We start from the raw sequence: 56,881 nt of genomic DNA, 5'->3' as shown, positions 1-56,881 counted from the left end.
CAAGTATGGGTTCCCCGATCGCTCGTACGCTATCTTCGCGCGTAGAACGAATAACCCAGGTAACGCGCGCGGACAGGCCCCGCGCAGAATCGATCGGACGTGCGGCCGCACCGTACCCTAGGGCCCATGCCCAAGACGCCACTGCACCCCTCGCCCCCGCCGCTGGAGGCCAACGACGTCGCGATCGTCGGCGGCGGCACGGTGCTCTGGTTCGCGGCGTTCGTCGTCCTGCTCCCGTTCTGGGGCACCCTCTCCGACCACGGCCACGGCAGCTGGCCGTGGATCTGCCTGGCCGGCGGCGGACTCGGGCTGATCGGGCTCTGGTACTGCCGGGCCCGCCGGGACGCCATCGCGCGAAGCCGGGCCGCCACCGCCGGAACGGACGCGGGGAACCCGGCCACCCGGTCGGACTGAATGGTCCTTTAGTAGCACGCACCGGACATGGGGCGCCCGTAGAGTCGGTGCCATGACGCAGCCCGCGCAGCCAGCCGAGGAACAGCCCAGAGGTGACCAGCCGGACGGCGCCCACCCGCTCGGCCTGCTGCCCGGGCGGGTCGGCGGGCTGACCGCGGCCGAGGTGGCCGAACGGGTCGCCCGCGGCGAGGTCAACGACGTCCCGGTCCGCTCCAGCCGCTCCACCCGGGAGATCGTCCGGGCCAACGTCTTCACCCGGTTCAACGCGATCATCGGCGTGATGTTCGCGATCATCCTGGTCGTCGGCCCGCTCCAGGACGGCCTGTTCGGCCTGGTCATCGTCGCCAACACGGCGATCGGCATCATCCAGGAGCTGCGCGCCAAGAAGACCCTGGACAGCCTCGCACTGATCGGCGAGGCCCGCCCCCAGGTGCGCCGGGACGGCGCCGCCCAACAGGTCGCGGTCGGCGAGATCGTGCTGGACGACACCGTGCTGCTCGGCATCGGCGACAAGGTGATCGTCGACGGCGAGGTCACCGAGGCGGACGGCCTGGAGATCGACGAGTCGCTGCTCACCGGCGAGCCGGACCCGGTGCTCAAGCACCCCGGCGACCCGGTGATGTCCGGCAGCTTCGTGGTGGCCGGCGCCGGCGCGTTCACCGCCACCAAGGTCGGCCGGGAGGCGTACGCGGCGCAGCTCGCCGAGGAGGCGAGCCGGTTCACCCTGGTGAAGTCGGAGCTGCGCTCGGGCATCGACAGCATCCTTCGGTTCATCACCTGGCTGCTGGTCCCGACCGCGATCGGTCTGATCATCAGCCAGCTGGCGGTGGAGGGCCGGGACTGGCGCGAGGCCGTCCGCCGGATGATCGCCGGGATCGTGCCGATGGTGCCCGAGGGCCTGGTGCTGCTGACCTCGGTGGCCTTCGCGATCGGCGTGGTCCGGCTGGGCCGCAAGCAGTGCCTGGTGCAGGAGCTGCCCGCGATCGAGGGGCTGGCCCGGGTGGACACGGTCTGCCTGGACAAGACCGGCACCCTCACCGAGGGCGGCATGGACGTCGTCGACCTGCGGATCATCGGCGCCGACGAGGGCGGCGGGCCGGACGCCGACGCCCTCGGGGACAACGGCGCCCGCAAGGAGACCGTCCGGCAGGCGCTCGGCGTGATGGCCGGCGCCGACGCCCGCCCCAACCCGTCGATGCAGGCCGTCATCGACGCCTACGGCGACGGCAGCGGCGAGCGGCGCGACGGCTGGCGGGTGATCGAGGCGATGCCGTTCTCCTCCGCCCGCAAGTGGAGCGGCGTACAGCTGCTGGAACCCCGCGGCGACGAGGCGAGCTGGCTGCTCGGCGCCCCCGACGTGCTGCTGCCGTCCGGCCACCCGGCGCTGGCCGAGGTGGACGAGCTGGGCGCCCAGGGCCTGCGGGTGCTGCTGCTGGGCCGCACGCCGGTCCCGCTGGACGCCCCGGACCCGGCCGCCGGGCTGCGCCCGCTCGCCCTGGTGGTGCTCCAGCAGCGGCTGCGCGAGGACGCCGCCGAGACCCTGCGCTACTTCGAGGGCCAGCGGGTCGAGGCGAAGGTGATCTCGGGCGACGCGGCCGTCTCGGTCGGCGCGGTCGCGGCCCACCTCGGGCTGTCCGGCGCCGACCACCCGGTGGACGCCCGCACCCTGCCCGCCGAGCCGCAGGCCTTCGCCGACACCGCCGAGCGCACCAGCGTCTTCGGCCGGGTCACCCCGCAGCAGAAGCGCCAGCTGGTCGGCGCGCTGCAGTCGCGCGGGCGCACCGTGGCGATGACCGGCGACGGCGTCAACGACGTGCTGGCGCTCAAGGACGCGGACATCGGCGTGGCGATGGGCAGCGGCAGCGACGCGACCAAGGCGGTCGCCCAGATCGTGCTGCTGAACAACTCCTTCGCGGTGATGCCCTCGGTGGTCGCCGAGGGCCGCCGGGTGATCGGCAACATCGAGCGGGTGGCCGGGCTGTTCCTGGTCAAGACGGTCTACTCGGTGCTGCTGGCGCTGCTGGTGATCTTCACCCACTCGCCGTACCCGTTCCTGCCCCGGCACTCCACCGTGCTGTCCACCCTGACGATCGGCGTGCCGGCCTTCTTCCTGGCGCTCGCGCCCAACAACGAGCGCGCCCGCACCGGCTTCGTGCGCCGGGTGCTGCGGCTGGCGATCCCGGGCGGCGTCATCGCGGGGACGGCCACCTTCACCGCGTACGCGCTGGCCCGGGCCGACCACGCCACCGACCTGGAGTCGGACACCAGCGTGGCCACCCTGACGCTCTTCCTGGTCGCGATCTGGGTGCTGGCGATCGTGGCCCGCCCGTACAACTGGTGGCGGCTGCTGCTGATCGGGACGATGGGCGGGGCGTTCGCCCTGGTGCTGACCGTGCCGTGGCTCTCCGACTTCTTCCAGCTCTCGCTGACCGGCACCCGGGACCCGTGGGTCGGCGTCGGCATCGCGCTGGTCGCCGGGGTGGTGCTGGAGGTGGTCTGGCGGATCATGCGCCGCCGGACCGATGATTGACCCACGAAGCAGCGCGATCGCGGGGGCGGCATGGCACGCAGGGGCGGGGAGCTGGAGGCCTTCGTGGCCTTCCTGGGCGGGTTGCTGGCCACCGGGCTGCTGGCCCTGGCGATGGCGGGGGTCGGCGCGCTCGCCGGGATCCACCCCGGGCCGCGGCTGACCACGGCGGTGGCCGCCGTGCTGACCGCCGTCTGGGTGGTGACCACCCTCGCGCTCTACCTGCGGATGATCGCCCGCGGCCGGACCCGCTCCGGCACCCGCTCCTGAGAGGGGCGGGCACCGGAGCCCGGCGGCTCAGCCCTCGAAGTCGCGGGCGGCGGACAGCTCGTAGGCGCGGTCCGGCTCGCTGAGCGCGGCCAGCACCTCGAACCGGCGGTGCCACTGCCCGACCGACCAGGCCAGCCCGGCGGCCAGCCCCTCCGGCGTGGCCGCGTGCAGCAGCCCGGGCACCGGCGGCACCTCGAACTCGTCGTCCTCGTCCGCCTCCTCGGCCGACTCCGGGTCGTACGGCGCCTCCGGGGTGGCGGCCGCGGCGTCCCAGCGCCAGTCCACGGCGGCCTCCTCGCCGTCCGGGCCGACCACCAGCAGCTCCTCGTGCTCCTCGTACGCGACCGGGCAGCCGGGCAGCAGCTCCCGCACCACGGCCGGCACCCGGTGCAGGGCGCCCTGGGAGAGCACCCGTCCGCCGGCCACCTCGCTGGCCAGCGAGACGTGCAGCCGCTCGGCGAGGTCGGCGGCGAGCGCCGGGGCGACCGGCAGCAGCGGGTGGTCGTGCAGCAGCTCCACCAGGTCGGGGGCGTCCGCGACGACGGCCTCGGCGGCGTCCACCACGACGGTGCGGTCGGGGCGGCGGCCGGTGGCGCGGTCCATCGGCGGCACCGCCCGCACCACGTCCAGCGGCTCGATCCGCTCCGCGTCGACCCGCGCCAGCGCGCTGTGGATGCCGTGCAGCTGGCGGTGCCCGACCTCGGCGACCGGGTCGGTGAGCCGGTCCAGCACCTCGTCCGGCCCGTGCGGCTCGGCGAGCAGCGCGGCCAGCGTGGTGCGCACCCCCAGCGCGTGCAGGAACTGCTCGTCCAGGGTGGTGCGGGCCTCGTCGTACAGGCCCCGCAGCAGCGGGTCGGCGCCGGCCGCGCGCAGCCCGGCGGGCTCGCGGCCGTCCAGCACCGGGTGGTCGCGCAGCCACCAGGCGGTGTACGGCGGCAGGTCGGCGTAGGTGCCGTCGGGCAGCAGCGTGCGGACGGGGGTGACGACGGCGTCCCGGTACGGCGGGCGGGCCAGCGCGGCCAGCGCCTGCGGCCAGGCGTCGTCGTCCACCAGGTCGAGGTCGCGGACGGCGAGCAGCTCGGCGGCGACCGGTGGGACGCCCACGGTGTCCCCGTCGTCGGCGTGCAGCGCCTCCAGCGCGTCCTCGGCCCAGTCGGCCAGGCCGTCCGGCGCCTCGTCGATCAGCCCGGTCGGGTGGCCGCCGGCCGCCCGGTCGGCGGGCGCGGTGGGGTCGAGCCGGTCCAGGTCGTCCGGGTCGAGCACCACGTCCTCGGCGCGGACCAGCACGAACTCGGCCGGCACGCCGGCGGCGGCGAGCACCTCGGGACCCCAGCGCTCCAGCAGCTCGTCGTCCACCCAGGCGGCGTCGTCCTCGCGGGCCAGCGCGGCGAGCGGGCTGTCCGGGAGCAGCAGCTCACCGGCGCGGGCGGGCTCGCCCTCGTCGTCGAGCAGGGCCAGCCGGGCCAGCCAGGGGTGCTCGCCGGGCGCCGGGGCGGCCGCCTTGACGAGCGCCAGCACCGCCTCGGCGAGGTCGGCGGCGGCGTCCGGGTCGTCCTCGGCCAGCTCGTAGGAGCGGGCGACGGCGGCCCGCACCTCGGGCGTGTCCAGCACCCCGGCCGGGGTGGCCGCGCCGGCGCCGAGCCGGGCCAGCAGCGGGTGGGCGGCCTCCGGGTGGGCGAGGCGCAGGTCGAGCACGGCGAGCGCGCCGGCCAGCGACTCGGGGTAGCCGGGGAAGGCGGCCCAGTCGGCGTCGTCGGAGGGCAGCAGGACCCGGCGCGGGCCGGTCACCGTCCGCCCGTCGGCGAGCGGCACCGGCAGCGCGCCGAGCGCCTCCGGGTCGGCACCGCCGAGCGCCGCGTACAGGTTGCGCCACCAGGCCGGCTCCCGGTCCAGGCCGCCGAGCTGGTCGACCACCTCGGCGAGCGGGACCCGCCGCACGTTCAGCACCCGCAGCTCGGTGCGGCGCTCCAGGCCGGCCGGCAGCAGGCCGGGGAAGATCGGCGCCAGCGCCTCGACCACCGAGCCGTCCGCGCCCTCCAGCAGCGTGGCGTCCCGGGGCCGCAGCGCGGGCGTGCCCTCCTCGACCGGCGCCGGGTGCGGCAGGAACGGCGTGCCGGGCAGCCGGGAGAGCACGGCGGCGCGCAGCGCGTTGTCCAGCGCGCCCTGGCCGAGCGGTCCCGGCACCAGGCCGAGCGAGCCGAGGTCGCCGCCGCGGGCGCGCAGCAGGTCGGCGTAGGCGTCGGCGGCGCGCTCGGTGAGGAAGTCGGCGAGCGGGCCGGGGGCGACGTGCCGGCGGGTGGAGTCCAGCGGGTAGGAGGCGATCAGCAGCGCGGGCAGGCCGAGCGGCTCGTCGCTGGGGGTGGGCGCGTGCAGCACCGGGGCGATCGCGGGCCGCTGCGGGGTGCCCTCGTCGGAGACCGGCACCGCCCAGGTCACCGTCCAGTAGGGGCGGGCGCGCTCCTCGGTGGGCCGGTCGGCGAGCAGGTCGGCGGCGAGCGCGCCGGCCGCGCCGGCGGTCTGCCAGACGGTGCGCCGCAGCCCGGCGCCGGCGTCGTCGGTGACCGTCACCTCGGTGACGCCGTCGGGGCGCGGCTCGGCGGCCGAGCGGGTCAGCGTGCGGGTGCCGTCCGAGGTCTCCACCACCACCTCGGCCAGGCCGGGCAGGGTGAGCAGCAGCGCGTCGTCGATGCCGGCCAGCAGCCGGCGGGTGAGGTCCTCGGCGGCGGCGTCGCGCAGCGGCAGCACCACCACCGTGTCGTAGCCCTCCGGCGCCGGGCCCTCGGCGGCGAACGGCAGGCGCAGCAGCGGGACGTGGCCGTCTCGGCGACGCAGCTCCTCGGCGAGCCCGCTCTGGCCCCCGGCCAGGGCCCGGGCCTCCGCGAGCGACCAGCGCACGCCGCCGGCCGAGCCGAGCACGGCGGGCTCGTCGGTGACCGCGAGGACGGCGGCGAAGCCGACGCCGAACCGGCCGACCGTGGTGTCGTGCTCGCCGCGCTTGGAGGAGGCGCGCAGGGTGGACAGCGACTCGACGGCGGCGGCGTCCAGCGGCGCGCCGGTGTTCGCGGCGGCCAGCACGCCGTCCGCGAGGGTCAGCCGCAGCCGGCCCGGGCCGTGCCCGGCGCGCACGGCGGCGTCGGCGGCGTTCTGCGCCAGCTCGACCACCAGCCGGTCGCGGTAGCCGCCGAGGGCGAGTTCCTCCTCGGCGTTGGCGTCCTCCCGGAACCGGGCCGGGGAGGCGGCCCAGGCGTCCAGCACCCGGCGGCGCAGTTCGGCGCTGCCGAAGGGGTCCGCGAGGTGCTCGTCCGTGCCGCTGCCGATGATCCGAGGTTCCACTGGACCTGCCGCCTTCCGCCGCCCTGTTGTGCCCTACGAAGGGCATTCTTCCTTGCCGGAAGGACTGCCCCGGACACGCCCCCGGCGGCGGCACGCCCGCACGGGGGCGGCGAACGGCGCCGGCCCGCCCCACGGGGTGGAACGGGCCGGCGGCGCACGGCGGTGCTCAGGAGTGGCCGAGCTCCTCGGTGGGCGCGTCCGGCTCCACCGAGCCGGAGAGCCGGTCCGGGTGCAGCGGCAGCGGCTCGACCACCAGCTCGTCCAGGATCAGCTCGGCGGGCGCCGGCGGGGCCGGGATGACGGCCGCCTCGGAGTGCCCGCCGCAGCCGTACGCGAAGGAGACGATCTGGCCGTCGGCCGGGCCGAACTCGTTGCCGCAGACGCCGAAGGCCTGGCCGAGCGTGCCGCCGATCGGGATCAGGAAGCCGCAGCTGGCGCAGGAGGCCGGGGCGGACTGCGCCATCGGCGTCTGCGGGCCGTGCGCCTTCTCCCAGCGGTCGGCGGCCAGGTGCATGCCGAGCCGGGAGAGCACCCGGCTGCGGCCCATGCCCAGCTCGTCGGCGACCGCGCCGATCTGGGCGCGCACCGGCGCCGGCTGGATGTCCGGGTCCGAGACCAGGACGTCCTCCTGTGCGGCCTGGGCCACCGCGGAGTTCGGCGCGGGCTCGTCCTCGCCGGTCCAGCCCGGCTCCAGGCGCGGATCGTCGGCGTCGGTGGGGAGCAGGTCCCCGGGGCCCATGTCGCCCGGGCGCAGCCGCTCGCTCCACGGCACCCACTGCGGGGCCAGGATCGCGTCGGCGCCGGGCAGCAGCACGACCTCGTCGAGCGTCACGTTCTTGGCGCGCGGGGCGCGGGCCACGGTGACCGCCCAGTGCCAGCCGCGGTAGGCCGCGTCCAGGCACTCGAAGGTGTGGGTCACGACACGGTCGGCCTCGGCCTGGACACCCAGGTGCGCTCCGACGGTCTCGGCGCCGACGGCGTCCTCGGCGGCCTGGCGGGCGAGTTCGACGGCCTCGGCACAGAGCCGATCAGGGGTACGGCTTCGCATCGCAGCACTCACGGCGTCGATTCTCTCCCAGTTCTTCTGTCGCCCACGGCGAGTTGCCTGTTCCGTCGCGGCTCGGTGTCCCTCGTCCATTCTGCGCGACCGCGGGCCGCCGCGGATACCGGCCGCGCCGCTCGTCAGGTCCGCCGGCGCCGGTCGGGCCGTCGGGCGGACCCTGGGCAGGCTACCCGCCGGTCGGCCACCCGGCACAGTCCGGGGCGTCCGGAGTGGCTCCGGGAGGTCCTGAAGCGGAACGCCGGACGTCGTACGCGCGGCGCGGAGCGGAATCCCGCGTTGTCGTCACGATTCTGGGGCAGGATGGGCATGTGGCGGACGAGAACCCGTCGCAGCACGCACTGCGCGCCTCGCAGGCCGGCAGCCCCGACGAGGCGAACGCCGTGCCGCGACAGCAGCCTCCGGTCCACGCCGCGGACGAACCGCGGTCGGTGGATCCCTCGCCACTGCCCGCCGACGACCCCGCGGAAGCGCCCGGGACGACCGGTGCGGCCGCACCCGCCGACGCCGCCGAGCCGGTCGACGGGGAGGACGCCGCCGAGGCGGAGGAGGACGGCCCCCGCCGGCACTTCCTGGTCCGCACCGCCTCCGCGGCCGGCTCCCGCACAGGCAAGGTGGTGCACGGCACCGGCCGCCGGATCCGCCGGGCCACCGCCGCCGAGGGCGCCGGCGAGTCCGGCCTGGCCAAGCTCATCGAGCTGCACGCGCTGAACTCCTTCGGCGACATGCTGATCACCGTGGCGCTGGCCTCCACCATCTTCTTCTCGGTGCCCACCGGCGAGGCCCGCGGCCGGGTGGCGCTCTACCTGCTGGTCACCATGGCGCCGTTCGCCCTGCTGGCCCCGGTGATCGGCCCGCTGCTGGACCGCCTGCCGCACGGCCGCCGGGCCGCGATGGCGATCTCGATGCTGGCCCGCGCGGTGCTCGCCTGGACGATGGCCGGCGTGGTGGCCGGCGGCGGGCTGGCGCTCTACCCGGAGGCGCTCGGCGTGCTGGTCGCCTCCAAGGCGTACGGGGTGGTGCGCAGCGTCGTGGTGCCCCGGCTGCTGCCCAGCCGGCTCTCCCTGGTGAAGGCGAACTCCCGGGTGACCCTGGCCGGGCTGCTGGCCACCATGGTCGCGGCCGGCGTCGGCGGACTGCTCCACCTCCTCGGGCCCGGCTGGCCGCTGCGCGGCGCCTTCCTGGTGTTCGTGGCGGGCACCCTGATGGCCTTCCACCTGCCGCACACGGTGGACTCCGCCAAGGGCGAGCAGCGCGCCGTGCTGCACGCCGAGGAGCACCCCCCGGGCCACCACCACGGCGTGCTGCACGGCCGCGGCGACACCGGGTCCGGAGACACCGGGTCCGCCGAGTCGGCGCCCGCCGGGCAGCGGCCCAGGGCCTCGCTGCGCACCGTCGGCCCGTCGGTGATCCTGGCGCTGCGCGCGATGGCGGCGATGCGCTGGCTGGTCGGCTTCCTGGTGCTGTTCCTGGCGTTCCTGCTCCGCGAGGAGCCGGTCGGCGGCCTGCGGCCGACCCTCGCACTCGGCCTGGTGGCGCTGGCCGCCGGGACGGGCAACGCGCTCGGCTCGGTGCTCGGTTCCTGGCTGCGCCCGCGCAGCCCGGAGGTGACGGTCACCGCGATGCTGCTGCTGGCCGGCTGCGCGACGGCCGCCGCCGCGCTCTGGTACGGCACGGTGACGGTGGTGGCGGTCGCCGGGACGGCCGGGATGGCGGCCTCGCTGGGGAAGCTGTCGCTGGACGCGCTGATCCAGCGGGACGTCCCCGAATCGGTGCGCACCTCCGCCTTCGCCCGCTCGGAGACGGCGCTCCAGTTGTCCTGGGTGGCGGGCGGCGCGGTCGGCATCCTGCTGCCGCTGAACGGTGCGCTGGGCCTGTCGGTGGCCGCCGCCGTGGTCGGCGCGGTGCTGCTCTGGACGCTCCGCTCGCTGGTGCGGGTGGGGGTGCGCCACCGCGCGGCCGCGCCCCGGGTCGCCTAGGACGGGCTGTTCCGGGGGCAACACGGTGCCGACCCCCGCGTAGCGTGATCGCGAAAGCCCGGTAGCCTCTGACGCATGAGCCTCAGCACCCGCGCAGTCGCCGGCCTCGGCGCCGTCGTCGTCATCGCCGCCGGCACGGTCGGCGGGTCCATCGCCTACGCGTCGAACCAGACCGAGATCAGCGACCACCGCGCCACCCTGGTGGTGGGCAACTCGTCGCAGGCCCACGACCCGTTCTGCTTCAACGAGGGCAAGCCGCTGACCGACCAGCAGCAGGAGGAGTGCCAGGACAAGGCCGGCAAGGCCCTGGAGGACGGCAGCCTCCCCTCGTCCGACGTGGTCGCCAGCGACCGGATCGCCATCGGCGTCAGCCCCGAGGTCGCGGACCGCGGCTGGTGGGCCAACACCAACGGCGGCCAGCAGGGCCAGGGCGGCCGGTTCATCCTGGCCTCGGCGGCGCGCAACGCCACCTTCTCGGGCTCCGTTCCGGCGAGCAAGGCGCTCAACGCCTCCGGCAAGACCCTGATCACCGTGGTCGAGACCGACCCGAAGGCGCCGGACTCGATCTACGGCGTGTGGTACTTCCAGCTGAACACCCAGGACAGCTGACGGTCCTGCGGTGACGGTACGACTCCCCGACGATCGGTCGGACCCCGCGCGGGCCCGGCTGCTCGTCGTCGTCGCGGTGCCGGCCGAGGCCGAGGCCGTGCTGCGCGGCCTGGGCGCCGACCCGCAGGCCTCCCCGGCCGCTCCGGAGCGGGTGGCGCTGCCGGGCGGCGCGCTGGACCGGGTCGCGCACCCCTCGGGCGTGACGGTGGACGTGCTGGCCGGCGGGGTCGGCCCGGGGGCGGCGGCCGCCGCCGCGGCCACCGCGCTCACCGCCGCCCGCTACGACCTGGTGCTCTCGGCCGGGATCGCCGGCGGCTTCGCCCCCCGGGCGCCGGTCGGCGCGACCGTGGTCGCCACCGGGATCGTCGCCGCCGATCTGGGCGCCGAGACCCCCGAGGGCTTCGCCGACGTCACCGAGCTGGGCTTCGGGACCGTCCGGCACACCCCGGCGCCGGCCGCCGCGGCGCTGGCCGCCGAAGCCCTGGGCGCGGTCGCCGGGACGGTGCTCACCGTCTCCACGGTGACCGGCAGCGCCGCCCGCGCCGCCGCCCTGACCGCCCGCCACCCCGACGCGGTGGCCGAGGCGATGGAGGGCTTCGGGGTCGCCGAGGCCGCCGCCCGGCACGGCGTGCCGTCCTTCGAGCTGCGGACCGTCTCCAACGCCGTGGGCCCGCGCGACCGGTCCGCCTGGCGGATCGGCGAGGCGCTGGCCGCACTGGAGCGCGCCTTCGCCCTCCTGCCCCACCCCGCGCTAGTGAAGGAGGCCGGCCGTGGCTGAACGGCTGAGCATCGCGTACTCGCCCTGCCCGAACGACACCTTCGTCTTCCACGCCTGGTCGCACGGCCTGGTCCCGGGCGCGGAGGCCCCCGAGGTCACCTTCGCCGACATCGACGTCACCAACGGCCTGGCCGAGCGCGGCGAGCTGGACGTCCTCAAGGTCAGCTACGCCGCCCTGCCGTGGGTGCTGGACGAGTACACCCTGCTGCCCTGCGGCGGCGCGCTCGGCCGCGGCTGCGGACCGCTGGTGCTGACCCGCCCGGAGAACGGCGACGACCTGAGCGGGAAGACCGTGGCCGTCCCCTCCGAGCGGTCCACCGCCTACCTGCTGTTCCGGCTCTGGGCGGCGGGCGCGGTGCCCGGCGGCCTGGGCGAGATCGTGGTGCTGCCGTTCCACGAGATCATGCCCGCCGTCCGGGACGGCCGGGTGGACGCCGGCCTGGTCATCCACGAGGCCCGGTTCACCTACCGGAACTACGGCCTGCGCTGCCTCGCCGACATGGGCGAGGCCTGGGAGCGGGAGACCGGCCTGCCGATCCCGCTGGGCGCGATCATCGCCCGGCGCTCACTGGGCGCGGAGCGGCTGCGGGCACTCACCGAGGCGATCCGCGGCTCCGTGCGGCAGGCCTGGGACGACCCGGAGGCCAGTCGCGGGTACGTGCTGGAGCACGCCCAGGAGATGGACCCGGACGTCGCGGACCAGCACATCGCCCTGTACGTGAACGAGTTCACCGCGGACCTCGGCGAGGAGGGGCACGCGGCCGTGCGCGCGCTGCTCACCCGGGCCGCCGCGGAGGGCCTGGTGCCGCCGCTCGGCCCGGGTGCGCTGGACTTCTGAGCCCCCGCCGGGGAGCGCTACACGTCGAACTGGTCGGCCACCCCGCGCAGCAGCACGGCGAGCTTCTGCCCGGCCGGCTTGGCCGGGTAGCGGCCGTGCTGCAGCCCCGGCAGCACGGCGTCCATCATCGTGATGAGGTCCTGGACGAGCGCCGCCATGTCGTCCGGGCTCTTGCGCTGGGCGGCGGCCACCGACGGCAGCGCCTCCAGCAGCTGGACCTGCATCGCCTGGTCGCCGCGGTGTCCGGCGACCACGCCGAACTCGACCCGCTGGCCCGGCTTCAGCGACGTGATCCCGGCGGGCAGCGCCTTGGTGTGGACGAAGACGTCGCCGCCGTCGTCGCGCGACAGGAAGCCGAAGCCCTTCGTCTCGTTGAACCACTTGACCTGGCCGGTGGGCATCTCGAACAGTCCTCGATGTGGGTGTGAGGGATCCCGGACCTGGCCGGGGATCACTGGGTGGTGGGAGAGCGGGCCGGCCCGGGGGGACACGCCCGTGGGGCACGCGCGGTCAGCACGCTGTAAGGAGCAGACTAACGGTCCGTCACTGTCTCATCCGCGTTCCGCACAAGATCCGTACGGAGCTCCGACGGCCGCCAGCGACCCGGGGCCGGCCTGGCCGGGGCGCGGCTCGGCGCTGTCCACAGGCACGCACCCCCGGTCGGAGAGAAACGGGGCGCACTGATCGCACCCCTCGGCACAGCCTGCATACCCCCGCCCAGCAGGGATCAAAACTCCCAGCGCCCGGAAAACTGCGCAACGTGACGGGGCCGCTCGTCGGCGAAGCGCCCGCCGGCTCCCCGTGCGGCACCGCGCGGGAACGGGCCCCGGCGCCCTCTGCGAGACTGGGACGGCAGCCGAACCCGCCGTCCCCGCCGCAGAGGAGCAAGCCCCGTGAGCAGCCAGAGCGCCGACCGCGGCGACGCCTACGTCAAGGCCGGAGCGATCGTCTTCGGGCTCGGCGCGCTCGCCACGCTCGTCACCTTCGTCCCGCTGTTCCTGCACCTGACGCCGCTGCCCACCGCCGCGTACTGGCTGAGCATGCTGATGCCGCTGGGCTTCCTGCTCGCCCTCACCGGCCTGCTGCTCTCCGCACGGGCCCAGCGCCGCCGGATCCGCGCGAACGCCTGACACGGGCGCCTGACGCGGACGCCCGGCCGGGCGTCCGCGTCAGGCGCCCCGATGCCCGGACGACGCGCCTATTCGCCCGCGGCGAGGTGCCCGGCCAGCCAGGCCGGGAAGCCGGTGAGGTCGGCCAGCACCACGTCCGCGCCCGCCGCCCGCAGCTCCGCGGCGCCGTACGGGCCGGTGGCCACCGCCACCGCGACGGCGCCCGCGTGTCGGGCGCCCCGGATGTCACCGAGGTGGTCGCCCACGTAGACGGTCGCGCCGTGCTCGCGCAGCGCGTCGCCCTTGGTCTCCGCCCAGAGGTCGCCGGCCACCGCGTCCGCCCGCAGGCCCGCGTGCTCCAGGTGGAGGCGGGCGTTCGGCTCGTACTTGCCGGTGATCACCGCGACCCGGCCGCCGTGCGCCCGGACCGCGTCCAGGGCGGCGTGCGCGCCGGGCAGCGGGACGGTCGGCGCGAAGGCGTGGTCCCGGTACAGCGTGCGGTAGCGGTGCGCGACCGCCTCCACCCGCCCCTCCGGGAACCAGTTGCGCAGCTCGTCGAGGAGAGGCGGCCCGAGCCGGGTCACCACCAGGTCGGCGTCGATGGCGGTCCCGGTCTCGGCCGACAGCGCCAGGTAGGTGGCCCGGATGCCGGGCCGGGTGTCCAGCAGCGTCATGTCGAGGTCGAAACCGACGGTGAGCGGGGCGTCCGAGGTCGCAGGCATGCCGCCAGGCTACCCAACGGACCCGGCCGACCAGGAGGAACGATTTGCCCAGGCTTCGGCGCGGAACTTAGGTTTGCCTGAGCTATCTGCGAGAGAGAGCCATGACCGACACCACCGCGCCCGGCAGAGCCCGCCTGCTGCGCCGCCGCATCCTGTGGCTCGCCGCCGCGCTGGCCGTGCTGGCCGCCGCGGTGCTGCTGAGCCTCGCGGTCGGCAGCCGGAACATCCCGTTCGGCGACACCGTCGACGCCCTGCTGCACGGCGGGGACTCCACCAACGCCGTCGTGATCCGCGAGCTGCGGGTGCCCCGTACGGTCGTCGGCCTCGCGGTCGGCGCGGCGCTCGGCATGGCCGGCACCGTCATGCAGGGCATCACCCGCAACCCGATCGCCGACCCCGGCATCCTCGGCGTCAGCCAGGGCGCGGCGGCCGGTGTGGTGCTGGCGATCTCCGCGTTCGGGATCTCCACGCTCACCGGGTACGTCTGGTTCGGCTTCGCCGGCGCCGTGATCGCCACCGTGGTGGTGTACGGGCTGGCCGGGCGCGGCCGGGGCGGGGCGACGCCGGTGAAGCTGGCGCTGGCCGGCTCGGCGGTGTCCGCGTTCATCGCCTCGCTCAACACCCTGGTGCTCACCACCGACGCGGCCGCCATGGACCAGTTCCGGTTCTGGCACGTCGGCTCGCTCTCCGGCCGCACCGCGGACGTCGCCTGGCAGCTGCTGCCGTTCCTGGCGGTCGGCACGGTGCTGGTGTTCGCGGTGGCGCGCGGGCTGGACGCGCTGGCGCTCGGCGACGACACCGCCAAGGGGCTCGGCGCCAAGACCGGGCTGGTGCGGGCCGTCGGCGCGCTCGGCGCCACCGTGCTGACCGGCTCGGCGGTCGCGGCGGCCGGACCGGTCGCCTTCGTCGGCCTCGCCGTGCCGCACGCCGCCCGCGCGGTGGCCGGCGCCGACCACCGCTGGGTGCTCGCGCTGTCCGCCGTTCTCGGCCCGGCGCTGCTGCTGCTCGCCGACACCCTCGGCCGGGTGCTGTTCCCGCCCTCCGAGGTGCCGGCCGGGGTGATGACCGCGCTGGTCGGCGTGCCGGTGCTGGTCGCCCTGGTGCGGCGCCGGAAGGTGGTGGCGGCATGACGGCCCCGACGGTCCCGCTGCGCGGCTACACCGTGGTGCGCGCCCGGCGCGTCTCCTTCCTGCTGCACCGGCGCTCGGCCTGGGCCGCGCTCGGCCTGCTGGTGGCGCTGGCCGCCGCCGTCGTCGCCTCGCTCTGCCTGGGCGAGTCCACCGTGGCGCCCGGCGAGGTGCTGAAGGTGGTGTTCGGGCAGCCGAGCCCGCACGAGCTGGTGGTCGGCGAGTTCCGGCTGCCCCGGGTGGTGGTCGGCCTGCTGGTGGGCACCGCGCTCGGGCTGGCCGGGGCACTGATCCAGACCGTCGCCCGCAATCCGCTGGCCAGTCCGGACGTGGTCGGCGTCTCCTGGGGCGCCACCGCGACCGTGGTCGGCCTGCTGGCCTACGGCGTGGTCGGCTTCACCGGCCAGGTGCCGTACGCGGCCGTCGCGGGAGGGCTGGTGGCGGGCCTGCTGGTCTATCTGCTGGCCTGGCGGCGCGGGCTGCACGCCCAGCGCTTCGTGCTGATCGGCATCGGCATCTCGGTCGCGCTCTCCTCGCTGACCTCGGTGTTCCTCACCAAGGGCGACGGCTTCCAGGCGCAGGCCGCCAAGGTGTGGATGACCGGCAGTCTGAACGGCTCCGGCTACGACCAGGCCGGCTGGCTCGCCTGGGTGCTGCTGGCCGCCGTGCCGGTGGCGCTGTGGGCGGCCCGGGCGCAGCGCTCGATCTCCTTCGACGACGCCACCGCCGTCGGCCTCGGGCTGCGGCTGAACCGGATCCGGCTGGGCATGGCGCTGCTCGGCGTCGTGCTCGCCTCCTGCGCGGCGGGCGCGGCCGGGCCGGTGGACTTCGTCGCGCTGATGGCCCCGCAGATCGCCGTCCGGCTGGCCCGCTCGGCGCAGATCCCGCTGTTCTGCTCGGCGCTCACCGGCGCGCTGGTCGTCGTGCTGGCCGACCTGCTGGCCCGTCGGCTGCTGGCGCCCACCGAGCTGCCGGTCGGCGTGGTGACCGGGCTGGTCGGCGCGCCGTACCTGATGTGGCTGCTGATCCGCTCCCGCCGTGGAGGTTCCTGAGTCGTGGAGGTCCCGATGCCCGCCGACGCCGAGTCCGTCCGCACCGAGTCCGTCGCCACCGAGTCGACCGCCGGCTCCGCTGCCGCCGGCTCCGCCGACCGGGCGGCCGCCCACCGCCTGGAGGCGCGGGAGCTGACCCTCGCCTACGAGGCGCGCACCGTCGCCGAGAAGCTCTCGCTGCGGATCCCGGACGGCAGGGTCACGGTGATCGTCGGCCCGAACGCCTGCGGCAAGTCCACCCTGCTGCGCGCGCTGGGCCGGCTGCTGAAGCCGGTCCGCGGCGCGGTGCTGCTGGACGGCGAGGAGCTGGCGCGCGTCCCCACCAAGCGGATCGCCCAGCGGATCGGGCTCCTGCCGCAGTCGCCGAGCGCCCCCGAGGGCATCGCGGTGGCCGACCTGGTGGCGCGCGGCCGCCAGCCGCACCAGAGCTGGTGGCAGCAGTGGTCGGTTGAGGACGAGACGGCGGTCGCGGAGGCGCTGGAGCGCACCTCGACGGCCGAGCTGGCCGAGCGCGGCGTGGACGAGCTGTCCGGCGGGCAGCGGCAGCGGGTCTGGATCGCGATGGCGCTCGCCCAGGGCACCGACATCCTGCTGCTCGACGAGCCGACCACCTTCCTGGACATCGCGCACCAGGTCGAGGTGCTGGACCTGGTGCGCCGACTGAACGTCGAGCGCGGGCGGACCGTCGTCGCGGTGCTGCACGACCTCAACCAGGCGGCCCGCTACGCGGACCACCTGGTGGCGATGCGGGACGGGCGGATCGTCGCCGAGGGCCCGCCGTCCGAGGTGGTGACGGCGGAGCTGGTGCGGGAGGTGTTCGGGCTGGAGTCGGTGGTGGTGCCGGATCCGGTGACCGGCACGCCGCTGGTGGTGCCGGGCGCGCCGTGGGCGGCCGCGGCGGACGCGTAGCGAGGTCTTATGCGCTGATTACGCACCAATTCGGACATAATCGACGGACCGCGCTCACGTTCCCCCGCCGTCCGAGGTGCCGATGCCCCCGCTCACCCGCCGCACCCTGCTGGCCTCGCTCGGCGGGCTCGGCGGCGCCGCGCTCACCGGCTGCACCACCGCCCGACCCGCCGCGTCCCCGCCGACCGGCCTCACGGCCGCCGGGACGCCCTCCCCCACCCCGCTGCCGGAGGTCACCGTGGCCGCCGCCACCGGCCCGGTCACCGTGCCCGGCGCGCCGATGCGGGTGGTCGCCCTGGACACCGCCGAACTGGACTCCGCGCTCACCCTCGGCATCACCCCGGTCGGCGCGGCCCGGCCCGCGGCGGACCGGGCCTTCCCCGACTACTGGCCCGCCTCCCGGCTCGCCCGGACCGCCTACGTCGGCCCGGTCGGCGACCCGGACCTCGCCGCGGTCCGCGCCCTGCGGCCCGACCTCATCCTCTCCAACCAGGCCCGCGACGGCGACCGCTACGACGAGCTGCGGGCGATCGCCCCGACCGTCCTCACCCAGACCACCGGCGCGCCCTGGAAGGCCAACGTCCAGACCCACGCCCAGGCGCTGAGCCGCCAGGACGCGGCGGCGGCGTTCGCGGCCTCCTACCAGCGGCACGTCGGCCAGGTGGTGACCGCGCTGGCGAACGCCCGGGCGGGCGGGCGGAAGGTCAGCCTGCTCCGCTTCGTGGAGGGCGGCGGCATCCGGCAGTACGCCCGGCAGACCTTCCCGGGCTCCGTGCTCGCCGACGCCGGCCTCGGCCGGCCGGACGCCCAGAACACCGACCAGGCCGACCAGGAGCTCCCGCCCGAGCAGCTCGCCCGGGCCGACGGCGACCTGCTCCTCTACGCCGGCTACGGCGACCCGGACCGCAACGGCCTCAACGCCGTCCTGGCGAGCCCCGGCTGGCAGTCCCTGGAGGCCGTCAAGGCGCACCGTGCCTTCCCCGTCGACGACCAGCTGTGGTTCCAGGGCGTCGGCTACACCGGCGCCAACTACGTCCTCGAACAGCTCCAGCGCTTCCTCGGCGTCTGAACCGCCGCCCCCCGGTCCGCTCAGTCCTCCTCGTCGGCGACGGCGTTGAGGGAGGTGATCAGCGAGGAGAGGCGGGAGTTCCAGTTCTGGTAGGTCGGGCCGTCGATGGCGTGCTTCTTGGCGAGGTCCCGGACGGTCCGCTGGGCGCCCTTCAACGTGCCGGCGGCGTCGTCGGGCCGGCCCTCGTTGAGACGGGCGGTGGCCTCGTCCAGGGTGCGCAGCAGGTCGATCTGGCGGGAGCGGTCCTTCTCCACCTGGGTCTGCGCGATGCTCTGCCGCAGGGCGTTGATCTGGACCAGCGGGGCCGGGTTGTGCGGGGCCGGGGTGGTGGCGGGGGCCGTCGGGGTCGGCCGGGCGGAGGGGGTGGTGGCGCTCGGGGTGGGCGTCGGGGTCGGGGTCGGGGCGGGCGTGGACGCCGGGGCGGCCGGAGCGGTCGCGGTGGGGCGGGTGGACGGCGCGGCGGCGGGGGTGGCCGGGTCGTCGAAGGCGCTGAGCGCGAGCACCGCGGCGCCGGCGACACCGGCCAGGCCGAGGGCGCCGAGCACGATCGGCTTGCGGCGGCTCTCGCGCTCGGGCTCCGGCAGCGGCGGCGGGGCCATCGGGATCGGCGCCATCACCGAGGTGGGGGCCGGGACCGCGAGCGGCACCGCCTGGGGCGGCAGGAGGGTGGTGTGCTGCTGGTCCGCCGGGGCCGCGGTGGGGAAGGCGGGCGGCAGCGGGGCGGCGGCGAGCAGTTCGCCGGTCGGGTCGGCGGGCACCAGCCCCGGTACGCAGGCCAGCAGTTCGGCCCGCGCCGCGGCGGCGTCCGCCGGACGCTCCGCCGGGTGCTTGGCGAGCAGCCGCAGCACCGCCGCGTCCAGCGCGGGCGGCAGGCCGGGGCGCCGGGCGGAGGGCGGCAGCGGCAGCTCCCCGACGTGCTTGTAGGCGATCGCCACCGGCGTCTCGGCGGTGAACGGCGGCGCGCCGGTGAGCATTTCGGTCAGCACGCAGCCGACCGCGTACAGGTCGGTGCGGCCGTCCAGCGGGCTCGCGGTGGCCTGCTCGGGCGACAGGTACGCGGCGGTGCCGAGCACCTGGGCGGTCTGGGTGAGGTTGTGCGAGGAGCCCGCCCGGGCGATGCCGAAGTCGACGACCTTCACCCCGCCGTCGCCGGTGATCATGATGTTGCCGGGCTTGATGTCCCGGTGCACCAGGCCCGCCGCGTGCGCGTGCGCCAGCCCCTCGCAGACCGCGGCCGCGATCCCGACCGCCTGCTCGACCGGCAGGCCCGGCCGCTGGGCCAGCAGCGCGGCCAGCGAGCGGCCCTGCACCAGCTCCATCACGATGTACGGCGAGCCCTGGTCCACCCCGGAGTCGAAGACCATGACGATCCTCGGGTGGACCAGCATCGCGGCGTGCTGCGCCTCGCGGCCGAACCGCTCGGCGAACCGCGGGTCGTCGGCGAGGCCCCCGTTGAGGACCTTGACGGCCACCTGGCGGCCCAGCACGTGGTCCACCCCGCGCCAGACCGTGGCCATGCCGCCGACGCCGAGTATCTCGACGAGTTCGTAGCGCCCGTTCAGCGCGCGTCCGATCACCTGGAACCGCTCCCCTCAGAGGCCCTGCCCGGGGTCCCGGACCGCCTCGTGCACCTGTGCACGATAGCCCCCGGCGGCAGTCGGCAGCCGGGCGCCGGCGGCTCGCCGGAAGAGGGGGGCGGCCGGGGAACCGGGCAGCGGATCCCCGACCGCCGGCTCGTGGGTCGTCCCTCGACGACGGTTCACGATCGGTCCGGTTCGGACTGGTCGAGCGGGGTGCCGGCCCGCCCTGACTGCGGGCGGGCGGGCCGGCGGGTTCCGGTCCGTCAGGACCGGCGGGCGCGTTCCGGGGTGCGCCTGCCGGTCCTGACGGGGCCGGCCGGGTGGACGGGCGGCACGGGGGGGCCGGCCGGCCACTCGGGGTCTGCGGTTACTGCGGTGGTGCGGGCGGAGCGGTCCGGATGGGCGACGGGCCCGGGGGGATTCGCTCGCCGCCCATCCGGAGATCGTGGGTCACCTCGGGTTGCCCGAGGTGTCGGCGTCGGGTTTGTCGACGCGGTCGGTCCTCGTCTGCCCCGGGAGGGCCGGCGTGACCGCCGTGGGCGGTGCGGGCAGCACGGTGCCGACGGGCTTCGACGTCCGGTCGGCGCTGCCGCCGCCGTTGTCGCCGGAGCCGTTGGCGCTCTGGCTGTTCGAGCCCTGGCCGCCGGCGCCCTGGCCGGTGGACCCCTGGCCGTTCGAGCCCTGGCCGGTGCTCCCCTGGCCGCTGCCGCCGCTGCCCTGGCCGTTGCCGCCACCGCCGCCACCGCCGCTCCCGGAGGCCGCGGCGCCGGACCGGGTCGGTGCCGGACCGCCCTGCCGGTCGCCGTCGCCCGCCTCGCGGAGCAGCCGGGCGCAGTAGTCCTCCACCTTGTCCGTCCCGCCGGCCGCGCCGACCAGCCCGCCGAACTGCGGATCGGTGACCAGCGTGCGCGGGCGCTCGCCCTTGCCCGCCCGGTCGGAGAACGCCTTGCAGAGCGCCGCGTGGGCCACCGGGTTCGACGGGCCGCGCCCGTCCCCCGGCGTGGCGGCGGGCGGCTGCGGCGCGGTCGGCCGGTTCGCCGGGGCGGACGGATCGGCGGCGGCCGGACCGCCCGACGGACCGGCGGAGGTTCCACCGGTCGGAGCGGCGGTCAGCGGCCGGGCCGACGGGCCGCCGGCCGACGGGGTTCCGGAACGGCTCTCCGCGGCGCTCGCCGGAGCGGACGTCACGGGGGCGACCACGTGCCGCTTCGGCTCGTCCGAACCGCCGCCGCCCAGCGCCGAGGGAAGGTTGCCGGTCCCGGCCGCGACCGCGACCCCGCCGAGCGCGGTGGCGCCGAGCACGACGGCGACGGCCTTCGTGCTGAAGGCCCTCGTCAACGCGGCGGTTGCCATCGATCGTCTCCGGACGGGTGCGGGTGCGGCGGGTACGGCGGGAGCGGGTGCGAGACGGGCCTCCCGGAACGCGGCCAGGGCCGCCTCCTCCCTGGCCAGTTCGCCCCGCGCCGCCGGCGCCGCGGCGGCGGCGAGCACCCGGGCGACCCGCTTCTCCGGTCCGTCGCCGGGCCGGAGGGGTCCCGTGTGCCCGGTGTTGCCGTCCGGGCCGGTGAGCGAGGCGTCCCGCCCGGCCGACGGGCCGCCCACGGCACCGGCGAGCAGCTGCTCGGCGGTGTCACGGTCGATCCGACGGGATCGGTTGGTGCTCATCTCATGTCCTTCAGCGTCGCGGCCCGGCGTTCTGTCACACCCTGCGGAGAATTCTTTTTCCCGGCTCGTCCGAGCCCCTTGCGGGCCGTCCCGCCGCCGGTCGGCCCCCCGGCCGGACCGTCCGTCGGGCCACCGTCCCGGCCCGGGCGCGCGGCCGGGATCCCGGCTCCGGCCGCGCCCGCCGGGAAGGACTGCTCCAGCAGCTTGGCGAGCCGCTTCAGCCCGCGGTGCGCGGCCATCCGGACGGTGCCCGAGCGCTTGCCGAGCACCTGGGCGGCGCTCTCCGCGTCCAGGCCCATCACCACCCGCAGCAGCACCGCCTCGGCCTGGTCCCGGGGCAGCCGGGAGATCAGCGCCAGCGCGTCCGAGGTGCCGACGGAGGCGAGCGCCGCCCCGGCGGTGTCGTCGCCGCCCGCCAGCCCGGCCAGGTACTCGAAGGGCAGGTCGGTGACCGGCCGCCGGCGGCGGGCCCGCAGGTGGTCCAGTGCCCGGTTGCGCGCGACGGTCGCCGCCCAGCCGCGGAAGCCGTCGCCGTCACCGGTGAAGGAGCCGAGGTCCCGGGCGATCTGCAGCCACGCCTCGGACGCGATGTCCTCGGCGTCCTGGGCGTCCTCGGGCCGGCCGCCGACCAGCACCCGCAGGTAGCGGAGCAGGCCCGGCTGGACGGTCCGGAACAGCAGCCGGAAGGCCTCCTCGTCCCCGTCCTGCGCGGCCCGGACGGCCTCGGTCAGATCGACGGGGGTGGTGCCCGCGCCCGTGGGCGGGCCGGGTGGCGGGCCTGACGTCGGGACCGGTCCGGACCGGCCGACGGCGCTGTCGGTGCCCGCTCCGGGGCGTTCTGCACTCTGCACCCGCCACATCATCCGCCATCTGGGCGAACGCCCACTCCCGCGGGCCCGGACGGCCGTCCCGCACCCGCGCCGCCGCCCGGGCCGCCGCCCGGTCCACGAAGGTCCGGACGCGGGCCCTATGACAAAAGAACCTTCAGGTCAAAGGTCCTGAGACCTTCTGGCCTTCGTCTGCGGCATCAAAGTCGACTTATCGCCTACGTTGTAGGTGAACTATTCACTCCGGTCCTCGCCCGTGCGCCCCCACCTCTCCCGCGCACCCCGGGCGCCGCCGACCGCTCCCCCACCCCATCCCCAGGAACGCCATGACCCCCGCCGCCCACGAGCTCTTCGAGCGCGGCCTGCGCGACCACCTCGCGCCCGCCCTCCGCCTCCTGGGCCTCACCGGCTGGCGGCGGACCTTCAGCCTCCCCGACCCGACCCACTGGGCCCTGCTCGGCGTGGTCGAGCACCGCACCGACGACGGGCTCCGCTACACCTTCGACCTCAGCCTGGTCCGCCGGAGCGACTGGGCCGCCGCGGCCCTCCCCGGCCCGCGCCCGGACCCGCGCGCCGTCTACGGCGTCGAGTCCTGGCGGGCCCGGATCGGCGAACTGCTGCCGGTCTGCGCGGACGTCTGGTGGGAGGTGCTGCCCGGCCCGCGCTGGCGGGTCGCCCTGGACGACTCGGTGGCCGCCGTCCGCCACTACGGGCTGCCGGAGCTGCGCCGCCGGGCCGACCGGGAGCGCGGCGGGGCGACCGGCGAGACCTACCTCTCCCGCACCGAGCTGGAACAGGTCAACGCCGCCCTGCTGGCCGTCCCGGTGGCCCGGATCCAGCGCGCCGAGCTGGTCGACGGCGCGCTCGTCCTCACCGGCGCCTGGACGCGGGCGGACGCCGCCGCCCGTACGGTGCTGCGCGGCGTCGCCCACGGCTTCCTCTCCGCCGGGGACGACCGCTTCGCCGTCGTGCGCTGCGCGGACACCCTCGGCCGGCCGCTCTGGGACTTCGCCCACCCGTAGCGCGTTCCCGCGGCTCGACGACACCGCCACGGCGAGGCGCGGCCGTGCACCGTGCCGCTGCCCGCCGGGGGTCCACCTGACCACCCCCGCCCCACCGATCATCCGAACATCTGAGGAACCATCCCGCCGCATCGGAAGTCCACATAACGAGGGGGTAACGGGACCCCCTCGTCGAGGAAACGGGGAACCGATGAGCCGGGCCGACGCGCAAGCCACCACCACCGAGGACCGCACCCTGGTCTGGGACGGCTGCCTCAACGTCCGCGACCTGGGCGGACTGCGCACCACCACCGGCGCCCGCACCGCCCGCGGCGCGATCGCCCGCGCCGACAACCTGGACCGCCTCACCGCCGAGGGCTGGGACGCCCTCCTCGACCACGGCGTGCGCACCGTCGTCGACCTGCGCGACATCGAGGAGTACAAGCCCCTCCTGTCGCTCCCCGAGGACGTCGAGCTGATCCGCGTCCCGCTGGACGAACTCGCCGGCCCCGCCTGGTGGCAGACCTACGGCCACCTCGACGGCACCCCGCTGGCCCTGCGCCCCTACCTCGACCACTGCCCGCACGCCGCCGCCGAGCTGATCACCACGATCGCCGGCGCCCGCCCCGGCGGACTGGTCGTCCACTGCGGCGCAGGCCGCGACCGCACCGGCCTCGCCGCCCTCCTGCTGCTCGCCCTCGCCGACGTGCACCCCGCCGAGATCGTCGCCGACTACCTCCTGAGCGCCCCCAACGTCCGCCCCCTCTACGGCATGCTCGGCCTCCCCGACCCGTACCGCCGGATCGACGCCGCCCTCGCCGAGGCCGGCACCACCGCCGAAGCCGCCGTCACCGCCACCCTCGCCGACTTCTCCCCCGCCCCCTACCTGCTCACGGCCGGCGTCGCCCCCGCCGACCTCGCCGCCGTCCGGGCCCGCCTGCTCCCCTCCTGAGCGGTTCGGCCGGTTCCGCCGGCCCCTCCGACCCCCTCCCGTTTCGACGGGCGGAGCGGGACGTCGGCCGGTCCGACGTCCCGCTCCGGCACCGGGTCCGCGCTCTGGCACACTCCGGGGCGTGATCCTCCGAACCGCCACCCGCCGGGACCTGCCCTCCGTCATCGCCCTGCTCACCGACGAGGAGGGGACCACCGGTCCCGCCTCCGTCGAGGTCGGCGGGGCGTACGCGCGGGCCTTCGCCGACATCGACGCCGACCCGCGCAACGAGATGCTGGTGCTCGACGAGGGGGACGGGACGGTGCTCGGATACCTCCAGGCGACCTACATCCCGGGGCTCGGGCGGGGCGGGTCGGAGCGGGCGCTGTTCGAGGGGGTCCGGGTCCGGGCGGACCGGCGGGGGTCGGGGCTGGGGCGGGAGTTGATGCGGCGGGCGATCGAGCGGGCCCGGGAGCGCGGGTGCACGCTCGTCCAGCTGACCAGCGACAAGCGGCGGGCCGAGGCGCACCGGTTCTACGCCTCGCTCGGCTTCGACCGCAGCCACGACGGATTCAAGCTGACGCTCCGATAATCGTTCGCGAGCGCCCGGGTCGGCCCTCAATACTGCCGGGCATGGTGGACTTCTCCGACTTCGACACCCGCAACTACCCCACCGTGGACGTCCGGACCGGCTACGCCGGCTGGGTCGACACCTATGAGCAGACCGTCGAGGACGCGATGGACCTCGCCGTCCTCGACCGACTCGCCCTCCCCGCCTGGCCGGAGGTCCGCCGGGCCGCCGACCTCGGCTGCGGCACCGGCCGGACGGGCGCCTGGCTGCGCGGCCGGGCCGCCGCGGGGCTGGTGCTGGACGGCGTGGACCTCACGCCCGAGATGCTGGCGCGCGCCGAGGAGCGCGGCGCCCACGACAGCCTCACCGAGGGGGACGTCGCCGCCACCGGGCTCACCGCCGGCGCGTACGACCTGGTGATCTCCTCGCTGATCGACGAGCACCTCGCCGACCTCGGCCCGTACTACCGCGAGGCCTTCCGGCTGGCCCGCCCGGGCGGGCGCTGCGTCCTGGTCGGCCTGCACCCGTCCTTCATCATGGCGGCCGGCATGCCGACCCACTTCACCGGCGCGGACGGCGCGGACGTCGCCATCACCACCCACGTCCACCTGGTCTCCGACCACCTCACGGCCGGACTGGCGGCGGGCTGGACGCTGGTGGAGATGCGGGAGGCGGTGGTGGACGAGGGGTGGATCGCACTCAAGCCGAAGTGGGAGAAGTACCGCAGCCACCCGGTCTCGGCGGCGTACGTGTGGGAGAAGCGGGGCTGACGGAAGACCGACCCGGCATAGCGTCAACCTTAGGTTGACGATCCCTGGATCGACAACCTACGGTTGACGCTATGGAGAATCCGATCGTTCCCAAGACCACTCAGCTGCGCCTGGACGACCTGATCGACGCGATCAAGAAGCTCCACCCCGACGCGCTCGACCAGCTCTCCGACGCGGTCATCGCCGCCGACCACCTCGGCGAGCTCGCCGACCACCTCATCGGCCACTTCGTCGACCAGGCCCGCCGCTCCGGCGCCTCCTGGACCGACATCGGCCGCAGCATGGGCGTCAGCAAGCAGGCCGCCCAGAAGCGCTTCGTGCCCAAGGACCCGGCCACCCCCAACGACCTCGACCCGAGCCAGGGCTTCGGCCGGTTCACCGACCGGGCCCGGCACGTCGTGATGGCCTCGCAGGAGGAGGCCCGCCAGGCCGGCAACGCCGAGATCGGCGCCGAGCACCTGGTGCTCGGCCTGCTGGTCGAGCCGGACGGCCTGGCCGTGCGGGCGCTCGCCGCCCAGGGCATCGCCCCGGAGGCGCTCCGGGCGGCCGCGACGGCCGCCCTGCCCGCGCCCGGCGCCGAGGTGCCGGCGCTGATCCCGTACGACGCGCAGGGCAAGAAGGCGCTGGAGCTGACCTTCCGGGAGGCGCTCAAGCTCGGCCACAACTACGTCGGCACCGAGCACATCCTGCTCGCCCTGCTGGAGCTGGAGAACGGCGCCGGGGTGCTGAACGGCCTCGGGGTGGAGAAGGCCGGGATCGAGCGGTTCGTCGCCGAGATCCTCGCCGCCTTCGCCGCCTCGGGCACCGGGAACCAGCAGGACTGACCGGACCGTTCCGGGGCCGCGCGGGACGGGCGCGGCCCCGGGACACCGTCGACCGCTCAGAAGCCCGACACATGGGTGGTCACGATGCGCACCCGCCCGTCCGCCTTCGCCTCCAGGGCCGCCCGCAGCCGCAGCGACCGCGCCGGCCCGAGCAGTTCGAAGGCCTCCTCATCGGCGACCCAGCGGTGGTCGTCCAGTTCGCCGGCCGGGACGGTCACGGGGGTGCCGTCCCGGACCGTGCCGAAGTCGAAGAGGAAGTGCTCGGCCGGGTGGTCGAGTTCGTCCGAGGGGTGGGTCCAGGAGATGGCCAGCAGGTCCCCGGCCTCCCGGACGATGCCGGTCTCCTCCAGCAGCTCCCGGGCCGCGCACTCGGCGGGCCCCTCCCCCAGGTCGATCGTCCCGCCGGGGAACTGCCAGTGCTCCCGGTACCCCGCCTTGACCAGCAGGATCCGCCCGGACGCGTCCCGCAGGACGCACCCCGCCGCCGCGTAGATCCGCGGCAGCGAGGCCAGCCACTCTTCACGGGACTTCAACGGCTCGACCGACACGACGGGGCCTCCTGGGGTGCGGGGACAACGTGCCCCCACTCTGCCAGCCGCCGGAACGCTCAGCTCCGGTCGGCCAGGTGCTCGACCAGCCGGTCGAAGCTGGAGTTGTGGCCGGCCTCCGCCTCCGGGCCCAGGAACATCGCCGGGACGTTCTCCTGCTCCATGAGCACGCGGGTCCGGCCGTCGCCGAGGTCGACGAGGGTGATCCGGCCGGTCAGGCCGACGCCCTCCTCGAAGAACTCCAGCATCTCGCCCTCGCGGATCGCGGTGAACCGGGCGCGCAGCGGGTAGCGGTCGCCGGTCGCCTCGATCACCATCGTGCTGTCGAAGCGCCCGCCGACCTCCGGCTGGATGGTCACGGTGTCCAGCGGCACGTGGGTGCCGACCGGGCCCCAGAACCGGACGAACTGCTCGGGCTCGACGTAGGCCCGGAAGACGTCGGCCGGGGAGGCCGGCAGCTCGCGGGCGAGGGACAGGGTGCCGAGGTTCTCGGTCATGGTGGTGGTTCCTTCTGCTCGGTGGACGCGCCGCTCGGTGCCGCGCTTTCACAGGGGTAGACCGGGGGCGCGGCGCAAACTCATCGCTCTCCGGAGAAGTTTTTTCGGGAATCCTCCCGGCGGGCCGATGAGACCGGTCCGCCGCGCCGGTCTCATCTCCGTGGAGACCGAACCGAAGACCGAACCGAAGACCGAACCGAAGACCGAACCGAAGACCGTCCAGCGGACCGAACGGCGGGCCGAACCGAGGAGCAGCCCCACGTACGACCCCACGTACGACCCGACGAGCGGCCCGGTGGCGCCCGCCGACCGCGCGCTGCGCTGCGACCTGGGCGCCCTGACCGCCCCCGACCTGGCCGTCGTCGACGCCCTGGCCCGGCTGCGCCTCGCCGCCGCCCGGCACGGGGTCCGGCTCGTCCTGCGCAACGCGGGCGGCCCGCTGCGCGAACTGCTGGCGTTCAGCGGGCTGGCCGCCGTCCTCCCGGTCGAGGAGGACGGCACGGGGCTACTCCCCGGCCGCCAGCCGCGGCGGCAGCCCGAAGAGCGGGAACAGCACCTCGGTGTCGAGGAAGTTGGTGAGCCCGGTGATCCGGCCCGCTGACACCTCCAGCACGATCAGCGCCCACGGCTCGTGGCCGCCCTCCGGGCTCGGCCGGTACTGGCCGAACGCCGGGCCGCCGTTGGCCGTCACCGGCACCAGCCGCGAGCCCCGGCAGCCGCAGCCCGGCCCGAGCATCCACTCCCGGAGGTCCGCGTGCCCGGTCAGCCAGAGCGCGAACGGCGGCATGTTGAGCGTGACGTCCTCGTGCAGCAGCGCCGCCAGGCCGTCCATGTCGTACGCCTCGAAGGCGGCGACGTACCGGTCCAGCAGCGCGCGGTGGTCCTCGTCCAGCGCCGCGGCCGGCCGGGACGCGGCCGGGTCGGCGGCGAGCGCGGCCCGGGCGCGCTGGAGCGCGCTGTTCACCGAGGCGACGGTGACGCCGAGCAGTTCGGCGACCTCGCCGGCCCGCCAGCCGAGCACCTCGCGCAGGATCAGCACCGCCCGCTGCCGGGGCGCCAGCCGCTGGAGCGCCGCGACGAAGGCCAGCCGCACCGACTCGCGCTGCGCGGCCACCTCGGCGGGGTCGCCGCTCTCGGGCAGCACCCGGCCGTCCGGCGCCGGGCCGATCCAGGTCACCTCGGGCAGCTGGGCGTCGCTCGCGGTGGCCACGGTGGACGGGCCGGCCAGGTCCATCGGCCGGGCCCGGGCGTTGCGGCCGTTCAGCGCGTCCAGGCAGACGTTGGTGGCGATCCGGTAGAGCCAGGAGCGCAGCGCGGCGCGGCCCTCGAAGCCCCGGTGGCCGCGCCAGGCGCGGACCATGGTCTCCTGCACGGCGTCCTCGGCCTCGAACACCGAGCCGAGCATGCGGTAGCAGTACCCGGTCAGCTCCGTCCGGTACCGCTCCAGCTGGAGCTCCACCGGCTCCTCCGTCACCAGCTCAGCCATCGCCCGCGCCCCCGCTCACCTGCTGCTGTCGATCACCGGGAACCGTACCGCAGGCCACCGACAACGCCGGCGGCAGCGCCACCGCGCGCCCGGCCGCCGCCCTGAACGCGGGTCGGGGCGGCGGCCGGGGCGGGGCGCTCAGTGCGCGCTGTGCTTCTCGGCACCGCGGTGCCGGTGTCCCCGGAGCTCGGCGTGCTGCGTTGGCGCGGAGTGCGGGGCGGCGGTCACCGCGCCCCGGCCGCCGTGCCGGAGGAAGGCGGCGCCCGCCGCCCCGTCGCCGGCGGCGGACCACGGGGTTCCGGTGCGCGGCCGGGGCGGGAGCGTGTCCGGCGTGGTCGCCATGCAGCGGCGCTCCAGCAGCTCCTGGGCACCGCGGCGGAGCCTGGGAGAGCCTCCCGCTGTTCGCCTGGTCATCTTCGGCCTCCCTTCGGTGGCCGCCGGCTGGAAGGGTCCCGTCCGGGGGCCGCACGGGCGTTATGTCCCGATTGGTCGGGGATTACACCTCAACCCATGGCCGCCGGAACGGCAACCCGGCCGACCCGGCCGACCCGCTCCGCGCCGGTCACCCCATGAGCTCGTGGACGAAGCACCACCGCCAGTCCTCCCCCGGCTCGTAGGACCGGATCACCGGATGCGAGGTGTTGTGGAAGTGCGCGGTGGCGTGCCGCTGCGGCGAGAAGTCGCAGCAGCCGATGTGGCCGCAGTCCAGGCACAGCCGCAGGTGCACCCAGTCCCGGCGCCCCTGGGCCAGGCAGTCGGCACAGCCGTCCTCGGGCGGCAGGGGCGCGATGTCCCGGGGTGCGGCGGCGAGGTCTTCGCAGGCGCTCATGGAACGCACAGTAGTGACGCCGGGCCCGCACCGCTCCCCGGGACACGCCCCCGGGGCCGCGTGGGAGCATGCCGTTCGTGGCGGATGTGACGGGGAACGCGGCAGTCAGCACGACCGGCGACACGGGGGACCCCCCGTTCCCGGGCATATCCGGCACCGGCCGGATCCGGCAGCCCGCGGCGCTGATCCGGCTGCTCGCCGGCCTCGCCGCGACCGCCCTGGCCCTGCTGTGCGCCGACTACGCCCGCGCCACCAGCAGCGGCCTCGCCGAGGACGTCGCGGCCGCCGCCGCACTGGTGCCGCACCCGCTGGGCACCGTCGCCACCGGCCTCACCACCGCCGCGCTGCTGCTCCTGCCCGGCCTCTCGGCCGCCCGCCGGCTGCTCCGCGCCCCGGCCGACCGGCGGCACGTCCTCCAGCAGCTCTCCGACGGCGTGCTGGCCGCCGTCCTGGCCTACGGCGCCTCGCTCGCCCTCGACCTCTGGATCGACGGGCACGCGCCGTTCTCGCTGGTCTCCGCGCTCACCCAGCCGCTGCCCGGCGACCCGCTGGCCCGCACCGAGCCGGTGTACGGCTACCTCGCCCCGGTCCTCGCCTTCCTCACCGCCTCCGCCGCCCGCGAGCGGCGGGTGCCGTGGACCGTCCTCGCCCTCTCCGCGCTGGCCGGGCTCGCCTCCGGGGCCGCCACCCCGACCGCCCTGCTGCTGGGCGTGCTGATCGGCTGGACGGCCGCCCACGGCACCCGCTGGGCCGTCGGCGCCCCGGACCCCAGACCCCGGCCCGCCCTGCTGCTGCACAGCCTGCGCGAGGCGGGCCTGCGCCCGGTCTCCGCCGTCCCGGCCGGCCCGGACCGCTACCTGGTCCGGCAGCAGGACGGCCGCCCCGAGCTGGACGTCCGGCTGCTCGACCGGCAGGCGGTCACCGCCGCCCTGGTGCAGCGGGCCTGGCGGCGGATGCGGCTGCGCACCGCCCCGCACCCGCGCTCCCTGTGCTCGCTGCGCAACGGACTGGAGCACGAGGCCCTGGTCTCCTACGCGGCCGTCGCCGCCGGGGTCCGCACCCGCCGGATCGCCGCCACCGCCGAACCCTGCCCGGACACCGCGGCGGTCGCCTACGAGCGGCTGCCCGGCCGCACCCTGGACGAACTGGCCGACGCGGAGCTCACCGACGCGCTGCTCACCGACGCCTGGGGCCAGCTGGCCCTGCTCCAGCGGCGGGCGATCGCGCACCGTGCGCTGGAGCCCTCCGCACTGCTGGTCGACGAGGCCGGGGCGGTGCACCTGGTGGACCTCGCGGACGGCGACATCGCGGCGGGCGAGCTGGTGCTGCGCAGCGACATCGCACAGCTGCTCACCACGCTGGCACTGCGCACCGGGGCGGCGCGGTCGGTGCGCGCCGCGGTGGCGGTGCTCGGCCCGGACGCGGTCGCCGCCGCCCTGCCGCTGCTCCAGCCGATCGCACTGACCCCCGGCACCCGGCACGCCCTCAAGCGGGCCGCGCGGACCGAGCAGTCCGCGCCCTCCGCGGCCCCCGGGCCGCCCGCGCCCGACCTGCTGGAGCAGATCCGCGCCGAGGTCCTCCGCAGCCGCCCGCAGGCCCCCGTCCGGCCGGTCCGGCTGGAGCGGCTGCGCCCCCGCACCCTGGTCGCCGTCGGCGGCGGCCTGGTGGCCGGCTGGCTGCTGCTGCCGCAGTTCTTCGCCACCGAGCGCAACCCGGTCACCGCCGTCGCCGACGCCGACCCGTTCTGGCTCGTCCTCGCCCTGCTCGCCGCGGCCGCCAGCCACGTCATGGGGGCGATGGGCTTCGTCGGCTTCGTCCCCGAGCGGCTGGACTTCCGCAACGCCGTGCTGGCGCAGGTCGCCGGCTCCTTCGTGAAGCTGGTCTCCCCCGGCGGGGTCGGCGGCGTCGCCCTGAACACCCGCTTCCTCCAGCGGGCCGGCATCCCGACCGCGCAGGCGCTGTCCAGCATCGGCGTCGGACAGCTGCTCGGGCTGGTGCTGCACCTGCTCCAGCTCGGCGCCTTCATCTACCTGACCGGCATCGAGATCGGCGGCTCCGAGCGGGAGGCCCGGCCGTTCGTGATCGGCGGCATCGCCGCGGCGGGCGCCCTGCTGACCGCGGTGTCCGCCGTGCCGCCGGCCCGGCGCTGGCTGGTGGCCCGGCTGCGCCCGCTGACCGCCGAGGTGCTGCCCCGGCTGGTGGAGCTGCTGCGCAACCCCGGGCGGCTGGCGGTCGGCTTCACCGGGCAGCTGATGGTGTCGATCGCGTTGATCACCTGCCTGTACTGCTCGGCCCGGGCGGTCGGGCAGGATCCGGGCTTCGCCGCGGTCGGCGTGGTGTTCCTGGTCGGCAACGCGGCCGGGAACGCCGCGCCGACCCCGGGCGGGGCCGGCTTCGTGGACAGCGCGCTGGTGGCCGGCCTGGCGACCACCTCGATGGAGCACGGCGGGGCGCTGGCCGCCGTCACGCTCTTCCGGCTGCTCACCCTCGTCCTGCCGGTGCTCCCGGGCTGGGCGGCTTTCGGCTGGCTCCAGCGCCGCGGGGCGCTCTGACCCCGCCGGGGCCGCTCCCGCGGGGCTACTCCCGGTACTCGTCCTCGTCCAGCTGGACGACCCGGCTCTGCTCGGCGACGTCCGCGACGTCGGTGGCCGGGTCCGCGCCCAGCGCGCGCCGCTCGGCCAGCTCGTCGTACTCGTCCTCCGCCGTCCCCTCGTCCGGCTCCGCGGCCTCGTCGACCTCGTCCAGGTAGTCCTCGTGGTTCTGCGGCATGGCGTCCGTCCTCGTTCCTCGAAGGTTCCTCGGAGGCTTCTTCCGACCCGATGGCGACTGCCCGGTGGGGTACTGGCAGTATCCGTCGGCCGCCTCCCCGGCGCGACGTGCCACCGGCCCGTCGGCGTGTTGCCTCCTACCCGGATTGACCCGTGGAAACCGATCGGAACTGCACCACCCCCGGGGTGCACCCGCTCCCTAGGGTCGTTCCCGTGACGACCAACGCGCAGGCTCCCCAACACCCCGCCCGCCTCGACCACGCCCGCACCGCCCCCAAGGTCTTCCGCGCGATGATCGCGCTGGACGCCGCCGCCCGCGAGGGCCTCGACCCGGCCCTCGTCGAGCTGGTGCAGATCCGCTCCTCCCAGCTCAACGGCTGCGCCTACTGCCTGGACATGCACGTCAAGGACGCCCGCAAGGCCGGCGAGAGCGATGAGCGGATCTACCTGCTGCCGGCCTGGCGGGAGGCGCCCGAGGGCGTCTACAGCGAGCGCGACCGCGCCGCCCTCGCACTGGCCGAGCAGATCACCCACATCGGCGGCGGCGTCTCCGACGAGGTGTACGGGCGGGCCGCCGAACTGTTCCCGGAGCAGGAGCTGGCCCAGCTGATCTCGCTCTGCTTCACCATCAACGCCTGGAACCGGATCAACGTCGCCACCCGCAAGACCCCCGGCAGCCACTGACCCCGCCGGGCCGGCCACGCCGGGCCCTCCGCCGGGACACCCGCTCCGGGACGCCCGCGCCGGGCAGAACGGGCCTCCCGGCCACCGGGGTACGATCGGAGCCGTACCAGCAGGGCTTACCCACACCTCCCGGTGGCCCCGAGGCCCTTACGAACGACGGGGAAACCATGTCCGGCTCGCACTACTTCACCGGTGCACCCGAGGTCGCCAGCGAGCGCCGTCCGATCACGGTCACCCTGCCGGACCTCACCCTGGAGCTCACCACCGACGCGGGCGTCTTCTCCCGCACCCGGCTGGACCCGGGCACCCGGATCCTGCTGGAGCACGCGCCGCAGCCCCGGGTGCGCGGCCCGATCCTGGACGTCGGCTGCGGCTACGGCCCGATCGCGCTGACCTGGGCGACCCGCCGCAAGCGGCTCCCGGTCTGGGCGGTGGACGTCAACGGCCGCGCCCTGGAGCTGGTACGGCACAACGCCGAGTCCCTGGGGCTGGGCAACGTGCAGGCCGCGCTGCCCGAGGAGGTCCCCGCCGACCTGCGGTTCGCGGCGATCTACTCCAACCCGCCGATCCGGATCGGCAAGGCGGGGCTGCGCCGGCTGCTGGAGCAGTGGCTCGGCCGGCTGACCCCGGACGGCTCCGCCTTCCTGGTGGTGCAGAAGCACCTCGGCTCGGACTCGCTGCAGAAGTGGCTGAACGAGCAGGGCTGGCCGACCACCCGGCTGACCTCGGTCAACGGGTTCCGGATTCTGGAAGCGCGGCCCCGCCCGACGGCGGGCGAGGGCCCCGAGAGTGGACGAGGGACGACGTCGTGAAGCAGCTCCGCGGGACCGAACTGAAGCGGCTGCACCGCTCCTGGCGGCGTGGCAACGAGTTCCGGCTCGCGATGATCCTGGAGAACCTCCAGTCGCCGTTCAACGTCGGCTCGGTCGTCCGGACCGGCGCCGCGATGGGCGCGGAGAAGCTCTACCTCACCGGTGACACCCCGTCGGTGCGCTCCTCCGGCGCGCAGAAGGCCGCCATGGGCACCGACAAGTACCTGAAGGTGGAGCACCACCCGACCGTCGCCGAGGCGATCGCGGCCGCGAAGGCCGACGGCTTCAAGGTGGTCGGCCTGGAGCTCGCCGACGAGGCGGTGCCGATGTTCGCCGCCGAGCTGACCCCGGCGGTCGCCTTCGTGCTCGGCCACGAGGACCGCGGGGTGACGCCGGAGGCGCTCGGCCTCTGCGACCAGGTGGTCTTCGTGCCGCAGCTGGGCCGGGTCGGCTCGCTGAACGTCTCCGCCGCCGCCACGGTGGCCTGCTACGAGGCGCGCCGCCAGGGGTACGCGCTCACCGGCACCCCCGACGGCTCCGACGCCGGCGGCCCCGACGAGGACTGAGCCGCCGCGGGCGGGAGGGCCGGCCGCCCTCCCGCCCGCGGACCGGCTCACACCTCGACCAGCACCTTGCCCCGGTTGGCCTCCCGGTCCAGGTAGAGGCTCCGGTAGGCCTGCGGGATCGCGTCGAAGCCCTTGTGCACGGTCTGGTGGTAGCGGATCTCCCCGCTGCCGACCAGCCTGCCCAGCTCCCGGTGCATCTGCGCCAGCAGCGGCTCGGTGAACCACTCCTGGGCGAAGATCCCGCGGATCGTGGTGCGCGGGAACATGATGTACGGCAGCAGCCGCGGCCCGGTCAGCTCGCCGTTCACGGTGGTCGCCCACTGCCAGCAGACCGCCACCCGGCTGTCCACGTTCAGCATGGTGAACACCGCGTCCGTGATGCTCCCGCCCAGGTTGTCGAAGTACCGGTCGACGCCGTCCGGCGCGGCGAGCAGCAGCGACTGCCGGGCCTTCTCCGCGTCGTCGGTCTGCGCGTAGAGCACCACCTCGTCGAAGCCCAGCCCGCGCAGGTACTCCGCCTTCCCCGGCGAACCGGTGGTGCCGACCACCCGGCCGGCGCCGGCCCGCTTCGCCAACTGGCCCACCAGGGTGCCGATCGAACCGGACGCGCCGCTGATCACCACGGTGTCGCCGGGCCTGACCTCCAGGAAGCGGGTGAGCGTGCCCCAGGCCGTCATCCCGGGCGCGCCCATGACGCCGAGCGCGGTGGACAGCGGCAGCCGCTCGTCGTACCAGGACGGGTCGAGCCGGCGGTAGGCCGGGAAGACCATCGGGAAGGTGCCGGTGGTCCACAGCTCCTCGGCGCCGTTGTGGACGACGTGGGTGCGCCAGCCGCCGAAGCCCTGCACCAGCTCGCCGACCCCGAACGCCGCCTCCGGTCCGGCCTCGACCACCTCCATGATCGAGTCGGCGCCCATGTGGTGGCCGATCGGCGTCTCCAGCGCCAGGCCGTTCTGGTACGGGTCCACCGAGACGTACCTGGTCCGGAAGAGCATCTCGTCCGGCCGCAGGTCGATCTCGACCTCCTCCACGACCTTCCCGTAGACCCGGTTGACGTCGGGCACGCCGTCCAGGTGCTCCCGGACCACCCACTTCTCGATCCTCATGCCAGGGCTCCCGTCTCCACGTTCTCGCTGTCCTCGGTCCGTGCCGCGCCGGCCTCCGCCGGCTCCGCCCGCCGGTCCGGCTCGGCGGCCCGGCCCACCGGGATGACCAGGTGCGTCGGCATCGGTGCGCTCCGGTCGATCTCGGCGGTGAACTCCAGCCCGTCGTCCCGGCAGACGAACTGCATGACGTGCCGTCCGGCGGCGGCCGCCCGGATCAGCCCGCCGATGGTCGCCCAGACCCCGGAGAGGTAGAAGTTCGACAGCCCGGGCAGCACCGGGCCGCTCTTCTTGATCTCCTCCTCCACCGTCTCGGCACCCTCCACGAAGGGGTTCCAGCCGGGGAAGGTCCCGTCGTAGACACCGGTGTAGCGGACCTGGGTCAGCGGGGTGCAGACGTCGGCGATCGCCACCGCGTCCTTGAAGCCCGGGAAGCGCTCGTCCAGGAAGCCGACGATGCCGTTGCGGACCCTGCGCTTGGCCGCCATGTACTCCCGGCCGTGCTTGACCGGCAGGGTGTGCAGCTCCTCGCCGCGCCGGATCCGGGAGGACTGCTCCGGGCCCTCGTGCAGCGCCCGCCAGGGGGCGATGTCGGAGAAGTACGTCGCGAACACCACCGTGGAGTCGGCGGGCGCCAGCTCCGGGTAGTGCCGGGTGCGGAACTGGACGTTCATCGACGGGCAGCGGATCCCGGTCAGCGCCGCCGCCTCCCGCTCGTCCAGCAGGTAGGTGGTGCACGGGTCGCCCGCCGGGAAGGGCTTGCGCAGGCCCAGGAAGAGCGCCACGTACCCGGGCGACAGCTGGCCCGGCTCGTCGATCAGCGAGGTGTAGAGCCGGCGGTAGGTGTCGTTGAGGTACTGGCCCTTGAGCAGCTTCATCACCGTGGTGTGGCCGTCCGCGGCGGACACCACGATGTCCGCACGGTACTCCCGGCCGTCGCTGAGCCGCACGCCCACCGCACGGTCCCGCTCGACCAGGATCTCCTCGACCTTGGCGTTGTAGGTGATCTCCCCGCCGAGCCCGCGGTAGCGGTCCTCGATCGAGCGGGCCAGCGCCAGCGAACCGCCCTCCGGCACCCCGGCGGCCTGGTTGGCGTGCGAGGCGAGCTGGAAGTAGAACGGCAGCACCGGGAAGGCCGGGTGCTTCTCGTAGAGGATGAAGTTGAAGGCCTCGCGCAGCAGCGGGTCGCGGAACCGCTGCGAGAAGTCCGTCATCAGCACCGCGATCGACTTGCGGATGGTGTTGAAGTACGGCGTGAAGGAGGCCAGCATCCGCCAGCGCTCCAACCGGCCCATCAGCCCGACCGGCTTGAGGAACGGATAGGCCGCGAGCGCCTTGCGGAAGGTCCGGATCCCCGCGCAGAACTCCCGGATCGGCGCCGCGTCGGCGGGCGAGAGGCCGAGCAGGTGCGCCTCCAGCCGGTCCGGGTCCGAGTAGAAGTGGACCGCCCGGCCGTCCCGGCCCCGGACGATGTTGAAGACGTCGAAGTGCCGCATCTCCTTGCCCTGGAGCGCGCCCAGTTCGAGCCAGATCTGGTACATCTCGTTGCCCGGGCCGTTGCCGAGCAGCCAGCTGATGCACCAGTCGAAGGTGAAGTCGCTGCGGTCCCAGCTGGTGCAGGAGCCGCCGGGGATCTCGTGCATCTCGAAGATCCTGGTGCGGTAGCCGTTCATCCGGGCGTAGCACCCGGTGGACAGGCCGCCCAGACCGCCTCCGACGATGATCATCGACTCCCGCCGGCGTGCGGTGTCCGTCTGCCGTGCCATTCCTGGCCTTCCTCGTCGTCCTTGCCCGGCCGTGCCTTGCCGTGCCGCGGCGTCCTTGGGGGTGGCTTCCTCGGGGTGGTTTCCTCGGGGTGGCGGTCCGTCACCAGGCCACCGGGAGCGCCCGCAGGCCGTTCACCATGGCGTCCTCCTTCCAGCGCAGCTCGCGCTCGGGGACGGCCAGCCGCAGGCCCGGCAGCCGGGTCAGCACCTGCTCGATCGCCACCTGGAGCTCCAACCGGGCGAGGTGCGCGCCGATGCAGTAGTGCACGCCGTGGCCGAAGCCGATGTGCGGGTTGGCGGGCCGGTCCAGCACCAGCCGCTCCGGCTCCTCGAACACCTCCGGGTCCCGGTTGGCGGCGGCGGTGGCGATCATCACCGCCTCGCCGGCCCGGATCACCACCCCGCCCAGCTCGACGTCCTCGGTGGCGTACCGGGGCAGGCTGAAGCCGGTGAGCAGCGGCACGTAGCGCATCAGCTCCTCGACGGCCCTCGGGATCAGCTCGGGCCGCTCCCGCAGCCGCGCCGACTCCTCCGGGTTCACCAACAGTTGGTGGAAGAAGTTGCCGATCTGGTTGGTGGTGGAGACGAAGCCGGCGATCAGCAGGTCGCAGGCGATGGAGAGCAGCTCCTCCTCGCTGATCAGCCGCTGCTCCCGGCAGGCCCGGACCAGCGTGGTCAGCAGGTCCTCACCGGGCTCGCGGCCGCGCAGCTCCAGCACCCCGGCCATGTAGTCGATGAACGCCTGCCCGTCGACCGCCAGCACCTCGCCGGGGGTGACGGCGGAGAGCACCGTCTCCGCCCAGCGCCAGAGCATCCGGTGGTCCTCGGCCGGGATGCCGAGCACCTCGCAGATGATGGTGGTCGGCATCGGGATCGCGAAGTCCTCGACCAGCTCGGCGGGTTGCCCCTTGGCGAGGATCCCGTCGAGCAGCTCGTCGGCCAGCTCCCGGGCCCGCGCCCGCAGCCGCTCGACCCGTCGGGCGCTGAACTCCTTGGCCACCAGGGAGCGCAGCCGGGTGTGCTCGGGCGGCTCGGTGGAGAACAGGCCGGCCCCGGTGCGGGCCACCGGGCGCATCCGCGGCTGGTCCTCGCCCATCGCGGCGGCCAGACTGAACCGCGGCTCGCCGAGCACCGTCCGGACGTCCTCGTAGCGGGTGACCAGCCAGGCGCCGTCGCCGTACGGCATCCGGATCCTGACCAGCGGCTGCTCGCGCAGCTCGGCGTAGCGGGGGTCGAGTTCGAGGCCGTTCGGCTCGAAGGGGTAGGTCAGCGGGGAGTGCCGGCTGAGCATCGGCGGATCCGTCTCTCGTGCGGGGGCGGGCAGGCTCGGGGCCCGGCCCTGGGTCGTCTCAGGACGCATGGGGGGCGACTCCGGTGAGGATCGACCGGGCGAGCCCGGCGTTGTGGGCGATGAACTCGCGGTCGAGCATCTCGGCATGGGTGCCGAAGCCCTTGAAGACCGCCGTCCGGGTGGCCGAGCTGCCGTGCCAGGCACCGTGCTGCCCGGCCTCGTACAGCGCCACCTTCTCGTCGTCGGAGATCACGCTGAGCGCGGCGGCGACCACCCCGAGGTTGGGCGTGCGGCTGCAGAACCGCAGGTAGTCCCGGGCCTGTTCGCGGGTCTCCTCGGCGACCGCGGCCGAGCCGGTGTGCCGCTGGAGGTGCTCGGCCAGCTCCCGCTCGAAGGCCTGCAGGTGCTCGTCGGCGAGGTCGAAGGACTCCGGGATCCGGTGCGAGTCCATGATCACCACATTGGGCACCGCCCGGCCGCGCCGCTCCAGCTCCTTGGCCACCTCGAAGGCGAGGTTGCCGCCGAGGGAGTAGCCGAGCAGGGCGCACGGCCCCTCCGGCTGGAGCGCCTCGACGAGGTCCGCGTACCGGTCGACCTTGTCGTCCCCGGTCACGTAGTTGAAGGCGACCGTCCGGTACTCCGGGAGGTGCGCCGCGAACTGCCGGTACACCAGCCCGTGGCCGCCGGCCGGCGGGAAGCAGAACAGCGTCTGCTGCTGCTCCTGGTTGAACCAGAGGTACGGCTGGGCGCCCTCGATCCGGCCGGTGATGATGTGCTCGACGGTCTTCGCCATCCCGTGCAGGGTGGTGACCTTGAAGAGCCGGCTGACCGGGATGCTGATGTTGAGCTCGGCCTGCAGCCCGTGGATCAGCTCGATCAGCTTGATCGAGGAGCCGCCCGACTCGAAGAAGTCGTGCTGGAGGCCTGGCTCCTCGATGCCGAGCAGCGCCCGCCAGTGCTCGGCCATCCGGACCTCGTAGAGGGTGACCGGCGGCTCCGCGGCCTCCGCGGCGTCCGACCGGGGCTCGGGCAGCGCCGCCGTGTCCACCTTGCCGTTGGCGGTGAGCGGCAGCGCGGGCAGCTCGACGAAGTGCGTCGGGATCATGAAGGTCGGCAGGTATCCGGCCAGGTGGCGGCGGAGCTCGCGGTGGTCGAAGGCCCGCCCGGGGGCCGGGACGCAGTAGGCGCAGAGCACGTGCTCGCCGTCCCGGTCGGGCCGGACGGTGACCACCGCCCGCTCCAGCTCGGGCCAGTCGGCGAGCTGGGTCTCGATCTCGCCCAGCTCGATCCGGTGGCCGCGGACCTTGATCTGCGAATCGGCCCGGCCGAGCAGGTGCACCCCGCCCCCGGTGTCCCAGCGGGCGAGGTCCCCGGTGCGGTAGAGCCGGACGGGCTCGGTGCCGTCGGGGCCGCCGAGCGGCCGGGCGGCGAACCGGTCGGCGGTCTGCTCCTCGTCGCCGAGGTAGCCGAGCGAGACGCCGGAGCCGCCGATCCACAGCTCCCCGGTGACGCCGGGCGGCACGGGGCGGCCCTGCGCGTCGAGCAGGTAGAAGGCGCTGTTGGGGAACGGCCGCCCGATCGGGACCATCCGGCCGGGCTCCAGGCCGTCCGCCGGGCCCTCGAAGTACGCGCTGTCGATGGTGGTCTCGGTGAGGCCGTAGGAGTTGACCAGCCGGGTGCGGGGCCCGCACAGGGCGGCCAGCCGCTGGTACTCCTCGACCTTCCAGACGTCCGAGCCGACCACCAGCAGCCGCATGAACGCCAGGTCCTGCCCGGTGCGCTCGCAGTGGTCCAGGACGGTGCGGACCACCGCCGGGACGAACTCGGCGGCGTCCACCCGCTCGGTGCGCATCACCTCGTACAGCCGGGCGGTGTTGAACAGCAGCTCCCGGCCGACCAGCACCAGGGCGCCGCCCGAGCAGAGCGCGCGGACCACGTCGCCGGTGAAGACGTCGAAGGAGGTGCTGGCCATCTGGAGGTGGACCCGGGCGTCGGTGTCCAGCCGGTACTCGGCCTGCCAGGCCCGGTAGGCCGAGGCGAGGTTGCCGTGGGAGACCCGAACCGCCTTGGGCCGGCCGGTGGACCCGGAGGTGTAGATGACGTACGCGGGGTCCTCGTGGGACACCGCCGCGTCGGTGAACCCGCCGTCCGACCCGTGCTCGGCGGTGTCGTGCTCGGCGGTGTCGAGTTCGGCGGTTTCGAGTTCGGCGGTGTCGAGTTCGGCGGTGTCGAGTTCGGCGGTGGTGACCAGCCGGGCGGGCAGCGCGCCGAGCCGCTCGGCGTCGTCGCCGACCAGCAGGGCGGCGCCCGCGTGCCCGACCATGTACGCCAGCCGGTCCACCGGGTGCCCCGGGTCCAGCGGCAGGTAGGCGGCGCCGGTGCGGAGCACCGCGAGCAGGGCGGTGATCAGCTCCGGCGACTTCGGCAGGCAGAGCGCCACCACGGTGCCCGGCCCCGCGCCCAGCGCCCGCAGCCGGGCGGCGGCTCGTCCGGAGCGCTCGGCCAGCTCGCCGTAGGAGAGCCGGGCGGTCGGGCCGGACTCGGCCGGCGCGGCCACCGCGGGTGCCGCCGGGTCGGCCGCCGCCGCGCGCAGCACCAGCTCGTGGACCGGTTCCGGGAACGGCACCTGCCGGTCGGCCCCGCTCCACTGCCGCAGCACCACCGCGCGCTCCTCGCCGCCGAGCAGCTCCAGGCCGGTGGCGGCCCGCTCCGGGCCGGCCGTGGTCAGCGCGTCGAGCAGGTTGACGTAGTGGCCGGCCATCCGGGCCATCGTGGCGGGCAGGAAGAGGTCGGTGTTGTACTTGAAGACGCAGTGGAAGCGGTGCTCCGCCTCGTCCTCGTAGGCGGACAGGGTGATGTCGAACTGCCCCTCCTCCTCCGGGAGTTCGATGTACTCCAGGTGGTAGCCGTACTTCTCGGTGGCCACCTTGTGGTGGAGCAGGATGAACATCGCCTGGAACACCGCCGAGCGGCTCGGGTCGTGCTGCAGCCCGAGCTTCTCCACCAGCAGCACGAACGGGTACTCCTGGTGGTCCAGCCCGCCGAGCACCGTGGTCCGCACCCGGTCCAGCAGCTCGGCGACGGTGGGCGCGCCGGCCAGCGAGACGTGCAGCGGCAGCGGGTTGACGAAGTAGCCGTAGACGCCCGCGAACTCCTCGTCGGTGCGGCCGGTCACCGGGCTGCCGACGATGATGTCGTCCTGGCCTGCGTAGGCGTGCAGCAGCAGGTAGTAGGCGCTGAGCAGCACCATGAAGACGGTGACGTTGTGCGTGCGGGCGAGCGCGTGCACCCGGGCGCTGAGCTCCTCGTCCAGGACGAAGAACTCGGAGGCGCCGTTGTGGGTCTGCACCGCCGGGCGCGGCCGGTCGGTGGGCAGGCTGAGGATCGGCACCTCGGCGGGCAGGTGGCTGCGCCAGTACTCCAGCATCCTCGGCGCCTCGCGGCCGGCCAGGAAGGCGTTCTGCCGGTTGAGGAAGTCCAGGTAGCGGGCGGCCACCGGGGGCAGCTCGGGCGCCCGGCCGCGGCGCAGCCCCTCGTAGACGGCGAGCAGCTCCTCGATGAAGGTGAAGGTGGAGATCGCGTCCGAGATGATGTGGTGGACGGCCTTCATGATCACCCAGCGGGCCGGTCCGCGCCGGAACAGCCGGAACCGCACCAGCGGGTCCCGCTCCAGGTCGTACGGCTTGCGGTACTCGCGGACGATCATCGCGTGGATGTCGTCCCAGGCCAGGCCCTCGACGTCGAAGACCCCGAAGTCCGGCTCCACCGCGGCGGAGACCCGCTGCACGGCGCGCCCGCCGTCCAGCACGAAGTTGGCCCGCAGGCTCGGGTGGCGCTCGACCATGGTCCGGAAGGCCAGCGCCATCAGCTCGGGCTCCAGCTCCACCCGGACCTCGACGGCGCCGCCGATGTTGTAGGCGAAGCCGTCCGGGTTGAGCTGCTTGAGGAACCAGAGCGCCTTCTGGTTCTGCGTCAGCGGGTGCGCCGTCTCGTCCTCGTAGCGCTCGACCTCGGCCGCGCCCGCGCCGTCCGGATCCTCGTCCAGCAGCTCGGCCAGCGACTCGTGCAGCCGGGCGACCAGCTCCGCCACCGGGGTGTTGCCGAGCAGCGCCACCACCGGGAGGGTGACGCCGAGTTCGCTGCTCAGCCGGGCCCGCAGCTCCATCGCGAGCAGCGAGTCCAGGCCGAGGCCGCCGAGGCCGGCGGCGGGGTCGACCTGCTCGGCCGGAACCCGCAGCACGGTGGCGGCCAGCGTCGTGAACCGCTCGGTGAGCAGGACCCTGCGCTCCTCCTCGCCGGCCTCCCGCAGGGCGTCCAGCAGGCCGGTCCGCCCGGCCGCCGGGACGGCCTCCCGGGCGGCCGCGGCGAGTTCGGCGACCAGCGGCGGCGGCGCCGGGTACCAGGAGAGGAACACCGGCCAGTCGACGACGGTGGCGACCAGCAGTTGGGCGCGGTCCTGGCCGAGGACCCGCTCCAGCACCGCCATCCCGGTCTCCGGGGCGAGCGAGCTCATGCCCCGGCTGTGCCGGTAGTGGTCGATGAGGCCGAGCTCCTCGATCATGCCGGTGGCCCACGGGCCCCAGTCCAGGCTGAGCGCGGGTAGGCCGAGGGCGCGGCGGTGGTGGGCCAGGGCGTCCAGGAAGGCGTTCCCGGCGGCGTAGTTGGTCTGTCCGGCGGTGGTCAGCAGCGAGGCAATCGAGGCGAACAGCACGAAGTGGTCGAGCGGTTCGCCGGCCAGCTGCCGGTGCAGGGCGAAGGCGCCGAGCACCTTGGGGCCGTAGACGGTCTCGAAGGTCGCCCGGTCCAGTTCGCCGACCAGGGTGTCCCTGACCTGCCCGGCGAGGTGGAAGACGCCCCGGATCGGCGGCCGGTCCAGCCGCCGGTACTCGGCCAGCCAGGCGGCCAGCGCGGCCTCGTCGGTGACGTCCAGCGGCGCCGGGACCGGCTCGGCGCCGAGCGCCTCCAGCTCGCGCAGGAAGGCGGCCCGCTGCCCGGCCGGGCTCGCCGGGTCGAGGTCGCGCCACCGTTCGCGCGGCGGCAGCGGGCTGCGGCCGACCAGGATCAGCCGACGGGCCCCGCGCTTCACCAGGGTGCGGCAGAGCAGCCGTCCGAGCGCCCCGAACGCCCCGGTCACCAGGTACGCCGCGTCCGCCCGCAGCCGCGGCGCGAGCGGCCGGCTCAGCCCCTCGGCGGTCCGCAGCCGACTGGTCAGCCGCCGGCCGTCGCGCAGCGCGATCTCGTCCTCGTCGGCGAGCGCGAACTCCCGCAGCAGGGCCTCGGCTTCGGACTCCGCCCCCGGTCCGGCCGCGCCGCCCTCGCCAGGGCCGAGGTCGATCAGCTTCCCCCGGTGGGAGGGGAGTTCCTGGTGGCGCAGCACCCGGGTGATGCCCCAGGCCGGGGCCGCCAGGGGTTCGACGAGTTCGCCGGGGGTGACGCACTGGGCGGAGCGGGTCACCACATGGAGCCGGCAGTCCGGGAGTTCGGCGGCCAGCAGGGCGGCGATGACGACCAGGCTGTAGGCGCCCTCGGCCGTGTGGCCGGCGACGGCGGCGTGGTCGGCCCCGGCCAGCCCGGGCCGGTCGAGGTTCCACAGGTGGACCACCGCGGCCGGGTCCGGGGCGCCGGCCGCCCGGCGGTCGGCGAGCAGCCGGGCGAGGTCCTCGGCCGAGCCCGGGCCGACGACGGCCGGGCCGGCGACGTCGGCGGGCCGGTAGCCGGGGCCAGGGCGGACCAGCAGGCAGCTGCCGCCGCGGGCGGTGATCCGCGCTGCCAGGGCGTCCGCGACACCACCGCGGTCGGCGAACAGCAGCCAGTGGTCGGGGTGTTCGGCCGGCAGGTCGAGGGTGTCGCCGTCGGCGGCCGGCAGCTCCGCCCAGGCGGGCTCGGCGAGCCAGCCGTCGATGGTGCCGAGGCCGACGGCGGTGGCGGCCCGCTCGACGTCGGCGGCCCGGAAGCCGGTGATCCCGCCGAGCGGCGCACCGGACTCCTCGTGCACCGCGAGGTCGCCGACGAGTTCGCCGCCGGCGTCCCGGGTGACGGTGGCGTGCACCCAGAGCGGGCGCTCGCCGACCGCGTCCAGCCGGACCTCCGCGATCGCCACCGGCAGCCGGATGCCCGCCGACCCGGGCCGGCCGTCCAGCAGTTGGGGCGTCAGCAGGGTCTGGAAGAACGCGTCCATCACCACCGGATGCACCTGGTGGTGCTCCCCCTGCCCGGCGACCGGCGCCGTCGGACGGATCCGGGCCAGCGCCTCGCCGGGCCCGATCCAGACCTCCTCGATGCCCTGGAACGCGGGGCCGTAGTGGTAGCCCAGCGCCGCGAGTTCGGCGTAGCAGTCGGGTCCGTCGAGCCGGCGCAGGGCCCGTCCGCGCACCGCCTCGGCGTCCAGCGGCCGGCCGGCCCGGCGGCGCTGGGCGGGACGGACCGTGCCGACCGTGTGCACGGTGCGCTCCTCGCCCTCCCCGGTGGCGACGGTGAACGAGCCGCGCTCGGCGCAGAGGGTGAGCCGCACCGCGCGGCTCTCCTCGTCCGGCAGGAACAGCGCCTTGCGCAGCTCGATGTCGGCCAGCGCGGCGTCCGTACCGCCGGTGAGCGCGCGGACCGCCTGGACGGCCATCTCCAGGTACCCGGCGGCCGGGAAGAGCACGTCGCCCTGGATCCGGTGGTCCTCCAGGTAGGGCAGGGCCTCGGCGTCCAGCCGGGCCTCCCAGGCCGGTTCGGCCCCGGGCAGCCGGCGGCCGAGCAGCGGGTGGTCGAGCCGCCCGCTCCGGACCTCCTCGACGGGCCGCGGCTCCACCCAGTGCCGGTCGCGCCGGAACGGGTAGCGCGGCAGCGGGACGATTCGTCCGGTGGGCTGGAGTTCCGACCAGTCGACCGCCACACCGAGGTTGTGCAGTGCGGCCAGCGAGGCGGTGAAGACGGCCCGCTCGTCCTCCTGGCGGCGGATCGAGGGCAGGGTCCGCACCTCGGGCCGGTCCGCCGTCCCCGGGTGGGCCTCCACGGTCTCCTGGATCGAACGGCCCAGCACCGGGTGCGGGCCGATCTCCAGGAACAGCCCGTAGCCGTCGTCGGCCAGCCGCTCCACGGCCTGCCGGAAGCGGACGCTGTCCCGGACGTTGTGCCACCAGTACTCGGCGTCGAGTTCGGTGCCGTGCGCGGTGCCCTCGCGACCGGTGAGGTAGAGCGGCACCTGCGCCGGACGGGCCTTGAGGTCGGCCAGGGACTCCAGCAGCTCGTCCTTGATCAGCTCCATCCGGGCGCTGTGGTACGGGACCTCGACGGTCAGCGGCCGGGCGAAGACCTGCTCGGCGGTGAGCGCGGCGGCGAGTTCGGCCAGCACCTTCTCGTCCCCCGCGAGGGTGAGCGAGGCGGGACCGTTGACGGCCGCGACCGAGACCGCGTCCCCGTACGGGCGGAGCCGGCGCAGCGCCTCGGCCTCGGTGAGCGCGACGGCGAGCATGCCTCCGGTGCCGGCGAGCCTCTGCTGGAGGCGGCTGCGGTGGACCACCACCTTCACCGCGTCGGCCAGGTCGTAGACACCGGCCTCGTGGAAGGCGGCGGCCTCGCCGGTGGAGTGGCCGACGATCGCGTCCGGCCGCACGCCCCGGCTGCGCCAGAGCGCGGCGAGGCCGATCTGGACGGCGAAGTTGGCCGGCTGGGCGAGCCAGGTCTCGGCCATCCTGGACGCCGCCTCCTCGGCGGCGAGTTCGTCGATCAGCGACCAGCCGGTGAGTTCGGCGAGGTGCTCGGCGCACTGCTCGACGGCCTCCCGGTAGACGGGCTCGGTGGCGAACAGCTGACGGCCCATCGCCCACCACTGCGGGCCCATCCCGGTGAAGACCCAGGCCAGCCGGCGGTGCCGGGCCTCCCGGCGCTGGTCGACGAGGACCCGGGGGTGCGGCTCGCCGCGCAGGTGGGCGTCGAGCGCCTCGTCGAGGGAGGCGCGGGCGGCGTGCTCGCGGGCGTCGTAGACGATCGAGAGCCGGGCGTCGTGGTGCTGGCGGCGGTGGGCGAGGGTGTGGCCGAGGTCGGCCGGGCGAACCGGGCCGCCGCCGCGGACTCCGGCCAGTTCGGCCCGGATTCCGGTGGCCAGTTCGGGCAGCGCGGCGGCGTCCCGCGCGGTGAGCGGCAGCACCGTCCAGGCGGGCGGGCCGGCGGCCGGAGCGGCGCCGAGGACGGGATCCGGATCCGCGGGGGCCGCCGGCTCCGGCGCGGCCTCCAGCAGGACGTGCGCGTTGGTGCCGCCGAAGCCGAAGGAGTTGACCCCGGCCCGGGCCGGTCCCTCGTGGGCCGGCCAGGGGGTCGGCTCGGTGGGGATCTCGAACGGCAGGGCGGCTGCGTCGATCGCCGGGTTGAGCCGCTCCAGGTTGATGTGCGGCGGGATGGTCCGGTGCTTCAGGGCGAGCGCGGACTTGATCAGCCCGGCCAGGCCGGAGGCGGACTCGGTGTGCCCGATGTTGGTCTTGACCGAGCCGACGTAGCAGGTGTCGCCGGGGCGGCGGCCGATGGCGAGCGCCCGGGCCAGCGCGTTCGCCTCGATCGGGTCGCCGACCGGGGTGGAGGTCCCGTGCGCCTCGACGTACTGGAGGCCGCCGGGGGTGATCCCGGCCTCGGCGCAGACCCGTTCGATCAGCGCGACCTGGGCGTCCGGATTGGGCACGGTGATGCCGTTGGTCCGGCCGTCCTGGTTGACGCCGCTGCCGATGACCACGGCGTGCACCGGGTCGCCGTCCCGCAGGGCGTCGGAGAGCCGCTTGAGCGCGACCACGGCGACGCCCTCGGCCCGGACGTAGCCGTCGGCGGCGGCGTCGAAGGTGCGCGAGCGGCCCTGCGGGGAGAGGAAGCCGCCCTTGGTCTCGGCGATGGTGTACTGCGGGGCGATGTGCAGCAGGGTGCCGCCGGCCAGGGCCAGGTCGGTCTCGCCGCGTTGCAGGCTCTGCGCGGCGAGGTGGACGGCGACCAGGGAGGAGGAGCAGGCGGTGTCGATCGAGACGCTGGGGCCGCGGAAGTCGAAGCAGTGCGAGATCCGGTTCGACACCATCGTCATCATCGTGCCGGTGGCGGTGTGCGCGGCGAGCGTCTCGAAGGAGAGGTCGGAGAACTGGACGATCTTGTAGTCCAGGGTGAACGCGCCGACGTAGACGCCGACCTCCCGGCCGGCCAGCTCGGCGGGCTTCTGCCCGCCGTCCTCCAGCGCTTCCCAGGCCACCTCCAGCAGCTTCCGCTGCTGCGGGTCCATGTGGTCGGCCTCGCGGCCGCTGATACCGAAGAACGCCGGGTCGAACTCGTCGAAACCGTCGATGTAGCCGCCGCGGCCGCCGACCAGCCGGCCCGGCTTGGCCTTGTCGCGGCTGCCGAGGGTGGTCACGTCGTAGCGGCTGCGGGGGGTGGGGGTGATGCAGTCCTTGCCGTCGACCAGGTTCTGCCAGAACGACCGGTGGTCGCAGGCCCCGCCGGGCAGGCGGAGGCCGATCCCGATGATCGCGATCTTCTCCCGGCCGGCGGCGGACGGGCCGGCGGGTGCGGGGCGTTCGGAGAGGTCCGGGGAGGTGACGAAGCGGGAATCCGTCATGCGAGTCGAGTCCTTGGGTCGCTGCGTTCGCGCGTGCGGGCGGGGTGCGGGAGCGCCGCTCGCGCCGGGGGACACGGGCCGTGCGCCGGTTCCGGGCAGGCCGGAGGTCGGGTCGGCCGGAGGGACGAGCCGGTCGGGAGGAGGGGTGGTCGATGCCGGAGCCCCGGATGCGGGAGCGTCGGGTTCTGAGGCGTCGGCGTGCGGGCGGGTAGGGGGACGGAGGCATCGGGTGCGGGCAGGGAAGGTCAGGTCAGATGAGGTCGAGCCGGTCGGGGGGTCCCTCGGCCCGGGCGGGCCTGCGCCAGGCCTGGAGGTGACTGGCGACCACCCGGCCGGTGGCGGGGAACCCGCCCGGATCGGCCAGCCCCACCGCGACCGGGCGGCGACCCGGCCGCCAGGTGAAGCTGCCGAAGGCGTGGTCCCACACCGAGAGGTCGGAGCCGTAGTGGCCGGCCTCCTCCAGGTCGGTGCTGTGGTGCAACCGGTGCTGCTCGGGCCCGGCGAGCACGTGGTTGAGCGGCCCGAGCCGGACGTCGATGTTGGCGTGCACGAAGTAGCCCTGGGCGACCACGAACAGACCCACCACGAACACCGCCGGCTCCGAGAACCCGGCCAGCGCCAGCGAGAACTGGACGCAGCCCTGGGTGAGCAGGACGTCCAGCAGGTGGTTGACCCCGTTGTTGCCGACGTTCACCTTGTCGGGCACGTGGTGCACCCCGTGCAGCCGCCAGAGTCTCGGATCGGTGTGGCACCAGCGGTGGACCAGGTAGTTGGCCAGCGAGCCGAGCAGCAGCGCGGCCGGGATCTCCACCCAGAGCGGCAGCGCCCCGCGGGGCGGGGCCGCCCAGCCGACGAGCGCGGACACCGGCACCTGGGACAGGGCCCCACCGATCATCGTCAGCATGAAGTAAACGCCGTACCAGCCCCACTCGCGTGCACTCGGCGACCACTCCGGTTCGTACGGAATCAACTGTTCGAGCAGGGCCATGTACCCGATCGTCCCGAGCAGGAACAGCTGGTTCGCCCGACCGAGGTCCCACCGCATCCGCAGGGTCGCGGTCGATATCACGACCAGCGCCACCAGCAGGAACGGGTAAGCGCCATGGCGCAGCGCGATGCGAAAATGCCCACCCATGACGCCCCCCTTCATGACCCGCGGTCGAACGATCACCGAAAGTGTTCGTTCAGATACTAAGGGCGTCCGGAACGCATGGCGAGGCATTTTCGAGGGGAATCATGGAACTCTCGATTTGTCTTATGATCTGCGAACAAGCAATTCACCGGAAAGAGTGAACATCCAGCCCTCGACAGACGCGAATTGCCAAGAGATCGGAGCAGTTCAACACATCATCATTCCGGCGCGTTCGATACTTTCGCGCGGCCCGAGGCCGCCGCACCACCCCGTAGGCGCCGCCCCGCGGATTCCCCGGTCCGCCGGTCGTCTGATATCACTGACGGTTCGCCGCAGGCACCACAGAACGGAACCCTCCCCTTGTCGACCACCCGGCCCCCCGCCCCCGGGAGCGGCGGCCCGCTGCTCGCCGGCTACTTCGTGTCGGTCCCCGAACCGATGACCGGCACGGGCCTGCGGCTCGAACGGCTGACCACGGCCTGCGACTGCCTGGCCGACCGGCTCCCGGAGGACGGCTCCTGGTTCGCCACCCCGCAGGACGCCCTCGACGCCTGCGCGACGGTCCCGGTGCCCGCCGCGGCGAGGCTCTACGCACTGCTGATCCCCGCCGAGCACACCGCCGGCGTCGTCGCCGACATCCGCGCGGCCGGCGAGTACGAGCCGGTACTGCTCGCCCACCTCGACCCCCCGCCCGGCACCGGAACCGCCCAGGAGCCTGCCGACGGCGGGCACGAACTCGGCTGGGAGGTGCTCGGCTACGACTACGGCATGATCCACAGCTGGCTCTGCAACAACCTCCACCAGGACGCCGCCCGCGAACTCGGAGTCACCCCCGACGACCGCGGCCTGCTCCCCTCCCGGGAACCCGCCGAACGCCTCGCCGCCTGGGCAAACGCCCGCGACGACACCAAACCGGTCACCTGGTTCCCGGCCGCCCTGGTCGAGTGGGACACCCCGGTCGAGGGCAACGGCGCCCCGCCCGCCCCCGTGCCCCCCTCCCCCGCCCCCTGGTGGAACCGCCTACTCGGGCTCGACCACCCCTGAACCACCCGCGCGCGCCGCCCGGAACGGACCGGGCTCGCCCACCGGCTCGGCGACGGCCTCGCCGACCCCCTGCCCGCCGAGCCTCTCCAACACCGCCTCCAGCAACCCGGTGTCGCAGTAGACGTGCAACTCGGTGATCCTCCCCCACTTGATCCGGACCACGTGCACCCCCTGGTTGGAGTACTGGTTGCCCTCCCGGTCCGTGAGGTGGTCGACCCACTCGACGAAGGCCACCGTGTCCCACGGTAAGCCCTTGGCGACGACCTTCTTCAACTCGAACCGCAGATCGGGCATCACCTCCGCCAGCCGGTCGTACCATCGCTGGATCTGCTCGGCACCGTGCCGCCCCCCGGACAGTGCGTGCCCACCGGAGAACCAGTGCTCCGCACCGGGGGCGAACTGCCGCACGACGGCCGCGTAGTTGCCGCGATCGACCTCCGCGAACGACTTCCGGAGGTTGCGCCGGACAATGGCGTGATACACGCTTCCACCCCTGGTCGTATCGGTGACGCCCGCAATCAGTGACGGCCCGTCAGCACACTACGACACCCCCGCACCCGGCGACGGAAGCACCGGAATCACTCCGCCCGCAACACCAAAGAACCCCAGGCCGACGGAGCGGCCTGGGGTTCTCGATGGAGCCGCCTGCGGGATTCGAACCCGCGACCTACGCATTACGAGTGCGTTGCTCTGGCCAACTGAGCTAAGGCGGCACCGTTGCCGGAAGTCCTGGCAACGCGGGCCAGTCTACACAGGTTGGCCGGTGATCCGTAACGCGATGGCCGGTGGGGGTCAGGCGGAGGAGACGGCGAGCTTGGCGGCGAAGCCGGCGAAGAGGGCGGCGACGCCGCTGGTGAGGCCGGCGGAGAGGCGCTTGCGGCGGCGGAAGGCGGAGGCCAGGGAGGTTCCGGCGAAGATCAGCAGGGAGAGGTAGAGGAAGCTGAAGGCCTGCAGGATGCCGCCGAGGAGGGTGAAGGAGAGTACCGGGCTGCTGTAGGAGGGGTCGACGAACTGGGTGAAGAAGGAGAGCAGGAAGAGGATGGCCTTGGGGTTCAACAGGCTGATCACCAGGGCGCGGCGGAACGGGCGCTCGGTGGGCTCGGCGGACTCAGTGGACTCGGCGGGCGACGCGGCGGCGGTCCCGGGGGCGGTCCGGTGCTCGCGCCAGAGCTGGCGGGCGGCGCGCAGCATGCCGATGCCTATCCAGAGCAGGTAGGCGGCGCCGCCGAACTTCACGACGGCGAAGACGGCCGGGTTGGCCTCCAGGAGGGAGGCGGCGCCGAGCGCGGTCAGGCTGATGAGGGTGAAGTCGCCGACGAAGACGCCGGCGGCGGCGCGGTAGCCGGTGCGCACGCCCTTGCGGGCGGCGACGGACAGCACGTAGAGGGAGTTGGGGCCGGGGAGGAGGACGATGACGAGGGCGCCGAGGACGTACGTCGCCAGGTCGTTGACTCCGAGCACGGTGGGCTCCGGTGGGGATGGGAGAGCGATGAGGGGGCGCTCATCCTAACGTCGTACCGGACACTTCCTCAGTGCCCGCAGCGCTTCCCGTTCTCCGGCGCCTCGCCGGCCAGCAGGTAGTGGTTGACCGCGCCGTCGAGGCAGGCGTCGTGGCGGCCGTACGCGGTGTGGCCGTCCCCGTCGTACGTCAGCAGCCGCCCGGACTCCAGCTGCCCGGCCAGCGACTGCGCCCACGCGTACGGGGTGGCCGGGTCCCGGGTGGTGCCGACGACCACGATCGGCGCGGCACCGGCGGCCCGGACGGTGTGCGGTACGCCGGTGGCCCGGACCGGCCAGTAGGTGCAGGTCAGCGCCATCCAGGCCATGTCCCGGCCGAACCGCGGCGAGGTCCGCTCGAACTCCGGCACCGCCTTCGCGGCGTCCTCGGGACCGGCGAACGGCGCGGGCAGGTCGAGGCAGTTCACCGCCATGTTGGCGAACATCAGGTTGGGGTAGCCGCCGTCCTCCGTCCGTCCGTAGTACGCGTCGGAGAGCTTGAGCAGGCCGGTGCCGTCGCCGCCCTTCGCGTCGGCGAGCGCGGTGCGCAGCCGGGGCCAGAGGAAGTCCGCGTACATCGACTGGATGACGCCGGTGGTCGCCTGCGCCTCGCTGAGCCGACGGGCGCCGTCGGCGGTGGTCAGCGGGTGGGCGTCGATCGCCGCGAACAGGGCCGTGAGCTGCTCGCCGGCCTGCTGCTCGGTGCGGCCGAGCGGGCAGTCCGCGCGGGCGGCGCAGTCCTTGGCGAAGGCGGTCCAGGCGGTCTCGAAGCCGCCCGCCTGGGTGCGGTTGCCGGCCAGTGAGTCGAGCGAGGGGTCCATCGCCCCGTCGAGCACCATCCGCCCGGCGCGGCCCGGGAACAGGCCTGCGTAGGTCGCGCCGAGGAAGGTGCCGTAGGACTTGCCGACGTAGTTGAGCCGTTCGTCGCCGAGCAGGGCGCGCAGCACGTCCAGGTCGCGCGCCGCCTCGACGGTGCTCAGGTGGCCGAGCCGGGCGCCGGACCGCTGGCGGCAGCCCTCGGCGAACTCCTTGGCGGCGGCCACCAGGGCGTCGACCTCGGCGGGGTCGTCGGGGGTGATGTCGACGGCGGTGTACGCGTCCATCCGCTCGCCGCTCAGACAGGTGACCGGGGAGCTGCGGCCGACCCCGCGCGGGTCCAGGCCGACCAGGTCGTACCGGGCGCGCACGCCGGGGTCGTACGTGCGGGCCGCGGCCTCGACGTACTCGACGGCCGAGCCGCCGGGGCCGCCGGGGTTGAGCAGCAGCGAGCCCAGGCGGCCGTCCGAGGAGCCCTCGGCGACGGCCGGGGCCCGGACGGCGGCCAGGGTGAGGTCGCCGTCCGCCGGACGGTCGTAGTCCAGCGGCACCCGGAAGGTCGTGCACTCGTAGCCGTCGTCGCAGGACTGCCAGGCGAGCCGCTGCCCGTAGTAGGGGGCGAGCGCGGACGGCACCGCGGCGGGCAGCGACTCCAGCGGGGTGGCCGGCGGCGCGGACGCGGCCCCGGACGGCGCGGCGAAGCCCGGCGTCCCGCCGCCGGACGGGGCGGCGGCGGTCTCCGAGGTCGCGGCCCCGGGCGTCCCCGCCCCGCCGGCCGAGCAGCCGCTCGCGACCAGTCCGGCGGCCGCCAGCAGCGCGGCCGCCACCGCCGCTCCGCCGCGCGCCCGCGTCGGGGCTTCCTGCCGCCTGTCGGCCCGCATCCGGGATCCCCTCAGCCGTTCACGCCCGGTGGCCCCACTGCCACCCGGAGTACCGGAAGCGTAATGCCGTGGGTGGGCGCGCTCAGGACGCCTTGCCGAGCGCGTCGCCGAGGTACTGCGCCGCCTGCCGGACCAGCCGGAGCCTGATCCGCTCCGCCGAGTAGTCCGTCGCGTTGTCGGAGATCCGCACCTCGGCCCGGGCGGCGGCGCCGGTGCCGCCGCGCAGTGCCGACTGGAGCTTGCGGGCGGCGTCCAGCCCGGCGGTGTCGGCCTTCCCGGCGGCGAGCAGCAGCCTCGGGGTCCCGGTGGCGGGCGCCTCGGCGCCGGTGCGGACCAGCGCGGCCGCGTCGTACCGGCCGGAGACGGCCGCCGCCGCGCCGTAGAGGTCCGGGCGGGCCAGGCCGGCGGCCGCGGCGCAGGGCGCCCCGTCCTCGACGCCGAGCGTGCCCCAGGCCGCCGGGCCGGGCGGCAGGGTGCGGAAGGTGGCCGCGATCGTGGTGCGCAGCGCGGCGTCGTCGGCGACGGCCATCGGGGCGGCGGCGACCAGCTCGCAGGGGTGCGCGGTGCCGTTCGGCGCCTCGGGGGCGACCAGGATGAACGGCTTGGACCTGGCGCTCTGCACGGCCGAGGCGAGGCCCTCGAACACGTCCGGGACCTCGGCGTCGGCGGTCTTCCGGGGGGTGGCGGCGTGCATCACGACGACCGGGAAGCGGGCGTTCGGGTCCTTGGCGTACTGGGCGGGCAGCCAGACCCGAACGTTGCGCGGGTGGCCGTCCGGACCGGGCACGGCGGACTGCAGCAGTTCGCCGCCGCCCGGGTGGCCGACGCTGTCGAACCGGCTGACGACCGGCGCGGGGGACGGCGTCGGCACGGCCGGGGCGCCCGCGGCGACGGCGTCCTCGGGCCCGACCGGCGGGGCCGCCTGCCGGCCCCCGCCGAGGCCGGCGGCCCCGGCCTCCACTCCGTCGAACCGGTCGGCGAACGACCCGTACGAGCCCGCCGGACCGAACGGACCGTCCGGGCCGGCCGCCCCGTCGGCCCCGCCGCCGCCCAGCGCGCCGAAGGTGCCCAGCGCCGTCAACAGCGTCAGCACGGTCACGCAGACCCCGCAGACCATCGCCCCGGCCGCCCGCACCAGCATCGGCCGCTGCTCCCCGGCCAGCTCGTACGTCGCGGCGGCCCGCAGGTCGCGCCAGCGCAGCAGCGCGCCGCGGGCCAACCAGACGCCGCCCCCGGCGGCGGCCAGCAGCGGGACGAGCAGAAGCGAACGGACCATGGGACGCACCACCTCGGAGGAGGGCCGGTCGACCGGTCGGGCCCGGCACCGTAACGGGGACGCGACGGCCCCGGCGGTGGGGCGCAGTCGGCCCCCAGCGTGCAAGACGATCCGGGGTTCGCACAGGCGTGTGCCCGGCGCGTAACGCACGTTCACTCGAAGGTGGGATGCCACGGGGGGCGAGCAGGCCGAACGGACGCGCCGTCCGCACCGCACCGGCGGCTCAGCCCGCGCGCAGCGCCACGGTCATCGCCTCGACGGCGAGCAGCGGGTCGACGTTGCGGTCCAGCGCCCGCCGACAGGCGAGCACCGCCTCGATCCGGCGCAGCGTGGACTCCGGCGGACCGGCCTGGGCGACCCGGTCCAGCGCCTGCCGCTGGTCCTCGTTGGCCAGCACTCCGGTGGAGCCGAGCTGGAGCGCCAGGACGTCCCGGTAGAAGCCGAGCAGGTCGAGCAGGGCGACGCCGAGGGTCTCGCGGCGGGTCCGGGTGGCCCGGCTCTTCTGCCGCTTCTCCAGTTCCTTGACCGCTCCGGCCATGCCGCGCGGCGCCTTGCCGCCCTCGGCCGCGCCGTACGCGGCCTTGAGGTCGTCGGTCTCCTTGGCGTCCTGGGTCTCCGCGAGCGCCTCGGCGTCGGCCTTGGCGGTGTCGACCAGGCGCTGGGCGGCGGCCAGGCAGCCGCCGATGTCGCCGACCTCCAGCGGGATCCGCAGCACGTCGGTGCGGCGGGTGCGGGCCTGCTCGTCGACGGCCAGCCGGCGTGCGCGGTCGACGTCGCCCTGGCCGGCCAGCGCGGCGAGCCGGGCGGTGTGCGGTTCGACGCCGTCGCGCCGCACCAGCATGTCGGCGACCGCGTCGGCCGCCGGAGTGCGCAGCACCAGCAGGCGGCAGCGGGAGCGGATGGTCGGCAGCACGTCCTGCACCGAGGGGGCGCAGAGCAGCCAGACGGTGCGCGGGGACGGCTCCTCCACGCCCTTGAGCAGTGCGTTGGCGGCGGCCTCGGTGAGCCGGTGGGCGGCGTCGACCAGGATCACCGACCAGCGGCCGCCGGTCGGGTAGCTGGAGGCGCGCAGCACGAGGTCGCGCATGTCGCCGACGCCGATGGACAGGCCGTCGGTGCGGACGTACTTCACGTCGGCGTGGCTGCCCGCGAGGACGGTGTGGCAGCCGTCGCAGAAGCCGCAGCCGGGCGTGCCGCCGAGCGCGAGGTCGGGGCTGGTGCACTGGAGCGCGGAGGCGAAGGCGCGGGCGGCGGTGGTCTGGCCGGCCCCGGGCGGCCCGGTGAACAGCCAGGCGTGCGTCATCAGCGAGGCGTTGCCGCCCGCCTGCGGCTCGGCGCCGCGCCCGGCACCGACGATCGCCCCGGCCGCCCGGGCGGCGGCGGTCAGTTGCTCGACCACCCGCTCCTGGCCCACCAGGTCGTCCCAGACGGCCACTGCTGCTCCCAAGCTCGCTACGGACCTGCCGCCCCGCCCGTACCGGCGGCGGCGGGAACCGGGACCGGCCGGGCGCGCCGCGCCGACCGCCTCTCCCGCTCCCGCCGTCGAGCATACGTGGCCGCTACGACGGTCCCGGGCCGCGCGGGAACCCGGCCGGGCACCGGCCGGGTCCGGTCGGCGGCCCGGCCGCGGTGCCGTCAGCCCCGCCGGCCCCAGCGACGGCCCTTGCCCTTGCCGCCGTCCTGGCCGCCCTGATCGGACCGGCCCTCCGGAGCGCCCTGGCCGGACCGGCCGTCCTGGCGGCCCTGGCCGCCGGCACCATCCGGACGGGGACGGTCGTCGTGACCCCAGCGGGCCCACTCCTCGCGCGAGCCGAGCAGGGTGTCGGTCAGGCTCGGCAGGTCGTCCAGCGGGGTCTCCTCGGCCCAGTCCGGGCGCGGCCGCGTGTCCTCGGCGGGCGGGTCCTGCCGCGGGTCGACCACCGGGAGCTCACGGGTGCGCTCCACCGGGCGCTCCTCCGCGACCGCCCGCTCGCCCTGCCGGCGGGCCGGGGGCGCCTGATCGGCCGGGGCGCCCGAACCGATCCTCGGCAGCACCGCCGTCCGGTCGGCGGCCTCCGCCGGGATCCGCGGCAGCACCGCCGTCTCGTCGGCCGACGGCCCGGCCGGCGCGTCCGGCACCACCGGAAGCTTCGCCGTCGCGGTGAGGTCCGCCGCACCGGTGCCCCGGCCACGCAGCGAGAGCTCCTGCGTCGCCTCGTTGCCGAGCCCGGTCCGCGGATCCGTCGGCCCGGTCCGCGGATCCGTCGGCCCGGTCCGCGGATCCGTCGGGCCGCGATCCTGCACGGCCCGCAGCTCGGTGGTCGCCGCGTCGTCCGGCGCACCCGCTCCCCCGGCCTCGGCGCGCTCCCG

The 56,881-nt window shown here is 75.1% G+C and carries 46 protein-coding genes, 1 tRNA gene and 1 pseudogene; 23 read left to right on the top strand and 25 right to left on the bottom strand.

Annotated features, from left to right (window positions below; translation table 11 throughout):
- Nucleotides 1–126 precede the first annotated feature (126 nt).
- Genes ACFVFS_RS10190 through ACFVFS_RS10180 form a run of 3 tightly spaced genes read left to right on the top strand, consistent with a single transcriptional unit; the run spans nt 127 to nt 3,211 of the window.
- Nucleotides 127–414: a DUF2530 domain-containing protein gene (locus ACFVFS_RS10190; protein WP_380622216.1), complete on the top strand. Its 288-nt coding sequence runs from the start codon at nt 127–129 to the stop codon at nt 412–414.
- A gap of 52 nt (nt 415–466) precedes the next feature.
- A complete protein-coding gene (locus ACFVFS_RS10185) occupies nt 467–2,944 on the top strand; it encodes an HAD-IC family P-type ATPase (protein WP_380622214.1) in 2,478 nt (825 codons plus the stop codon).
- Between the two features lie 30 nt (nt 2,945–2,974).
- On the top strand, nt 2,975–3,211 hold the full coding sequence (locus ACFVFS_RS10180; protein WP_380622212.1) for a hypothetical protein: 237 nt from the start codon (nt 2,975–2,977) through the stop codon (nt 3,209–3,211).
- 27 nt (nt 3,212–3,238) lie between these two features.
- Here ACFVFS_RS10180 and ACFVFS_RS10175 read toward each other — a convergent pair whose 3' ends face one another.
- Nucleotides 3,239–6,544, bottom strand: a complete 3,306-nt coding sequence (locus ACFVFS_RS10175) for a sacsin N-terminal ATP-binding-like domain-containing protein (protein WP_380622210.1) — start codon at nt 6,542–6,544, stop codon at nt 3,239–3,241.
- A 166-nt stretch (nt 6,545–6,710) separates the two neighbouring features.
- A complete protein-coding gene (locus ACFVFS_RS10170; protein ID WP_380622208.1) occupies nt 6,711–7,592 on the bottom strand; it encodes a DUF3027 domain-containing protein in 882 nt (293 codons plus the stop codon).
- A 584-nt stretch (nt 7,593–8,176) separates the two neighbouring features.
- Between ACFVFS_RS10170 and ACFVFS_RS10165 the strand changes: the two genes are divergently transcribed.
- The 4 genes from ACFVFS_RS10165 (at nt 8,177) to ACFVFS_RS10150 (ending at nt 11,808) form a co-directional block, all read left to right on the top strand.
- Nucleotides 8,177–9,583: an MFS transporter gene (locus tag ACFVFS_RS10165; protein WP_380622363.1), complete on the top strand. Its 1,407-nt coding sequence runs from the start codon at nt 8,177–8,179 to the stop codon at nt 9,581–9,583.
- A 75-nt stretch (nt 9,584–9,658) separates the two neighbouring features.
- Entirely contained in the window at nt 9,659–10,192 is a 534-nt protein-coding gene (locus ACFVFS_RS10160; protein WP_380622206.1) for a hypothetical protein, read from the top strand.
- 10 nt (nt 10,193–10,202) lie between these two features.
- Nucleotides 10,203–10,970 carry a futalosine hydrolase gene (locus ACFVFS_RS10155; RefSeq protein WP_380622204.1) on the top strand — a complete coding sequence of 256 codons (768 nt, stop codon included), beginning with the start codon at nt 10,203–10,205 and terminating at the stop codon, nt 10,968–10,970.
- Nucleotides 10,963–11,808, top strand: a complete 846-nt coding sequence (locus ACFVFS_RS10150) for a 1,4-dihydroxy-6-naphthoate synthase (RefSeq protein ID WP_380622202.1) — start codon at nt 10,963–10,965, stop codon at nt 11,806–11,808. The genes ACFVFS_RS10155 and ACFVFS_RS10150 overlap by 8 nt, the downstream gene beginning before the upstream one ends.
- Before the next feature lie 17 nt (nt 11,809–11,825).
- On the opposite strand, the gene ACFVFS_RS10145 is transcribed toward ACFVFS_RS10150, so the two are convergent.
- A complete protein-coding gene (locus tag ACFVFS_RS10145; RefSeq protein ID WP_380622200.1) occupies nt 11,826–12,209 on the bottom strand; it encodes a cold-shock protein in 384 nt (127 codons plus the stop codon).
- Nucleotides 12,210–12,701: 492 nt separating this feature from the next.
- Between ACFVFS_RS10145 and ACFVFS_RS10140 the strand changes: the two genes are divergently transcribed.
- Complete coding sequence (locus ACFVFS_RS10140) at nt 12,702–12,938, top strand: hypothetical protein (protein ID WP_380622197.1); 237 nt, start codon at nt 12,702–12,704, stop codon at nt 12,936–12,938.
- Nucleotides 12,939–13,006: 68 nt separating this feature from the next.
- Here ACFVFS_RS10140 and ACFVFS_RS10135 read toward each other — a convergent pair whose 3' ends face one another.
- Nucleotides 13,007–13,639, bottom strand: coding sequence for an HAD family hydrolase (locus tag ACFVFS_RS10135; RefSeq protein ID WP_380622195.1), 633 nt, complete (start codon nt 13,637–13,639; stop codon nt 13,007–13,009).
- A gap of 101 nt (nt 13,640–13,740) precedes the next feature.
- On the opposite strand from ACFVFS_RS10135, the gene ACFVFS_RS10130 reads away from it, so the two are divergent.
- From ACFVFS_RS10130 to ACFVFS_RS10115, 4 genes are all read left to right on the top strand, one after another.
- The gene (locus ACFVFS_RS10130) at nt 13,741–14,769 is read left to right on the top strand and encodes a FecCD family ABC transporter permease (protein ID WP_380622193.1); all 1,029 of its coding nucleotides are present in this window, start codon (nt 13,741–13,743) and stop codon (nt 14,767–14,769) included.
- Nucleotides 14,766–15,818: a FecCD family ABC transporter permease gene (locus ACFVFS_RS10125; protein ID WP_380622191.1), complete on the top strand. Its 1,053-nt coding sequence runs from the start codon at nt 14,766–14,768 to the stop codon at nt 15,816–15,818. The genes ACFVFS_RS10130 and ACFVFS_RS10125 overlap by 4 nt, the downstream gene beginning before the upstream one ends.
- Nucleotides 15,819–15,833: 15 nt before the next feature.
- Nucleotides 15,834–16,727: an ABC transporter ATP-binding protein gene (locus tag ACFVFS_RS10120; RefSeq protein WP_380622188.1), complete on the top strand. Its 894-nt coding sequence runs from the start codon at nt 15,834–15,836 to the stop codon at nt 16,725–16,727.
- 82 nt (nt 16,728–16,809) lie between these two features.
- On the top strand, nt 16,810–17,796 hold the full coding sequence (locus ACFVFS_RS10115) for an ABC transporter substrate-binding protein (RefSeq protein ID WP_380622185.1): 987 nt from the start codon (nt 16,810–16,812) through the stop codon (nt 17,794–17,796).
- A gap of 20 nt (nt 17,797–17,816) precedes the next feature.
- On the opposite strand, the gene ACFVFS_RS10110 is transcribed toward ACFVFS_RS10115, so the two are convergent.
- From ACFVFS_RS10110 to ACFVFS_RS10100, 3 genes are all read right to left on the bottom strand, one after another.
- On the bottom strand, nt 17,817–19,373 hold the full coding sequence (locus tag ACFVFS_RS10110; RefSeq protein ID WP_380622183.1) for a protein kinase: 1,557 nt from the start codon (nt 19,371–19,373) through the stop codon (nt 17,817–17,819).
- Between the two features lie 453 nt (nt 19,374–19,826).
- A complete protein-coding gene (locus tag ACFVFS_RS10105; RefSeq protein WP_380622181.1) occupies nt 19,827–21,041 on the bottom strand; it encodes a hypothetical protein in 1,215 nt (404 codons plus the stop codon).
- A complete protein-coding gene (locus ACFVFS_RS10100) occupies nt 21,038–21,772 on the bottom strand; it encodes an RNA polymerase sigma factor (protein ID WP_380622361.1) in 735 nt (244 codons plus the stop codon). Before ACFVFS_RS10100 ends, ACFVFS_RS10105 begins: the two co-directional genes overlap by 4 nt.
- A 422-nt stretch (nt 21,773–22,194) precedes the next feature.
- Here ACFVFS_RS10100 and ACFVFS_RS10095 point away from each other — a divergent pair, with 422 nt between their 5' ends.
- From ACFVFS_RS10095 to ACFVFS_RS10075, 5 genes are all read left to right on the top strand, one after another.
- Complete coding sequence (locus ACFVFS_RS10095) at nt 22,195–22,890, top strand: hypothetical protein (RefSeq protein ID WP_380622179.1); 696 nt, start codon at nt 22,195–22,197, stop codon at nt 22,888–22,890.
- Between the two features lie 190 nt (nt 22,891–23,080).
- Nucleotides 23,081–23,821 (top strand): tyrosine-protein phosphatase, encoded by a 741-nt coding sequence (locus tag ACFVFS_RS10090; RefSeq protein WP_380622177.1) that lies wholly within the window; start codon nt 23,081–23,083, stop codon nt 23,819–23,821.
- Nucleotides 23,822–23,942: 121 nt separating this feature from the next.
- Nucleotides 23,943–24,392: a GNAT family N-acetyltransferase gene (locus ACFVFS_RS10085; RefSeq protein WP_380622175.1), complete on the top strand. Its 450-nt coding sequence runs from the start codon at nt 23,943–23,945 to the stop codon at nt 24,390–24,392.
- A gap of 41 nt (nt 24,393–24,433) precedes the next feature.
- Entirely contained in the window at nt 24,434–25,141 is a 708-nt protein-coding gene (locus ACFVFS_RS10080; RefSeq protein ID WP_380622173.1) for a class I SAM-dependent DNA methyltransferase, read from the top strand.
- A 71-nt stretch (nt 25,142–25,212) separates the two neighbouring features.
- Nucleotides 25,213–25,965 (top strand): Clp protease N-terminal domain-containing protein, encoded by a 753-nt coding sequence (locus ACFVFS_RS10075; RefSeq protein ID WP_380622171.1) that lies wholly within the window; start codon nt 25,213–25,215, stop codon nt 25,963–25,965.
- Between the two features lie 56 nt (nt 25,966–26,021).
- Here the strand turns inward: ACFVFS_RS10075 and ACFVFS_RS10070 are convergent, their stop codons facing one another.
- Entirely contained in the window at nt 26,022–26,513 is a 492-nt protein-coding gene (locus tag ACFVFS_RS10070) for an NUDIX domain-containing protein (protein ID WP_380622168.1), read from the bottom strand.
- A gap of 59 nt (nt 26,514–26,572) precedes the next feature.
- Entirely contained in the window at nt 26,573–27,010 is a 438-nt protein-coding gene (locus ACFVFS_RS10065) for an SRPBCC domain-containing protein (protein WP_380622166.1), read from the bottom strand.
- Between the two features lie 160 nt (nt 27,011–27,170).
- Here ACFVFS_RS10065 and ACFVFS_RS10060 point away from each other — a divergent pair, with 160 nt between their 5' ends.
- Nucleotides 27,171–27,611: an STAS domain-containing protein gene (locus tag ACFVFS_RS10060; protein WP_380622164.1), complete on the top strand. Its 441-nt coding sequence runs from the start codon at nt 27,171–27,173 to the stop codon at nt 27,609–27,611.
- On the opposite strand, the gene ACFVFS_RS10055 is transcribed toward ACFVFS_RS10060, so the two are convergent.
- The 3 genes from ACFVFS_RS10055 to ACFVFS_RS10045 all read right to left on the bottom strand — a co-directional run bounded on the left by ACFVFS_RS10055 (nt 27,516) and on the right by ACFVFS_RS10045 (nt 29,325).
- Nucleotides 27,516–28,496, bottom strand: coding sequence for a sigma-70 family RNA polymerase sigma factor (locus tag ACFVFS_RS10055; RefSeq protein ID WP_380622162.1), 981 nt, complete (start codon nt 28,494–28,496; stop codon nt 27,516–27,518). The genes ACFVFS_RS10060 and ACFVFS_RS10055 overlap by 96 nt on opposite strands.
- 138 nt (nt 28,497–28,634) lie before the next feature.
- Nucleotides 28,635–28,910 carry a hypothetical protein gene (locus tag ACFVFS_RS10050; RefSeq protein WP_380622159.1) on the bottom strand — a complete coding sequence of 92 codons (276 nt, stop codon included), beginning with the start codon at nt 28,908–28,910 and terminating at the stop codon, nt 28,635–28,637.
- Nucleotides 28,911–29,058: 148 nt separating this feature from the next.
- A complete protein-coding gene (locus ACFVFS_RS10045; RefSeq protein WP_376094700.1) occupies nt 29,059–29,325 on the bottom strand; it encodes a UBP-type zinc finger domain-containing protein in 267 nt (88 codons plus the stop codon).
- Nucleotides 29,326–29,402: 77 nt separating this feature from the next.
- Between ACFVFS_RS10045 and ACFVFS_RS10040 the strand changes: the two genes are divergently transcribed.
- Complete coding sequence (locus ACFVFS_RS10040) at nt 29,403–31,877, top strand: lysylphosphatidylglycerol synthase domain-containing protein (RefSeq protein WP_380622156.1); 2,475 nt, start codon at nt 29,403–29,405, stop codon at nt 31,875–31,877.
- A gap of 25 nt (nt 31,878–31,902) precedes the next feature.
- Here the strand turns inward: ACFVFS_RS10040 and ACFVFS_RS10035 are convergent, their stop codons facing one another.
- Entirely contained in the window at nt 31,903–32,094 is a 192-nt protein-coding gene (locus tag ACFVFS_RS10035) for a hypothetical protein (protein WP_380622154.1), read from the bottom strand.
- 212 nt (nt 32,095–32,306) lie between these two features.
- Between ACFVFS_RS10035 and ACFVFS_RS10030 the strand changes: the two genes are divergently transcribed.
- The 3 genes from ACFVFS_RS10030 to ACFVFS_RS10020 all read left to right on the top strand — a co-directional run bounded on the left by ACFVFS_RS10030 (nt 32,307) and on the right by ACFVFS_RS10020 (nt 34,155).
- Entirely contained in the window at nt 32,307–32,777 is a 471-nt protein-coding gene (locus ACFVFS_RS10030) for a carboxymuconolactone decarboxylase family protein (RefSeq protein ID WP_380622152.1), read from the top strand.
- A gap of 167 nt (nt 32,778–32,944) precedes the next feature.
- On the top strand, nt 32,945–33,589 hold the full coding sequence (locus ACFVFS_RS10025; RefSeq protein ID WP_380622150.1) for a class I SAM-dependent methyltransferase: 645 nt from the start codon (nt 32,945–32,947) through the stop codon (nt 33,587–33,589).
- Complete coding sequence (locus ACFVFS_RS10020) at nt 33,586–34,155, top strand: TrmH family RNA methyltransferase (protein WP_376094715.1); 570 nt, start codon at nt 33,586–33,588, stop codon at nt 34,153–34,155. The genes ACFVFS_RS10025 and ACFVFS_RS10020 overlap by 4 nt, the downstream gene beginning before the upstream one ends.
- A gap of 47 nt (nt 34,156–34,202) precedes the next feature.
- On the opposite strand, the gene ACFVFS_RS10015 is transcribed toward ACFVFS_RS10020, so the two are convergent.
- The 5 genes from ACFVFS_RS10015 to ACFVFS_RS09995 all read right to left on the bottom strand — a co-directional run bounded on the left by ACFVFS_RS10015 (nt 34,203) and on the right by ACFVFS_RS09995 (nt 49,021).
- Nucleotides 34,203–35,261, bottom strand: coding sequence for an MDR family NADP-dependent oxidoreductase (locus ACFVFS_RS10015; RefSeq protein ID WP_380622148.1), 1,059 nt, complete (start codon nt 35,259–35,261; stop codon nt 34,203–34,205).
- Entirely contained in the window at nt 35,258–37,024 is a 1,767-nt protein-coding gene (locus ACFVFS_RS10010) for a phytoene desaturase family protein (protein ID WP_380622146.1), read from the bottom strand. Before ACFVFS_RS10010 ends, ACFVFS_RS10015 begins: the two co-directional genes overlap by 4 nt.
- 100 nt (nt 37,025–37,124) lie before the next feature.
- Nucleotides 37,125–38,384, bottom strand: coding sequence for a cytochrome P450 (locus ACFVFS_RS10005; protein WP_380622143.1), 1,260 nt, complete (start codon nt 38,382–38,384; stop codon nt 37,125–37,127).
- On the bottom strand, nt 38,374–47,886 hold the full coding sequence (locus ACFVFS_RS10000; protein ID WP_380622141.1) for an amino acid adenylation domain-containing protein: 9,513 nt from the start codon (nt 47,884–47,886) through the stop codon (nt 38,374–38,376). Before ACFVFS_RS10000 ends, ACFVFS_RS10005 begins: the two co-directional genes overlap by 11 nt.
- A gap of 250 nt (nt 47,887–48,136) precedes the next feature.
- Complete coding sequence (locus ACFVFS_RS09995) at nt 48,137–49,021, bottom strand: sterol desaturase family protein (RefSeq protein WP_380622138.1); 885 nt, start codon at nt 49,019–49,021, stop codon at nt 48,137–48,139.
- Between the two features lie 357 nt (nt 49,022–49,378).
- On the opposite strand from ACFVFS_RS09995, the gene ACFVFS_RS09990 reads away from it, so the two are divergent.
- A complete protein-coding gene (locus ACFVFS_RS09990; RefSeq protein ID WP_380622135.1) occupies nt 49,379–50,062 on the top strand; it encodes a hypothetical protein in 684 nt (227 codons plus the stop codon).
- Here the strand turns inward: ACFVFS_RS09990 and ACFVFS_RS09985 are convergent.
- The 7 genes and pseudogenes from ACFVFS_RS09985 to ACFVFS_RS09955 all read right to left on the bottom strand — a co-directional run.
- On the bottom strand, nt 50,039–50,545 hold the full coding sequence (locus ACFVFS_RS09985; RefSeq protein ID WP_380622133.1) for a nuclear transport factor 2 family protein: 507 nt from the start codon (nt 50,543–50,545) through the stop codon (nt 50,039–50,041). The two genes, ACFVFS_RS09990 and ACFVFS_RS09985, sit on opposite strands and share 24 nt — an antisense overlap.
- A 153-nt stretch (nt 50,546–50,698) precedes the next feature.
- Nucleotides 50,699–50,775, bottom strand: a tRNA-Thr gene (locus tag ACFVFS_RS09980).
- A 79-nt stretch (nt 50,776–50,854) separates the two neighbouring features.
- Entirely contained in the window at nt 50,855–51,523 is a 669-nt protein-coding gene (gene leuE / locus ACFVFS_RS09975; protein ID WP_380622130.1) for a leucine efflux protein LeuE, read from the bottom strand.
- A 68-nt stretch (nt 51,524–51,591) separates the two neighbouring features.
- Nucleotides 51,592–53,256, bottom strand: a complete 1,665-nt coding sequence (locus ACFVFS_RS09970; protein ID WP_380622128.1) for an alpha/beta hydrolase — start codon at nt 53,254–53,256, stop codon at nt 51,592–51,594.
- A gap of 82 nt (nt 53,257–53,338) precedes the next feature.
- Nucleotides 53,339–54,532 carry a hypothetical protein gene (locus ACFVFS_RS09965; protein ID WP_380622126.1) on the bottom strand — a complete coding sequence of 398 codons (1,194 nt, stop codon included), beginning with the start codon at nt 54,530–54,532 and terminating at the stop codon, nt 53,339–53,341.
- A gap of 223 nt (nt 54,533–54,755) precedes the next feature.
- Complete coding sequence (locus ACFVFS_RS09960; protein WP_380622359.1) at nt 54,756–55,967, bottom strand: DNA polymerase III subunit delta'; 1,212 nt, start codon at nt 55,965–55,967, stop codon at nt 54,756–54,758.
- Between the two features lie 200 nt (nt 55,968–56,167).
- Nucleotides 56,168–56,881, bottom strand: a pseudogene (locus ACFVFS_RS09955) (hypothetical protein); the annotation flags it as partial.

The sequence above is a fragment of the Kitasatospora sp. NPDC057692 genome (genome assembly GCF_042799475.1).
GTDB lineage: Bacteria > Actinomycetota > Actinomycetes > Streptomycetales > Streptomycetaceae > Kitasatospora.
This window is presented reverse-complemented; position numbering and strand designations above follow the sequence as displayed.

Bases quoted from the DNA above. Each gene is read 5' to 3' on its own strand.
- ACFVFS_RS10185 (WP_380622214.1), top strand. From the start codon at position 467: ATGACGCAGCCCGCGCAGCCAGCCGAGGAACAGCCCAGAGGTGACCAG.
- ACFVFS_RS10095 (WP_380622179.1), top strand. From the start codon at position 22,195: ATGACCCCCGCCGCCCACGAGCTCTTCGAGCGCGGCCTGCGCGACCAC.
- ACFVFS_RS10080 (WP_380622173.1), top strand. From the start codon at position 24,434: ATGGTGGACTTCTCCGACTTCGACACCCGCAACTACCCCACCGTGGAC.
- ACFVFS_RS10125 (WP_380622191.1), top strand. From the start codon at position 14,766: ATGACGGCCCCGACGGTCCCGCTGCGCGGCTACACCGTGGTGCGCGCC.
- ACFVFS_RS10005 (WP_380622143.1), bottom strand. From the start codon at position 38,384: ATGCGTCCTGAGACGACCCAGGGCCGGGCCCCGAGCCTGCCCGCCCCC.
- ACFVFS_RS10190 (WP_380622216.1), top strand. From the start codon at position 127: ATGCCCAAGACGCCACTGCACCCCTCGCCCCCGCCGCTGGAGGCCAAC.
- ACFVFS_RS10180 (WP_380622212.1), top strand. From the start codon at position 2,975: ATGGCACGCAGGGGCGGGGAGCTGGAGGCCTTCGTGGCCTTCCTGGGC.
- ACFVFS_RS10035 (WP_380622154.1), bottom strand. From the start codon at position 32,094: ATGCCGCAGAACCACGAGGACTACCTGGACGAGGTCGACGAGGCCGCG.
- ACFVFS_RS10090 (WP_380622177.1), top strand. From the start codon at position 23,081: ATGAGCCGGGCCGACGCGCAAGCCACCACCACCGAGGACCGCACCCTG.
- ACFVFS_RS10105 (WP_380622181.1), bottom strand. From the start codon at position 21,041: ATGAGCACCAACCGATCCCGTCGGATCGACCGTGACACCGCCGAGCAG.
- ACFVFS_RS10055 (WP_380622162.1), bottom strand. From the start codon at position 28,496: ATGGCTGAGCTGGTGACGGAGGAGCCGGTGGAGCTCCAGCTGGAGCGG.
- ACFVFS_RS10075 (WP_380622171.1), top strand. From the start codon at position 25,213: ATGGAGAATCCGATCGTTCCCAAGACCACTCAGCTGCGCCTGGACGAC.
- ACFVFS_RS10045 (WP_376094700.1), bottom strand. From the start codon at position 29,325: ATGAGCGCCTGCGAAGACCTCGCCGCCGCACCCCGGGACATCGCGCCC.
- ACFVFS_RS10025 (WP_380622150.1), top strand. From the start codon at position 32,945: ATGTCCGGCTCGCACTACTTCACCGGTGCACCCGAGGTCGCCAGCGAG.
- ACFVFS_RS10115 (WP_380622185.1), top strand. From the start codon at position 16,810: ATGCCCCCGCTCACCCGCCGCACCCTGCTGGCCTCGCTCGGCGGGCTC.
- ACFVFS_RS10065 (WP_380622166.1), bottom strand. From the start codon at position 27,010: ATGACCGAGAACCTCGGCACCCTGTCCCTCGCCCGCGAGCTGCCGGCC.
- ACFVFS_RS10120 (WP_380622188.1), top strand. From the start codon at position 15,834: ATGCCCGCCGACGCCGAGTCCGTCCGCACCGAGTCCGTCGCCACCGAG.
- ACFVFS_RS10015 (WP_380622148.1), bottom strand. From the start codon at position 35,261: ATGAGGATCGAGAAGTGGGTGGTCCGGGAGCACCTGGACGGCGTGCCC.
- ACFVFS_RS09995 (WP_380622138.1), bottom strand. From the start codon at position 49,021: ATGGGTGGGCATTTTCGCATCGCGCTGCGCCATGGCGCTTACCCGTTC.
- ACFVFS_RS10000 (WP_380622141.1), bottom strand. From the start codon at position 47,886: ATGACGGATTCCCGCTTCGTCACCTCCCCGGACCTCTCCGAACGCCCC.
- ACFVFS_RS10130 (WP_380622193.1), top strand. From the start codon at position 13,741: ATGACCGACACCACCGCGCCCGGCAGAGCCCGCCTGCTGCGCCGCCGC.
- ACFVFS_RS10135 (WP_380622195.1), bottom strand. From the start codon at position 13,639: ATGCCTGCGACCTCGGACGCCCCGCTCACCGTCGGTTTCGACCTCGAC.
- ACFVFS_RS10170 (WP_380622208.1), bottom strand. From the start codon at position 7,592: ATGCGAAGCCGTACCCCTGATCGGCTCTGTGCCGAGGCCGTCGAACTC.
- ACFVFS_RS09970 (WP_380622128.1), bottom strand. From the start codon at position 53,256: ATGCGGGCCGACAGGCGGCAGGAAGCCCCGACGCGGGCGCGCGGCGGA.
- ACFVFS_RS10010 (WP_380622146.1), bottom strand. From the start codon at position 37,024: ATGGCACGGCAGACGGACACCGCACGCCGGCGGGAGTCGATGATCATC.
- ACFVFS_RS10050 (WP_380622159.1), bottom strand. From the start codon at position 28,910: ATGACCAGGCGAACAGCGGGAGGCTCTCCCAGGCTCCGCCGCGGTGCC.
- ACFVFS_RS10160 (WP_380622206.1), top strand. From the start codon at position 9,659: ATGAGCCTCAGCACCCGCGCAGTCGCCGGCCTCGGCGCCGTCGTCGTC.
- ACFVFS_RS09965 (WP_380622126.1), bottom strand. From the start codon at position 54,532: ATGGTCCGTTCGCTTCTGCTCGTCCCGCTGCTGGCCGCCGCCGGGGGC.
- ACFVFS_RS10145 (WP_380622200.1), bottom strand. From the start codon at position 12,209: ATGCCCACCGGCCAGGTCAAGTGGTTCAACGAGACGAAGGGCTTCGGC.